The sequence below is a fragment of the Pseudomonas sp. BN606 genome, from assembly GCF_029873115.1.
Taxonomy (GTDB): Bacteria; Pseudomonadota; Gammaproteobacteria; order Pseudomonadales; family Pseudomonadaceae; genus Metapseudomonas.
Genome location: NZ_SSOF01000053.1, coordinates 1 through 57,671, shown reverse-complemented (window position 1 = coordinate 57,671; position 57,671 = coordinate 1). Strand labels below are relative to the sequence as shown.

Sequence of the window (57,671 nt, the reverse complement as noted above, 5' to 3'; positions counted from 1 at the left end):
GCTTCACGCCTTCGCCGACGAAACTCTTCTGTTGGCACACCGAGCCATCCGGCTTCGGGTAGCGCAACTGCTCCGTCGAGAACACGCAGGGCACGCTGTAGGTGCGCCCCGGTGTACGGGAGAAGTTGTAGTCGCGGCGCAGGGTGGAACGCACCTTGGCCGCCAGCGGGTCGTTGAAGGTCTTGTTCAGGTCGGCGACCTGGATCTGGGCCGGGTCCACCTGGCCGCCTGCACCGCCGGTGGTAACGATCTGGATCTTGCGTCGCTTGCACCAAGCGATCAGCGCGGCTTTGGCCGCTACGCTGTCGATGCAGTCGATCACAGCGTCCAGTGCGGGCGTGATGTACTCGGCCATGGTCTCGCGGGTCACGAAGTCGGCCACGGCGTGAACGACACAAGCCGGGTTGATGGCACGAAGGCGCTCGGCCATCACATCCACCTTGGCCTTGCCCACGGCTCCCTCGATGGCATGCACCTGGCGATTGGTGTTGGTGATGCAGACGTCATCCAGGTCGAACAGGGATATCTCCCCCACCCCTGAGCGCGCCAGGGCCTCGGCCGCCCAGGAACCCACGCCGCCAATGCCGACCACAGCCACATGGGCGGCCTGCAGCCGGGCAAGTCCTTCCAGGCCATATAGCCGGGCGATGCCGCCAAAACGCTCGTCTGTACTCATCCCAATCACTCCCATCGCCAACTTTCGGGCGGGCGCGCATTATAGGAAGCGCTATCCCTCGGCCCAAGTCCATTGCCGCTGAATGGCGACCTATAGATTCGGGCACGGTGCGCCAGGGCTATAGTCGGCCGATAACGACAAGGGAGCCGGTCATGCGCAACTTCACCTTCTACAACCCTACCCGCATCCACTTCGGCGACGGCCAGATCAGCAAGCTGACGCGGGATGTCCCGGCCGGTAGCCGGGTGCTGGTGACCCACGGCGGAGGAAGCATCTTCCAGAACGGTGTCTGGCAACAGGTCGAGGAGGCGTTGGCTGATCACAAGGTCGTCCGTTTCGGCGGAATCGAGGCCAATCCGCAGTTCGACACCCTGGTTAGAGCAACCGAACAGGCCAAAATCGAACAGTGCGACTTCATCGTTGCCGTGGGTGGAGGCTCGGTAATCGATGGCAGCAAGTTCATCGCCGCGGCGGCCTGCTACGACGGTGACCCGCTGGACCTGCTCAGTGGCAAGCGGATTACAGCCGCCTTACCCATGGGATGCGTGCTGACACTGGCCGCCACCGGCTCCGAGAGCAATCCCCACGGCGTGGTTACACACGTTGGCCGCCAGGAAAAGCTGCCGTTCTCCAGCGCCCTGCTCTACCCGCGCTTCGCCATCCTCGACCCGCGCACCACGTTCAGCCTGCCGCCCCGGCAGATCGGCAACGGCGTGGTGGATGCCTTCGTCCACACCATCGAGCAGTACCTCACCTACCCTGCCGATGCGCCCCTGCAGGACCGCTATGCCGAAGGCCTGCTGCTGACCCTGATAGAAGAAGGCCCCAAGGCCCTGGCCAACCCGGAGGACTACGCCGTACGCGCCAACCTCATGTGGTGCGCCACCCAGGCCCTGAACGGCCTGCTCGGCTGCGGCGTGCCCCAGGACTGGTCGACCCACATGATCGGCCACGAGCTGACTGCGCTGTACCACATCGATCACGCCCAGACCCTGGCCGTAGTGCTGCCGGCCCTCCTGGCGGAACGCCGCCAGGTCAAGCGCGAGAAGCTGCTTCAATACGGGGCGCGCGTCTGGGGGCTGAAGGAGGGCGACGAAGAACAGCGTATCGACGCAGCGATTCAGGCTACCCGCGATTTTTTCAAGCGCATGGGCGTGCCTACCCGTCTGTCCGAACATGGCCTGGATGCCGATGTGATCCCCCAGGTGCTCGCGCAACTGGAGCGCCATGGAATGACCGCGCTGAGCGAGCGCCGAGACCTTGACCTGGAAGCCAGCGAACGCATTCTGCTGCGCGCCCTCTGAAGCTGATCCAGGTCAAGCCGAAGCGGCATTTCGATTCGTCGGTCGAACTTCTCGCGCCGCGGGCAAACAAACCATCTGGCGGGGACAGCTATCCGGCTTCCCCGGCTGGTCGCAATCTATACAGCTGTTGGGCGCCGGGGTAGGATTCGCGCCGACCAGCATATCGCTGGCCCTACCCCAGGTTTTGTACGAATTTTGATCAAATGGCGATCATTCTCGTATGGAACCCAGTTCCTCGATTCGGAACCCTTGACCTCTATGCCATCGCGTAAATTTGGACTCAACCTGGTGGTCTTCGTGGCAGTCGCCGCGTTGTTCACCGGTATCTGGGCGCTCTACAACCGCCCGGTCACCGCGCCGGACTGGCCGGAACAGATATCCGGCTACTCCTTCTCGCCGTTCCGGGCGGACCAGAACCCGCAAACCAACCGCTATCCCAACGACGAGCAGATCCGCCAGGACCTCGAATTGGTAAGCAAGCAGACCGACAACATCCGCACCTACTCGGTGGACGGCACCCTGGCCGACATTCCGCGCCTGGCCGAAGAGTTCGGCCTGCGGGTGACCCTTGGTGTCTGGATCAGCCCGGACGAGGAACGCAACGAGCGCGAGATCGCCAAGGCCATCGAAATCGCCAACGCCTCCCGTAGCGTGGTTCGCGTGGTAGTGGGTAACGAAGCCTTGTTCCGTCGCGAGATCAGCCGCAAGGACCTGATGGTCTATCTGGACCGCGTGCGCGCAGCCGTGAAGGTACCGGTGACCACCTCCGAGCAGTGGCACATCTGGCTGAAGTATCCGGAACTGGCCAAGCACGTCGACCTGGTGGCCGCCCACGTGCTGCCTTACTGGGAGTTCGTGCCGATGGAGGACTCCACCGAGTTCGTCCTGGAGCGCGCCAAGGACCTGAAGAAAGCCTTCCCGAAGAAGCCCTTGCTGCTTTCCGAAGTGGGCTGGCCGAGCAACGGCCGCATGCGCGGCGGTGCCGACGCTTCCCAAGCCGACCAGGCCATCTACCTGCGAACCCTGGTCAACGCTCTCAACGCCAAGGGCTACAACTACTTCGTGATCGAGGCCTTCGACCAGCCGTGGAAGGCCAGTGACGAAGGTTCGGTGGGCGCCTACTGGGGCGTCTACAACCTCGACCGCCAGCCGAAGTTCGCCTTCGAAGGGCCGGTGATCGCCATCCCGCAATGGCGCATGCTCGCGGTCGCTTCTGTGGTCATGGCACTGCTGGCCCTGGCCCTGATGCTGATCGATGGCAGCGCACTGCGCCAGCGCGGCCGCACCTTCCTGACCTTCGTCGCCTTCGCCGGCGGCTCGGTACTGGTGTGGATCGCCTACGACTACAGCCAGCAGTACAGCACCTGGTTCAGCCTGACCGTCGGTCTGCTCCTCGGTGTCGGCGCCCTGGGCGTATTCATCGTGCTGCTGACCGAAGCCCATGAACTCGCCGAGGCGGTCTGGGTGCGCAAGCGCCGCCGTCCGTTCCTGCCGGTGCTGGCCGACAGCGCCTACCGTCCGAAAGTCTCGGTACACGTGCCCTGCTACAACGAGCCGCCGGAGATGGTCAAACAGACCCTCGACGCCCTCGCCAACCTCGACTATCCGGACTACGAAGTCCTGATCATCGACAACAACACCAAGGACCCGGCTGTCTGGGAACCGGTGCGCGACTACTGCGAGCAGTTGGGCCCGCGCTTCAAATTCTTCCATGTCGCCCCGCTGGAAGGCTTCAAGGGTGGTGCGCTGAACTACATCCTGCCGTACACCGCAGCAGACGCCGAAGTTGTGGCGGTGATCGACTCCGACTACTGCGTCGACCGCAACTGGCTGAAGCACATGGTTCCGCACTTCGCCGACCCGGAGATCGCCGTGGTGCAGTCACCGCAGGACTATCGCGACGGCAACGAGAACACCTTCAAGCGGCTCTGCTACGCGGAATACAAGGGCTTCTTCCACATCGGCATGGTCACCCGCAACGACCGCAACGCCATTATCCAGCACGGCACCATGACCATGATCCGTCGCAGTGTGATGGACGAGTTGAAGTGGGCCGACTGGACCATCTGCGAAGACGCCGAACTGGGTCTGCGCGTGTTCAAGAGCGGTTATGCCGCCGCCTACGCGCACGAGAGTTTTGGTCGTGGGCTGATGCCGGACACCTTCATCGACTACAAGAAGCAGCGCTTCCGCTGGGCCTATGGCGCCATTCAGATCATGAAAGGCCACGCCCGCAGCCTGTTCCTCGGCAAGGACTCCAAGCTAAAGCAAGGCCAGCGCTACCACTTCATCGCGGGCTGGCTGCCCTGGGTCGCCGATGGCCTGAACATCTTCTTCACCGCCGGTGCCCTGCTCTGGTCGGCGGCGATGATCATCGTGCCGCAACGGGTCGACCCGCCGCTGCTGATCTTCGCCATCCCGCCGCTGGCGCTGTTCTTCTTCAAAGTCGGCAAAATCGTCTTCCTCTACCAGCGCGCGGTGGGGGTCAACCTGAAGGACGCCTTCTGCGCAGCGGTGGCGGGCCTTGCCCTCTCGCATACCATCGCCAAGGCCGTGCTCTATGGTTTCTTCACCAAGAGCATCCCGTTCTTCCGCACGCCGAAGATGCGCAGCAATCACGGCCTGTTGATGGCCCTGGCCGAAGCCCGCGAAGAAGTCTTCGTGATGCTTCTGCTCTGGGGTGCGGCGATCGGGATCGCCATCGTCCAGGGCATGCCCAGTCCGGACGTGAAGTTCTGGGTGGCCATGCTGCTGGTGCAGTCGCTGCCTTACCTGGCAGCGCTGATCATGGCCCTCCTCTCCTCCCTGCCCAAGGGTCAGGAAGAGGAGCAAGAGGAGGTCGCCACCGCCTGATTGGCGAGCGAAACCCTTAAACGGCGGCCTATGGCCGCCGTTCTTGTTTTAAGATATCGGCCTTTTCATCCCTTGCGTTGCCGCGCTGCCCTCCGGAGCCCTTCATGTCGTCCCTGTCCCCCACCCTCGAACTCGCCTGCGACCTCATTCGTCGTCCCTCGGTCACCCCGGTCGACGAAGGCTGCCAGGACTTGATGATGCGTCGGTTGGAGGCCGTAGGCTTCCGCATCGAGCGCATGCGCATCGAGGATGTGGAAAACTTCTGGGCCATCCGTGGCGGCGATGGCCCGGTGCTCTGCTTCGCCGGCCATACCGACGTGGTCCCCACCGGCCCCGTGCAAGCCTGGCAGCACCAGCCGTTCGATGCCCTGATCGACGCGCAGGGCATGCTCTGCGGTCGTGGCGCGGCGGACATGAAAGGTAGCCTCGCGGCCATGGTGATCGCGGTCGAACGCTTCGTCGCCGAACACCCGCAGCACAAGGGCGCTATCGCCTTCCTCATCACCAGCGACGAAGAAGGCCCGGCCCATCACGGCACCAAGGCCGTAGTCGAGCGCCTGGCCGCTCGTGGCGAGCGCCTGGACTGGTGCATCGTCGGCGAACCGTCGAGCACCTCGCTGGTGGGTGACGTGGTGAAGAACGGCCGTCGCGGCTCCCTGGGCGGCAAGCTGACCGTGCGCGGCGTCCAGGGACACGTGGCCTACCCGCACCTGGCGAAGAACCCCATTCATTTGGCAGCTCCCGCCCTGGCCGAACTCGCCGCCGAGCACTGGGATGACGGCAACGCCTTCTTCCCGCCGACCAGCTTCCAGGTCTCCAATCTCAACTCCGGCACAGGCGCCACCAACGTGATCCCGGGCGATCTGGTAGCAGTATTCAACTTCCGCTTCTCCACCGAATCCACGGTGGAAGGCCTGCAGCGCCGCGTCGAGGCGGTTCTCGACAAGCATGGCCTGGACTACCACTTGGAGTGGTCGCTGTCCGGCCTGCCCTTCCTGACTCAGCCGGGTGAACTGCTGGACGCAGTTTCCGCGAGCATCAAGGCCATCACCGGCCGCGACACTACGCCGTCCACCAGTGGCGGCACCTCCGATGGCCGCTTCATCGCCACCATGGGTACTCAAGTCGTCGAGCTCGGTCCGGTGAATGCCACCATCCACCAGGTGAACGAGCGGGTGCTGGCCAGCGATCTCGATCTGCTGACCGACATCTACCAGCAGACCCTGGTCCGACTGCTAGCACAATGACGCTCATCTGCCCCCTCTGCCAGGGCGCGCTGAGCGCCCGCGACCAGGGCCTGGCGTGCCCGGCGAACCACAGCTTCGACCGCGCCCGCCAGGGCTACTACAACCTGCTGCCAGTGCAACACAAGAACAGCCGCGATCCGGGCGACAACGCCACCATGGTCGAGGCACGCCGACGCTTCCTCGATGGCGGCCACTATGCACCGCTCGCCAGCCGATTGGCCGCCCTGGCCGCCGAACGGGATCCGGAGCGCTGGCTGGATATCGGTTGTGGCGAGGGCTATTACACCAGCCAACTGGCGATGGCCCTTCCCGCCACCGACGGCTATGCCCTGGACATCTCCCGCGAGGCGGTCAAACGCGCCTGTCGCCGCGCACCGCAGCTGCACTGGCTGGTGGCGAGCATGGCGCGCGTGCCCCTGGCCGATGCCAGTTGCCAGTTGCTCGCCAGCGTCTTCAGCCCGCTGGACTGGCAGGAAGCGCTGCGCCTGCTTTCTCCAGGTGGTGGCCTGCTGCGAATGGGGCCAACTCGTGAGCACCTGCTGGAGTTGCGCGAGAAGCTCTATGACGAAGTGCGCGACTACGACGACCAGAAGCACCTGGCGCAGATCCCTGCTGGCATGCGCCTGGCCCACAGCGAAAACCTGACCTATCGCCTGCAACTGGACGAAGCAGACGCCCGCGCCGACCTGCTGGCGATGACCCCCCACGGCTGGCGCGCCAATGCCGAGCGCCGTGAGGCAGTAGTGTCGGCACCATTCGAGGTCACGGTTTCAATCCGCTACGATTGGATCGAACGAATCTAGGGAGTCCCCATGCGCCAACCCGATATCGAGATCTACCTCAAGGACGCCGACCAGGACGCCGTCACCGTCTGGCTCAACGAGGCGCTGGGCTCATGCACGCCCTGGCAGCAGAAGGGGCAGACCTTCAAATGCCTGGCAGGGAACATTCCCGTGACCTGGCTACCGAAGGCCGTGGGCAAGTGGAACAGCCTCTACCTGGAAAGCGACACAACGCCTTGGGAGGACGATCTGGGTTGTGCCCGCGCGGCCTTCGCGGCTCTCGGAGTGGAAATCCGCTGCGCGCCAGGTGGTTGGCAGGAAGTACAGGGCGAGGAGGATGCCGACCGCTGGATCAAGGTTAATGCGGAAGGCGAGCAGGAGATCATCTGGCGCACCGAATGAATTTTCGGCCGCCCGGTGCAGGATTCGCAGAAAACAAAAGGCCCGTCACTGACGGGCCTTTTGTTTTTGAGTCTCAGACCTTGGCGACGTCTTCCGCCTGCAGGCCTTTCTGACCCTGGATCACGGAAAACTCTACCTTCTGGCCTTCCAGCAGAGAGCGGTGGCCCTCGCCGCGGATAGCGCGGTAGTGAACGAATACATCAGGACCGCTTTCGCGCTGAATGAAACCATAGCCCTTGGCGTCATTGAACCACTTGACGGTTCCGACCTCACGATCAGCCATTACTGCTCTCTCCAACTCACAATTTTGTTGTTTACCCCCTTTGGTGGGGGTTTCGACGGTACGACAAAGACGTTCTTCTTGTTATATCCGACCCCGGCCGAATCAAGCTTGGAGCGGCTACTTCGAATGGCGTTCTTTTTTTGACCGCGACCGGAGTATACGACAAGAGTTCGCGCTGAAAAGCACTTTTTTATGACAGTGCAGAATGGCCGTGCCACGCGGGCTGGGCGCCCTTTTTTGGCTCTTTGGAAGTACAAAATGGGGCATAAGGATAGGCGGAAATGAACTGGCTATTGTCCGATTTACCGCCCCCTCAACAACTTGCACTACTTGGCCGCAAGTACATCCTCGAGCTTCTTGGCCAATGCCTGATATTGGAATGGTTCCAGCCGATAGGCCCAATCCAGTTTGCCCGGCACTTGCTCATCGACAAGTTTCTTCTTGTCCTTCAGAACCATCCAGGCCTGCTCGCCCTGACTGAAGACCTCGCCGCGAAGCTCTCCACCATCGAAGGTGGAAAGACTGAACTGAAGCATCGGCTTGCCCTTGAACTGCACTTGCGCCAAGGGCGCGTTGTCGGCGAACTCGAGGCCAGCGAACAGCGTCGCCATGCCATTGGCCGCAGCATCAAAGGCCAGCCTGCGCCCCTTGGGCAGTTGCTTGAGCTTGAGGTTGGGTTCTTCGGCCGTATCGCGATAGACAGTCAGGCGGTTGCCACTCGGATAGGTGATTTCCACCTGCCTCACGCTGGCGAACGGAATGCCGGCCACCCGACGATCCAGCCAGCCGAGTTCGTTCGCAGGCAACGTGATGGCCTGGTCGATCAGCCAGACCTGATTGTCGCCGTAGAGACGCACCAACTGACCGTTGCCCTGTTGCGCCGGTTTTCCCACGAGAAGCTCCAACGGGGGCTCGCCACCGCGCTCCAGCTTGATCCTCGTTCCCTGTTCCTCGGCGCTTCCCTTGTCAGCGAGGCCGACTCGGCCATGCAACTCCGGATTGGCAGTCTTGGCCTCCACCTTGCGCGCATCTGCCAGCGCCCGCAGCAGAGTCGCCACGGGCAGTCCGGCCGCTGGGTAGTCGGCCTTGGCCGGTAGTACCCAGAGGCCATCCTTGCGCGCCAGTCGCAGATCCGGCTGCCCAGGTATTTGCACGTCAAGGGCGGACACGCTCGCCAGCCTGCCTTGCAGCGCAGGTAACAGCAGCTCGCGTGTGACACCGGTCGGCTGCGGTTGGGGCCGCGAGCTGTCGTGTTGAATGACATAGGCGGTGCCAAGACCGGCGGCCAGCAACGCAAGAACGATCAGACCTTTGTGTCCCATTGTGTCTCCCTCAGGCCTTGCGCTGGCGGCGCCAGAACCACAGCACCAGCACACCTAGGGTCAGCACCAGCGGCACCAGGGCGATGTTGATGAATTTCAGGGTGCGCCCCAGGTCTTCGATGCTGGCGTTGAGCTGGAAGCGCACATCGCGAAGTTCCTTGCGAATGCGCAGCTTTTCCTGGACGAACTGTTGCAGCGCCGCCTGCTGTTCCGGAGTCAGTTCCAGGGCCTTGGCAGGGTCCTGGTTCTGCTGCAGCGAGGCCAGCTTCTGCTCAGTGTCCGCCAGGCGCTGCTGGAGTTCCTGCTCCTGCTCGCGGAACTTGACCTCGGCATCGCGCTGGAGCTTCTCCACTACGTCAAACGGGCGGCTGTAGCGGCCGCGGGAACGTACGCTGATCAGTGCATCGGAGCCGGCCAGGTTGTCCAGCGCGTTGATGGCGAAGCCCGAGTTGTCGGCCCAGGGTTGCGGTACGCGCTGGCCAAAGAAGTCCTGCACCTGCACCCACATACGGTCGCTGAGGATGTCAGTGTCGGCGACGGCGATCACGTTGATGTTCTCGGCGGACTTCAGGCCGTCCTTGCGACCTTCGATACCCTCAGGGAAAGCCGATTCTGCCGGCCCACTGATCCGCGCGGCCACGGTGTAGCGCTGGCCGGTCGGCTTGAGCTCACGAATCAATTCTTCGGGATCCGCGAGCATTCCGAAGCGTTGCACGTCGAAGGGCATGGAGTACTCGGAACTCTGGATCAGCGGCACAAAATGGGTCTTGGCGCCATCCAGCGGTTTGAGGATGCCAGCGGTGGCCACGGTGATGTTCTCCAGGCCGGCGGTACTGACATCGTTCTGATCAAGGCTATGCCTTGGCAGGTTGAGCCAGGCGGCATGGCGCGCCGGCGGCTTGTCCTGGCCCACGCTGACGGACATCGCATTGGCACCGTCCCCCAGCACCTTGCCCGGCACCATCTGCAGTCCCCAGGCCTTGAACAGCGCGTCCAGGTCAGACGACTTGTCCCCGCCCGGCTCACCCGGCATTTCCATGCCGCTGTCCGCTTCGCTCCAAGGGTCCACGAAGGCCAGCAGCTTGCCTCCACGCAGGACGAACTGGTCGATGGCGTATTGGGTCTGCTGTGGCAGGTTCTTCGGATGCACCAGCAGTAATACAGAGACCTTCTCGGGAATCTGGTCGATATCACTCTTCAGGCTCTCGATCTGGAACAGTTGGCGAACTTCCTCCATCACCATCCAGGGCTGGGTCGGCTGACGGGTCATCATGTCGAAGCCGCCATTGAGCTTCAGACCGGAGAGAATCCCCACCACCGGGCGCTCCGGCTTGGCCAGGCTTTGCACCAGGCGGCTGACCTCGTATTCGAGGAACTCCTCCTGGTCCAGCGGGAAGAACGGAATGATCTGGGTGTCATCCACTCCGTTTGTGCCTGCCAGGCCGAAATAGATCTGGTCGCCCCCCTGTTGCAACGGCACGGCCTGAAGGCCGAACTCGGCGGCCTTGTCCTCGTCCTCGGAGAAGGGCTCGGGATCGATGACGTGCAACTTGATCTTGCCGTCGGCGGCGCGCTCGTAGGCTTTCAGCATCTCCTCTACGCGGCGGGCGTAGTTGCGCAGCACGACCAGGTCCTTGGCGGACTTGTCGGAGTAGAAAAAGTACAGGTTGATCGGCTCGTCGATCTCGCCAAGGATCTGCTTCGTACCGTCAGAAATGGTGTAGAGCTTCTGCTCGGTGAGATCGACCCGCGCGTTGGTCAGGGTCAGGCCGGCGAGCATGTTGAAGGCAAGGAAAGCCAGGGCGATGAGCAGCAGTCCGGCGCCGGAATACATCATTCTTTTCATGTTCAGTCGGCCTTCTTCAGATCGACCACCACAGCGGTGGCAGCCAGCCAGGCCGCGATCAGGGTGACGAAGTAGAGCAGGTCACGCAGATCGATCACGCCCTTGCTGATGGCATCGAAACGGGTCAGGAAACTCAGCGAAGCCACGGCATCCAGCAGCCACTGCGGTGCCCAGGCGCTGAAGGCGTCCAGCACCAGCGGGAAGCCGCTGACGATGAACAGGAAGCAGACGCTGACGGCGAGAATGAAGGCGATCACCTGGTTCTTCGCCAGCGCCGACATGCACGAACCAATGGCGAGGAAGGCACCGGCAAGCAGCCAGCTACCGATGTAGCCGGTGATGATGGCGCCATTGTCCGGTTCGCCCAGGTAGTTGACCGTGATCACCATCGGGAAGGTCAGCAGCAGCGCCAGTCCAGAGAAGGCCCAGGCCGCGAGGAACTTGCCGGTGACCGCCTCGAAGCGGGTGATCGGCAGGGTCATCAGCAGCTCGATGGAGCCGGACTTGCGCTCCTCGGCCCAGAGTCGCATGGCGATGGCGGGAACGAGGAACAGGTACAGCCACGGATGGAAGTTGAAGAACGGCGCAAGGCTCGCCTGGCCACTTTCGTAGAAACCGCCCAGATAGAAGGTGAAGACCCCGGAGAGCACGAGGAAGATCACGATGAACACATAGGCCAGCGGCGTTGCGAAGTAGCTCGCCAGCTCGCGTTTGAAAATCACCGGCAACTGCCTCATGCCGCTTCTCCTCGGGTCAGTCGGCGGAATACTTCGTCGAGACGACCGCGCTCCACGTCCAGCTCCTTCACTTTCCAACCCCGCTGGTGAATCAGTTGGTTCACCTGCGGGAAGATCACTTCGCCCGGCTTGGCCAGGATGGTCAGGCCGCCCTGTATGGCGTTCTCCTCGATGCCAGCGACACCCGGAAGCACCGCCAGCGCCAGCATGTCCAGAGGCTCCTCGGCCACGAGGGTAACGGCCTGGTGATAACGCGAGCGGCTCTCCAGCTCGAACGGCGTGCCGTCAGCCACCACCTTGCCGGAGGCGATCACCAGCGCACGGGTGCAGACTGCGGCGACCTCTTCGAGGATGTGGGTAGAGATGATCACGATCTTGTCCCGAGCCAGGCTCTGGATCAGTTGACGCACCTGGTGCTTCTGGTTCGGATCGAGGCCATCGGTGGGCTCGTCGAGGATCAGCGCGCGCGGGTCGTGGAGGATCGCCTGGGCCAGGCCGACACGACGTTTGTAGCCCTTGGAGAGCGTTTCGATGGATTGGCCGAGGACGTTGTCCAGCTCTACCTGTCCTACGGCGCGAGCCACGCGGGACTTCTTCTCGACACCACGGAAGCCACGTACTTCGGCAATGAACTCGAGAAAGCCACGCACCGTCATATCGCCATAGCAGGGAGCGCCTTCCGGCAGGTAGCCGATTTCCCGCTGGGCCTTCAGGGTCTGGGTCTGGATATCGAAGCCAAAGATGCTGGCGCTACCGGCAGTAGGAGCAAGGAAGCCGGTAAGCATCTTCATGGTGGTGGACTTGCCTGCGCCATTGGGGCCAAGGAACCCCAGCACCTCCCCAGGTGCGACGCTGAAGGACAGGTTATCCACGGCAGTATGCTGCGCGAAGCGCTTAGTCAGATTTGTTATCTCGATCATGGCCTTTAGTCCCGTAGGGAGCAGCCCCTGGCCATGCTGGCCACCGGGGCCTTGCAAAACGCCGGCGGACTATAAGGAGTGATCCGCCGGCATTGCAAGACAGCCATTTGCGCGAAAAGTTGCAGGATTATTCGGGCTAAATCGACGGCCCGCGCCTTTTTGCGACCCGGCGGCGAATACGGCAAACTAGCCGCCCCGAGCAATTGCTCGTTTCACAGCATTACCCCGCCATGACCCGCTCCCCCTTCCGCCGCCTTGCCTTTGGTGCCCTGCGCCGCCTGCTCTACCTGTGGGTACGTTCGGAAACCATCAACCAATCGGCCTTCACCCTGAAGCTCGACCGCAGCAAGCCGGTGTTCTACGTCCTGCAACAACCGTCGGCCAGCGATCTGGCGGTGGTGGATCGGGAATGCACCAAGGCCGGCCTGCCGCGCCCGGTACTGCCTGTGGGGGTGGGCGACCTGATGGAGCCGGCAGCGTTCTTCTACCTGTCGCCAGAGCCTGGCTGGCTCGGCGGCCAGGACAAACGCGCCGCCTCCCCTACGCTGGTGCGGGTACTGGGCGCGATCGAGCGACAGGCTGTGGAAGACGCGCAGATCATCCCGGTGACGGTGTTCTGGGGCCAGTCGCCCGACCGTGAAACTAGCCCTTGGAAACTGCTGTTCGCCGATAGCTGGGCGGTGACCGGTCGCCTGCGCAAGCTGGTCAGCATCCTCATTCTCGGGCGCAAGACCCGCGTGCAGTTCTCCGCACCGATCCACCTGCGCGAGCTGGTGGAGCAGGACAAGGGCCCGGAGCGCACGCTGCGCATGGTCAACCGCATCCTGCGGGTGCACTTCCGCAACCAGAAGACCGCTGTCATCGGTCCCGACCTATCCCACCGCCGCAATCTGGTCAAGGGCCTGGTGCGCGGCCCGCTTGTGCGCCAGGCCATCGCCGAAGAGGCTGAGCGCGAGAAGATCAGCCTGGCCATTGCCGAAGCCCAGGCGCTCAAGTACGGCAACGAGATCGCTTCGGACTTCGCCTATACCGCCATCCGCTTCCTTGAAGTGGTGCTGTCCTGGTTCTGGAACAAGCTGTACGAGGGCATCAAGGTCAACCACATCGAGCAGGTGCAGGAGATCGTGCATGGTCACGAAGTCATCTATGTGCCCTGCCACCGCAGCCATATCGACTACCTGCTGCTGTCCTACCTGCTGTTCCGCAATGGCCTGACGCCACCGCACATCGCCGCCGGCATCAACCTCAACATGCCGGTCATCGGCGGCCTGCTGCGCCGTGGCGGCGCATTCTTCATGCGTCGTACGTTCAAGGGCAACCCGCTGTACACCGCAGTATTCAACGAGTACCTGCACACCCTCTTCAGCCGCGGTTTCCCGGTGGAGTACTTCGTCGAGGGCGGGCGCTCGCGCACCGGGCGCATGCTGCATCCGAAAACCGGCATGCTCGCCATCACCCTGCGCAGCTTCCTGCGCTCCTCGCGCCTGCCCATCGTTTTCGTGCCGGTCTACATCGGCTACGAGCGCGTACTGGAAGGCCGTACCTACCTGGGCGAACTGCGCGGCGCGAGCAAGAAGAAGGAATCCATCTTCGACATCTTCAAGGTCATCAGCGCCCTCAAGCTGCGTTTCGGCTCTGTGGCGGTGAATTTTGGCGAGCCGATCAAGCTGGCTGAATTCCTCGACCAGCAGCAACCGGACTGGCGTGCTCAGGAACTGGGCCCGCAGTTCCGCCCGGCATGGCTCAACGACACCACCAACCAGCTCGCCGTGCGCATCGCCCGCCACCTCAACGACGCGGCGGCGATCAATCCAGTCAACCTGGTGGCCCTGGCGTTGCTTTCCACTAGCCGCCTGGCTCTGGATGAGCGTGCCCTCACCCGTGTGCTCGACCTTTACCTGGCGCTGCTTCGAGCCGTTCCCTATTCACCCCATGCGACTTTGCCGGAAGGCGACGGCCAGGCGCTGATCCAGTACGTGCAGAGCATGAACCTGCTGGCCGAGCAGAAAGACGCGTTGGGCAAGATCCTCTATCTGGACGAGCAGAACGCCGTCCTCATGACCTACTACCGCAACAACGTCCTCCACGTTTTCGCCTTGCCGGCATTGCTCGCGTGCTTCTTCCAGAGCAGTGCGCGCATGAGCCGCGAGCAGATCCTGCGCTATACCCGCGCGCTCTATCCCTATCTGCAAGCCGAACTGTTCATCCGCTGGGACGCGGGCGAACTGGAAAGCGTGGTGGACCAATGGCTGGCCGCCTTCGTCGAGCAGGACCTGCTCAAGGTGGAAGGCGACATCTACGTGCGTCCGGCACCAAGCTCGCGGCAATTCGTCCTGCTGACCCTGCTGGCCCGCGCCATAGTCCAGACCTTGCAGCGTTTCTACATGGCCATCGCCCTGCTGCTGAACGCTGGGCAGAACCAGTTGAGCGCCGAAGAACTGGAAGACCTCTGCACCGTAATGGCCCAGCGCCTGTCGATCCTCCATGGCCTGAACGCCCCGGAGTTCTTCGACAAGAGTCTGTTCCGCAACTTCATCCAGACCCTGCTGGACCAGCGCGTGCTACGCCGGGACGAGGCCGGCAAGCTGGGTTACCACGAGTTGCTCGGCGAACTGGCCGAGGGTGCCGCCAAGCGTGTGCTACCCGCGGAGATTCGACTGTCCATCCGCCAGGTGGCATTCGATCGCCAGGCCGAGCCGGAGCCGGAAGTCCCGGCAGAAGCCGGCTGACCACGTATCTGCCAGGCCTCCGGGCCTGGCATGCTCCTGCAATTCTCGCTTTAGACCGTTCCTACAAGACATCCAGACAGCTTCCGGCAGGCGTGGCCGGGGCCACTTCGTACCATTCGGCGCTGCGCCGCCTCGGTCAATCGAGCGCGCTACCAGCCCTGAACACGGAAGGCCCGCCCCATGATGCTTAGAACCATCACTGTCGAGGACGGCACTGGAGAGGTGGTCAACGCTGCCGTCCTTTGCAGCTTCGCCATTCCCCTGATCGACAGAAACATCCTCGTCTACACCCTCAACGAAGAAGGCAATCACGGCACCGCCAAGGTGTACGTGACGAGTGCAGTTCCCCAGGAGAACGGATTCCGCCTGGCCAATCTGGAGTCCGAACAGGAGTGGCAGTACACCCTGGAGGTGCTCAGACAGATCACCAAGGGGAATCAATCGTGAGCAAGACCGACAAAATTCAGTTCCACTTCGTCCATTTCGACGGCGAGATTACTGGCGAAGACCGGCAACCTCCGACAACCCGTGAACACCGCAGCCTCGCCATCAACCGCTCCTCGATAGACAAGCTTATTGCCACTCGCCAGAGCGCCAACACCGGCGATACGCTGCCATCCACCCGCCCACCGCTGGCAGATCAGGGCACCGAGGAAGTCGCACCTCCCCAATCCTTCGACAGCCGCTTCCTGAGTGTGGATTTCAGCCTGCCACCATCAGCCGAAGCCGTGATTGCAGCGGAGCCACTGCCCGAATCCGAGGAAAGACGCGCAGAGTCGCAGGAAGCACAAGTTGTCGATCAGGACGCCAACCAGGAAGCGATGGTGCCGCTGGCTATTTCCCAACCGGAGCCGGAGTCCTGGGATAAACCTGGCACCGAAGCAGAGGGGAATATCGAGGCCGAAGACCTGCGGAGCTTCAGAGTCGAACTCGCGACACAAGTCCCGTGCGAGCAACCCGATGCAGCAACGTCGGAGCAGCCGGAGGTTGGACCAATACCCCAATCCACGGTGTCGGTGTCCGTTGGCGGCGAGGCCGACAATCTCCTGGGCGATGTGCAGAACACACTCGACTCCCTCGCGGATATGGCAAAGGGTCTCACCCAGCAGAAGCTGGACGCACTGAAGCATCAGGAGAGCCTGGAGCAACGCAAGGCCCAACTGCAGGACAAGGAACGCCTCCTCGCCGACAAGGAAGAGCAATTGCGCCTGCTTGAAGTGCGCCTGACTCGCGAAGTCGGCAATCTGGAGCGCAGCGCCGAAGACAATGCACGGGCCCTGGCCGAGCGCAGTGCCGCTCTCAAATCCCTGGCCGAGAACGTGGAGGCGCGGGACCGCAGCACTGCCAGGCTCGCCGAAACCCTGCGCCACGAAAAGCAGCGCAATGACGAGTTGACCGAAGCCCTGCAGCGCCGCAGCGATGCCCTGGACGAACGCGAAGCCGCGCTCGGTCGAAAGGAGGACGAACTGGCCGAGAACCTCAAACAGCTGATCGCCGCCAAGGATCGTTTCCGGGCACTGGTCAAGTCTTTCAACGAAACCGTGCAGTTCAACGACACCCTCAACGCCATCTCCAATACCGCGCTGGACGACAGCGCGCACTGACCCTACATCGCCCCCGATCGGGGGCGATTTCTTTTCGGGCGCCTTGACCCGACGCCATGGTTCAACGCACTTCGACTTCTATAGTGGGTGCTATCGACACCACATGGTCCCGAGGTCCCAATGAAATCACTGCCCCTGATCATCGCCAGCGGCCTGCTCGCCGCCTGTGCTGGCCAGCCCGCCGACCAGAAGAGCCATCTGGCAGGTGAAGTCTTTTACCTGCAACGCATCGCGCTGCCTCCCGCCGCCACCCTCAGTGTCAGCCTGCAGGACGTATCCATGGCCGATGCCCCTGCGGTGGAACTGGCTCGCCAGCAGGGGCCGGTCCAGGGCCAGATACCCCTCGCGTTCCGCCTCGACTACGACTCTGCCAAGATCCAGCCCAACCACCACTACGCAGTGAGTGCGCGAATCGAACTGGACGGCAGGCTGATGTTCATCAGCACCGAGCAGCACTCGGTTAAACTCGACGGCTCCGACCCGCAACCACTGCGCATCAAGGTCGATCCGGTCCGCTGATCATCGAGACGGACCGCCCCCAAATAGCCACAAGGATGCAGCCATGATCCGCTTCGCCACCCTCTGCGCAGGCCTCGCCCTGTCCGCCAGCGCCTTTGCCCTGTCCATTGCCGATCTCAGCCAGTCGGATGCCAGCGGGGGCCTGAAGGATGCATTGACCCAAGGTGCCAAGGTCGCCGTCCAGCAACTTGGCAAGCCGGGCGGCTTCGCCAACAACCCGGACGTCCGCATCGAACTACCGGGCAACCTCGGCAAGGCCGCCAAGACCATGAAGATGATGGGCATGGGCGCCCAGGTGGAACAGCTTGAAGACACCATGAACAAGGCCGCCGAGGCCGCGGTGCCGCAAGCCCAGTCGTTGCTGGTGGACGCGGTGAAGAAGATGACCGTGCAGGACGCCAAGGGCATCCTCAGCGGCCCGGACGACGCCGCCACCCAGTACCTGAACAAGTCCAGCCGCGACCAGCTCCGCGCCAAGTTCCTGCCCATCGTCAAGCAGGCCACCGACAAGGTGGGGCTCGCCCAGCAATACAACAGCTTCGCCGGCCAGGCCGCGAGCTTCGGCGTGGTGGATGCCAAGAGTGCCAATATCGAAAGCTACGTGACCGAAGAAGCCCTGGACGGCCTGTTCAAGATGATCGCCGAGCAGGAAGCCAGCATCCGCCAGAACCCGGCGGGCGCAGCCACCAGCCTGGCGAAGAAGGTGTTCGGGGCGCTTTGAGCGTTCTCCGTCGCGAAGAGCCCGGCTTGATGCCGGGCTTTTTTGTGAGTGACCGGACAGATACGGGCAATGCGGTTCGTGCCGGATGAGCATTCCGGTGTGAGGGCTTGGGAACTTGTTGTTCAGCTCCTTACCGAGTTGGTTCGGGCTTTCGTTTCGCCTTGCCGGGCGACTCTCTTTTCCAATCGCCGGATGGCCAGCTCCGTGAAAAGGAAGCAAAAAACTTGCTCCTACATCCGGCTCCAGCCGCGCCGGAGCCCCCGTCCCCCCCTAGGTTGCCAAATTTCAGGCCAGCGCTGTCCGGCGATGCGGAACCAATCATAAAACCTCCACCCGCTCCTCCGCCAACGCCTCATCCAGCCCCTGATGGAACCATCTCAGCGCCTGTTCGAACCGGCCATGCCAGAGCCGGTCGCTCGCGCCGGCCTGGATTCCCGCCTGCACTCGTGCGGCCATGGCGAAGTCTTCCTCCAATGCCGAATAGAGAATGGCGTTGTTCTTCTCGAAATAGCGCTGTGCCTTTTCCGTTGCCGGAGTCTCCGGCAGCAGGGTATGGCCCAGCACGCGGGTCGCGAGGGGACCGTCGGGGAATACGGTGGAAAAGTCGATGTGGTCCGGCTCCACCAGCACCAGCGTGTTGGGCCAGAGGAAGTACAACAGGTTGCCATGGCGCCGCAGGTCCCAATCCCGCTCGGGCTGGTCGAGGATCTCCCGCAGGTTGCGCTTCACGTAGTAGTTGCGGATATGCCGGCCGAAACGCTCGAACAGTCCCAGGTTGGGCCAGAACAGGTGATCGATGGTGGCCTGGTGGGCGCGGGAGACGTGGTAGTTCTCGAGGAAGGTGTCGATGGTCAGTTTCCAGTTCACCGGCCGGCGAATGTCCTGGGGGTCGAAGAGCACGTGCCCTTCCAAGGCAAAACTGTCGAAATCGGCCAGGATCTGTTCGCCGAAGAAGGCATCCATGTCCAGCGCAGGCCCCGGTGAGTGCCGGGCCCAAATGGCGCCAAAGCGCTCGGCCACCGGGACTTCGGTGAGATTCAGGCAGGTACGGTCGATGCCCTCGAAGCCGTAGCCATGGGGGATACCCCGCAGCTGGCCATCGGGGTTGTAGGACCAGGCGTGATAAGGACAGACGAAGACGCGGTTGCGCCCGGCCACATCGCCCACCAGCTGGGTACCTCGGTGCTTGCAGACATTGAGGAAGGCCCGCAACCTGCCCTGTTCGTCGCGGGTCAGCAGCAGCGGCGCCAACAGATCACGGGTAATGAAGTGGCCCGCGGGAATCTCCACGGAGCGAGCCACCAGCAACGGCTCGCGCCGAAGGACCTCGTCTCGCTCGCGGCGGTAGCGTTGCTCGTCCAGGTACAGGTCCACGGGTAGTGATGAGGGCGTCTCGACGCATTCGGAGACGCCCCGTTCCACCAGGGCCAGGGTCCGTTTGAGCAAGTCCACCTGGGTCGCGTGCTGCATGGGCACCTCGTCTTGTTGTGATGGGCGGAGACAGGCCCGGCCAGTCTCTGCCCACAGGCGATCAACGCCAAGAGCTCGGGAAGAAGTGGCCTGATGATTGGCAGGATCGACCGGGACGCCCATGAAAAAGGCCCCCGGAGGGGCCTTTGTCGTCAATGGCTGGGCTGGGTGTATGGCACCGGTACCGCCCGGACCTGTTCCGCTTCAGCCGGTTTGACCCGGAACCAAGCCGCGTAGAGAGCAGGCAGGAACAGTAGCGTCAGGGCCGTGGCAACGATCAGGCCACCCATGATGGCAACGGCCATCGGCCCGAAGAATACGCTGCGCGACAACGGGATCATCGCCAGCACCGCCGCCAGTGCGGTGAGCACGATGGGCCGGAAGCGCCGCACCGTGGCTTCGATGATGGCGTGCCAGCGATCCAGTCCGAGGGCGATGTCCTGCTCGATCTGGTCAACCAGGATCACCGAGTTGCGCATGATCATCCCCGCCAGAGCGATAGTGCCGAGCATGGCGACGAAGCCGAACGGCTGGCGGAACACCAACAGGAACAGGGTCACACCGATCAGCCCCAGAGGCGCGGTTAGGAACACCATGGCCGAGCGCGAGAAGCTCTTCAGCTGCAACATCAGCAGCGTCAGCACGACCACGATGAACAGCGGCATGCCAGCATTCACTGACTTCTGCCCGCGAGCGGAGTCTTCCACCGTGCCGCCCACTTCCAGCAGGTAACCGTCCGGCAGCTCTGCGCGGATCGGATCCAGCGTTGGCGAGATATCCTTGACCAGCCCCGCCGGCAGCGACTTGTCGTAGATATCGGCACGCACGGTAACGGTCGGCAGGCGATTGCGGTGCCAGATGATGCCTTCCTCGAAACCGTATTCCAGGGTGGCAATCTGCGACAACGGCACGCTGTGGCCGCTGTCGGTGGGCACCGCCAGGCTCGGCAACAGGGCCAGCTCCTGGCGCTCGCGCACCGTGCCGCGCAGGAGTATCTCGATCAGCTCGTTGTCCTCGCGGTACTGGCTCACCGGCGCGCCGGTCAGTGAACTCTGCAGGAAGCGCGATAGATCGGCGGTACTCACACCCATGGCACGCGCGCGGTCCTGTTCGATATTCAGGCGCACCACCTTGCTGGGCTCTTCCCAGTCCAGATGCACGTTGACGACATGGGGGTTCTCACGAACCTTGTCGGCAACCTTGCGGGCCAGGGCACGGACTTCGTCGATGTGCTCACCGGAAACGCGGAACTGCACCGGGTAACCCACCGGCGGGCCGTTCTCCAGACGCGAGATACGGCTGCGCAGAGTGGGGAACTCGTCGTTCAACACCTGGATCAACCAACTGCGAATTTCTTCGCGCGATTCGATGGATTTGGCCAGCACGACGAACTGGGCGAAGCTCGCCGCCGGCAATTGTTGATCCAGCGGCAGATAGAAACGTGGCGAACCGGTGCCGACATAGGCCACATAGTTGTCCACACCCGGATGCTCGCGGAGCAGCTGCTCCAGGCGCTTCACCTCGACCTCGGTATTGGCCAGGGACGAACCCTCGCCCAGCTTGAGGTCGACCATCAGCTCCAGGCGTCCGGAGGATGGGAAGAACTGCTGGGGCACGAAACGGAACAGGGCAATGGAAGCGACGAACGCCGCCAGGGTCAGCAGGATCACCGTCTTGCGCCGCCGCACGCACCACTCCACCACGCGACGGACGCGCTGGTAGAAGGGCGTGCCGTATGGGTCGTGGCCCTTGTCGCTGCCGCCGTGCTTCTTCGCATGCAGCTTGGCAAGGTCCGGCAGCAGTCGGTCGCCCAGGTAGGGCACGAACATCACCGCGGCGATCCAGGACACCACCAGGGCGATGGTCACCACCTGGAAGATCGAGCGGGTGTATTCGCCCGTACCCGACTGCGCGGTGGCGATGGGCAGGAAGCCGGCGGCGGTGATCAGAGTGCCGGTGAGCATGGGGAATGCGGTGCTGCTCCAGGCATAGCTCGCTGCCTTCAGGCGGTCGTAGCCCTGCTCCATCTTGATGGCCATCATCTCCACCGCAATGATCGCGTCGTCCACCAACAGGCCAAGCGCGAGCACCAGGGCGCCAAGGGAAATCTTGTGCAGGCCGATGCCGAGGTAGTACATCGTGGCGAAGGTCATTGCCAACACCAGCGGAATGGACAGCGCCACCACCAGGCCCGTACGCAGGCCCAGGGAGAAGAAGCTCACCAGCAACACGATGATCAGCGCTTCGGTGAGCACGCGGACGAACTCCCCTACTCCGGTCTTCACCGCTGCCGGCTGGTCCGACACCTTGCGCAGCTGCATGCCGGCCGGCAGATTCTGCTGCAGGCGGGCGAACTCGGTTTCCAGCGCCTGGCCGAGCACCAGGATGTCGCCTCCGGCCTTCATGGACACAGCCAGACCAATGGCGTCCTCGCCCATGAAGCGCATGCGCGGTGCCGGCGGGTCATTGAAGCCACGGCGAACTTCTGCGACATCGCCGATGCGGAAGGTGCGGTCGCCCACGCGGATAGGGAAATCGCGGATTTCCTTCACCGAATCGAAGCGGCCGGAAACCCTCAGCTGCACACGGTCGCTTGGGGTTTCGAAGAAGCCGGCTGCCGCCACCGCGTTCTGCTCTTCCAGGGCTTGCTGCACGGCAGCGAGCGGAAGTCCCAGGGTTGCCAGTTTCACGTTGGACAGTTCGATCCAGATCTTCTCGTCCTGCAGGCCGAGCAGCTCCACCTTGCCCACATCCTTGACTCGCTGCAGCTGCAGCTGGATGCGGTCGGCATAGTCCTTGAGCACTGCGTAGTCGAAGCCTTCGCCGGTCAGCGCATAGATATTGCCGAAGGTGGTACCGAACTCGTCGTTGAAGAACGGCCCCTGGATTCCCGGCGGCAAGGTGTGGCGAATGTCGCTGATCTTCTTGCGGACCTGGTACCAGAGCTCGGGAATCTCATTGGAATGCATGGAATCGCGAGCGATGAAGGTCACCTGCGACTCGCCGGGGCGGGAGAAGGAGATGATCTTGTCGTACTCGCCGGTCTCCATCAGCTTCTTCTCGATGCGTTCGGTGACCTGGCGGGACACTTCCTCGGCGCTGGCGCCCGGCCAGTTCGTACGCACCACCATGGCCTTGAAGGTGAAGGGCGGATCTTCGCTCTGCCCCAGCTTGGTGTAGGAAATGGCCCCAACGATGCCCAGCAGCAGCATGATGTAGAGGACGATCTGGCGATTCTGCAGCGCCCAGGCGGATAGGTTGAAGTTCACGACGCCTTACTCCTTGGCCAGCATCTTCACCGAACGGTTCGCACGGTCCACCGGCCGCACCTGCTGGCCTTCGCGCAGCACCTGCACGCCAGCGGCCACCACCCAGTCATCAGGCTGGAGACCTTCGAGCACTGGTACGCGATCCTCGCCATAGGGGCCGACGCGCACTTGGCGGCGCTTCAGCGTGGAGTCTTTCGGGTCGACGACCCAGACGTAAGGCTGGCCTGCCTCGGCGGTTAGCGCCGAGAGCGGTACGGAGAGCGGCACGGAGCCATTGCTGCGGATGAACACGCGGGCGCTTTGTCCCAGTTCGGCGGGTGCCTTGCCATCGTTGAAGGCGACACGCGCGGCGAACGTGCGCGACTGTGAATCTGCTGCTGGCGCCAGTTCACGGATTCGCGCCGGGAATCGCTGGTCGGGAAGCGACCAGAGTTCCACCGCCACATCCTGACCCACCTTGAAGCGATCGATTGCATGTTCCGGCAGGCTGATCACCACTTCGCGCTCACCATCGGCAGCCAGGGTGAAGACGGTCTGCCCGGCGGCCACCACCTGTCCTACTTCAGCTCGTCGGCTGGCGATCACACCGTCCTGGGACGCGCGCAGAACGGTATAGGCAGCCTGGTTGCTGGCGACGTTATGTTCGGCCTTGATCTGCTTCACCCGCGCCTCGCCGGCCCGGTACTGGTTCTCCACGTTGTCGTACTGGGAACGGCTGATCATCTGGCGGTCCAGCAAGGTGCGGTAGCGATCCCGCTCGGCCCGCACCAGCTTGAGGTTCGCGTCAGCCGCGGCCACCTGAGCCCGGCTGGCTTCCAGTTGAAGACGCACGTCCTCCGGGTCCAGCTCGGCCAGGGCCTGATCCTTCTTCACCCGCTGGCCCACTTCCACCAGGCGCTTGGCGATCTTGCCGCCGATACGGAAGGCCAGATCCGGCTCGTAACGCGAGCGCACCTCGCCCGGGAAGGTATCCACCGCATCGGCAGCAGGCTCGGGTTGCACCACCATGGCCGGTCGCACCACCTGTTGCACGGGCTCCCCATTACCGCAGGCCGTGATCAAAAGGGAGAGGGAAATGGGCAAAGCGAGGGGCAAGGCATGGCGAAACATGATGAATGACCTTTCGCGAAGAGCAGCTGGAATATTTATACTGCTGGGTATAGTAAAAATAGCAAACTCACCAGTCCAGTATTTATAAAGAAATGTCAGACAATTCATTTCCGACAAGCGGCCCAGGCCGCCCGAAAGATCCCGCGAAGAGAAAGGCAATTCTCGAAGCCGCGAAGAATCTTTTCCTACAGAACGGCTACGACGGCAGCAGCATGGACGCCATCGCCGCCGAGGCCGGCGTGTCCAAGCTGACCGTGTACAGCCACTTCACCGACAAGGAGACGCTGTTCTCTGCCGCGGTTAAGGCGAAATGCGAGGAGCAGCTGCCAGAGCTGCTGTTCGAGCTGCCGGCGGACGCCAGCATCGAGCATGTGCTGCTGAACATCGGCCGCAGCTTCCACCAGCTGATCAACAGCCGGGAATCCCTGGAGCTGCACCGGGTGATGGTGGCCATGGCCAACCAGGATCAGAAGCTGTCGCGCATGTTCTACGAGGCGGGACCGCTGCAGATCCTGCAGGAAATGACCGGGCTGCTGGAGCACGCCAACCAGGCCGGCAAGCTACGCATTGACCACCCGCAGAACGCTGCCGAGCATTTCTTCTGCCTGATCAAGGGCGGGCACAACTTCCGCATGCTGATTGGCTGCGCGACAGCCCTGGAAGGGGAAGAAGCCGAAGAGCATGTAAAGGAAGTGGTCGAGCTGTTCATCAGGGCGTATGCGCCCTGATTTCCGGGGTGCGGTGGTCCAGCGTGATGCTTGCGCTGGAGCCAACGCTGTAGCTCAGGCCCCGAGCTTCTTCTTCGGATAGATGTCGTAGCGGCTGGACTTGCCTTCCAGCGCATAACCCGGCTTTGCGCCTTCGATGATCGGCGCCTTGCGCGGGCGCTTCACCACGACCCGGTGACTGGCCAGGGCCAGGGCGGCCTCCAGCAGGGCCGGCGCGTCCTGGTCGTCCCCGACCAGGGGACGGAACAGGCGCATTTCCTTCTTCACCAGGGCGCTCTTGTCGCGGTGCGGAAACATCGGGTCAAGGTAGATGACCTGGGGGGCCTCACCCTGCCAATTGCGCATCAGCTCGATGGCATTGCCATGCAGCAGGCGCATGCGTGCAGCGATGGCCGACGTTTCCAGGTCATGACCGGCGCGAGCCAGGCCATCTTCCAGCAAGGCGGCGATCAACGGCTGACGCTCGATCAGGGTCATGTCGCAACCCAGCGTCGCCAGGACGAAGGCATCGCGACCAAGCCCGGCCGTGGCATCCAGCACCGTTGGGCGCACGCCCGGCTGCACGCCGACAGCCTTGGCAATCATCTGCCCGCTGCCACCACCGAACTTGCGCCGGTGAGCAGCGGCGCCCTCGACGAAATCCACCCGCACCGGCCCAGGTGAGTCCGGCCCGAGCTGTAGCAGTTGCAGACCCTCGCCGCCCAGTTGCAGGGCGAACTCCGCCTCACCTTCGCGCGTCAGGCCCAGGCGCGCAGCCCAAACATCCAGCGCTTCGGTAAAAGCCGGCTCGAGGGCCTCGGCCCTCACCCTGACAGAATCTTCACTCATGGACGCAATCGCCTGACCGGTAAAAACCCGCGCATTCTGCCAGACCGGTGACGCAGTTTCGCGCCCGTCTCAGCGACACATGCGGAATCGCCCCATGTCCAGATGGAAGTGGTCGCGATGAGCCGCGTTGTAATCCGGGCCGAGGGTCACTTTGAAGTGTTTACAGGCTGCTTCCCGCACCTCACGAAGGAATCGGGCATTGTCTCCCTCCCCAGCCCAATCCCTGGCCACCGAAATATGGCGACCGTCGGCCAGTCGGAAGCCAGCGATATCCAGCGCGTTGGCCGACGCATGCTGGCTCCGACGCTGGCTGCTTTCGATGTTGCGGCAGGCGAAGCTTCCCAGGTGGTCGATGCGCGTCACTCGCTGGCCGAATACCTGCTGAGCAGCGGGCTGTAGGCCATGGCGCTCGAATAGGGCGAAGGCTACCGCAAGTTCGCACGTGGCGATGAAGCTGCTGCTGAAGGTCAGATCGGATGCGCTGATACGCACGCTATTGGAGAGAGGACAACCGGCGATCGGGGCACTATCGGGCAATGCCGCATACCGCAGTGGAGAACTGGCCAGGGCCTGTCGGCAAAGTTCGGGATGGCCCTGCATGCGAGAGACCTTGAAGCGGGTCATCAGGTTGGGCGCTTCCCGCACATCCAGCGGCGCCCAGGGATTCCAGCGCGGCGGCAACTCCAGACGCCACCCCTGCCCCACAGGCGGCGCCAGCAGAACAGTCAGCGCCGCGATACCGAGCAGGATTCGACGCAAGTCAGGCTCAGGGCTTGAACAGGTCGTTCAGGCGGTCGAAGGGCATCGCATGGGACATGGATGCCAAGTCGCCCCGGCGCAGTGCTTCGGCAGCCTGGTAGAAGGCACCAAGAGCCACGCGCGCCAGGTTCGAACCAACGCTGACGCGCTTGACCCCAAGCTCGGCCAGTTCATCCAGGCTCAGCTTGAAACTGGCCGATCCCACCAGCACATTCACTGGCCGCGGTGCCACGGCAAGCACCGCCTCGTGAATCTGTTCTCGAGTGCTCAGGCCAGGCGCATAGAGCACGTCGGCACCGGCTTCAGCATAAGCCACCAAGCGGCGCAGGGTATCGTCCAGGTCGGGACGGCCATGAAGGTAATTCTCCGCCCGGGCCGCCAGGGTGAACGGAAAACCAAGGCCGCGAGCGGCCACAACTGCGGCACGGATACGTTCCACGGCCAGGTCCATGGGGTAGATGGGGGCTTCCGGACGCCCACTGGCGTCTTCGATGGAACCGCCAACCAATCCAACGGAAGCGGCGGCACGAATAGTCGCCGCACAGTCCTCGGGATGATCGCCGTAACCATTCTCCAGGTCCGCCGCCACCGGCAACGATGTGGCTTCCACGATTTCGCGAGCATTGGCCAGGGCCTCGTCGCGGCTGACATTGCCTTCGGCATCCCTTCGGCCCAAGGCGAACGCCAGGCCGGCACTGGTAGTGGCCAGTGCATGGAACCCCAGGTGGGCGAGCATCTTCGCCGAGCCGGCGTCCCAGGGATTGGGCAGAACGAGAACGCCAGGGCCTCGATGCAGACTGGCGAAGGCTTCACCGCGTTGGGCTTGTGTGGACATGGCAGGCTCCGCAATCCGTGGGGAAGAGTTCGATAGCCTAGCCCAAGGCGAAGCAGGTCATTTCGTGATCCCGCGAACTGTGGATGCGCGCACCCCCGCTAACTCTCAGAGCAGGCCCAGTTGTTGCGCAGACGGCTCCGGAATCACCAGCTCCGGCAATTCAGGCAAGCGCTCGCACAGGCTGGCATGAAAGCGCAGGGCCTGGGCCGCGGCCAGATGGTTATCCGGGGTGTGCAGAAAGACGTTCGGCGTAAGGCCTTGCTCGATCCAGTCGGCGACCTTGTTCAGCCAGGGCTCGAGGAATGGCTGGTTGGCGTCCAGGTCCGGCCCACCGATGAAGCGCACCTGCGGACTGCCACTGAAGGCCGTGGGCCGCACCGGCACACGTGGCTTCTTCGACTGAGCATGAAGCACCGCCGGGTCCTGAGAACGAACGCTGAACAACGCCCGTGAATCCAGGCAGATTCGCTCCACGCCACGCTCATGCAGCAGGCGGTTGAGCAGCCGCTCATCGCCCCCCTTGTCGAAGAAGGCCGGGCTTCGCACTTCCACCGCGATGGGCTGATGCTGGAACTCGTCCAGCCAGCAAGCCAGTTCGCCCAGGCGGCTCGGGCCGAAGGCCGCCGGCAGCTGCAGCCAGAGCGGCGCCAGGCGTTGGCCAAGGGGAGCCAGGAGCTTGAGGAAGTCCGACGTGGCGGCGAACTGGTCACGCAGATCGCCTTCGTGGCTGATATCGCGGGGCACCTTTGCACAGAATCGAAACCGCTCCGGCATCGTATTCGCCCAACGCTGCAAGGTGTCAGCGGAGGGACGGGCATAGAAGGTGGTATTGCCTTCCACCGCGTTGAACACCTGAACGTAGTGGCCAAGGGTATCGGCAGGACGTAGGTCGGCGGGATAGAAGCTACCGCGCCAGGCCGGCTCGTTCCAGGACGGGCAGCCCAGATGGTAAGGCAGCATCAGGCGTAGAGATCGAGACCGAGGACTTCGGGGGCGTCGTACTCGGCGGTCATGCGGGCGGTGGTGCTGTAGCTGGCAATGGCCTGGGCGGCGCGGTTGCTCATGTTGCGCTGCTGCTGGATCAGATCCTGCGGACGCACCGGCAGGCTGTCGCCGGAGCCATTGCTGGCCTGCACGCGGCGGGGCTGGGGAGCCTGTTCGTAACCCTGGGTCGAGGACGGGGTGCCCGGCTGCTCGCGGCGAGCTTCTTCTTCACGCTGGATCTCGCGAAAAGGCGTGACCGCGCTGCCCTGGCGGGGGCTGCGTTCCAGCGGAAAGGAAGAGGTGAAGCCGTCGATGCGCATCGATTACTGCTCGGCAGTGCTGGCGTTTCGAAATGATTGCGGGTGGACTCTAGCCGCCCGGCCACGGCTTGGCAATCCGCGGCGCAGGGCTCATTGACGCAATTCTACTGCGGCGCCTTGGGCGTGGCGACGTTGTCGCGCAGGTAGACCGGCTGAGCCTGATCGGCGGGCACAGCCTCGCCTCGCGCCCAGGCGAAACGGGCCAGGCTCAGCAGGTCTTCGGCGTGGGGCAGCAGGTTCGGCGACTGACCACTGATCGCAACCGGAATCCGCGCGGCGAAAGTACCCCAGCCAGTACCGGCACCGTACCAGTCACCGCTGGCATCACGCGGCAGCAGCGCTTGCTCGGGCGGCAAAACGGCTTCCAACCCAGCCAGGCGCATTTCACCGGCGTCCAGGCGGTAGCAGCCCCAGTAGACCTCATCCATCCGAGCGTCGATGGCGGCGGCCACCTGATCGACACCCTGCTCGCGGTGGGCGCGCTGGGCCAGCACGGCCAGGTCCGACACCGGCAGCACCGGACGATCCAAGGCAAAGGCCAACCCCTGGACGACACCAATGGCGATACGCACACCGGTGAAAGCCCCGGGGCCACGACCGAAGGCGATGGCATCCAGCGCCGACAGCGGCACGCCGGCCTCGCCCAGCAGGGCCTGGATCATCGGCAGCAGGCGCTGGGCGTGCAGACGCGGGATCACCTCGTAGTGGCTAAGCACCTTGCCGTCATGCAGCAGGGCGACGGAGCAGGCTTCGGTGGCGGTATCCAGGGCCAGCAGAGTGGTCATCGATCAGTCCAGACGCAGAAAAAGGCGCGCATTATAAACGCCAACGGCCCGCAAGCGGGCCGTTGGTCAGATACGGGCAGCGTCTCAGCTGAGCGCGGCCAGCACCTTGGAGGTGATCTCTTCCACCGAGCCTACGCCGGCAATGGCGCTGTACTTCGGGGTGCCTTCAGCAGCAGAGAGCTTCTGGTAGAAATCCACCAGCGGTTTGGTCTGCGAGTGGTACACGGCGAGACGCTTGCGCACGGTCTCTTCCTTGTCGTCCTCGCGCTGAATCAGATCTTCACCGGTTTCGTCGTCCTTGCCGGCAACCTTCGGCGGGTTGTGCTCGGTGTGGTAGACGCGGCCGGAAGCCGGGTGTACGCGACGGCCAGCGATACGGCCGACGATTTCCTCGTCGTCCACGGCGATCTCGACCACGTGATCGATGCTCACGCCGGCTTGCTTCATGGCTTCAGCCTGAGGAATGGTGCGCGGGAAGCCATCGAAGAGGAAGCCGTTGTCGCAGTCGGGCTGGGCGATGCGTTCCTTGACCAGGTTGATGATCAGGTCGTCGGAAACCAGGCCACCGGCATCCATCACGCTCTTGGCCTGCAGGCCGAGCTCGGTACCGGCCTTGACGGCTGCGCGCAGCATGTCGCCGGTGGAAATTTGCGGAATGCCGAACTTCTTGGTGATGAAACCGGCTTGAGTACCTTTGCCGGCACCAGGGGCCCCCAGCAGAATCACGCGCATCGATGTGCTCCTCAAAGATTTTGTTTTCAGATCGGTCGGATTTGCCTCATGGGGCCAATCTCAGAATAGGGTTTCGGCGTCGCTGTCGGGCCAAAAAGGACGTTCAAGATACACAGCGCCCCTATAGCGCACAAGACGCCGGAAGTAGGGGCTAAAACGGCCTCAACCAGTGTTGCGAAGCCCCGCCGCGATACCCGCCACGCTCACCAGAAGGGCCTGTTCCAGAGGGCCCTCGACATGCTCTTCACAGCGTCTGGAACGGGCCAGGAGCTCCGTCTGAAGCAGGTGCAAGGGGTCAAGGTAGGTATTGCGCACACTGATGGCTTCACGGGTCTCCGGGTTATGCGCCAGAAGCTCGGACTGGCCGGTCAGAGCCAGTACCGAAGTACCCGCCTGCGACAATAGGTCGCGCAACTGCGCACCTAGTGATTTCAGCTCTTCAGGCACCAGCCGCTCGTCGTAAAGCGCGGCGATATTGGCATCGGCCTTGGCCAGGACCATCTCAAGCATGTCGATGCGCGTGGCGAAGAACGGCCAACGCTCGCGCATTCGCGCCAGCAACTGGGTTTCGCCACGTTGCTGGGCGTTGGCCAGGGCCGCTTCCCAGCCTAGCCAGGCCGGTAGCATCAGGCGGGTCTGGGTCCAGGCGAAGATCCACGGAATCGCCCGCAGGCTTTCCACCCCACCGGCGCGGCGCTTGGCGGGTCGACTGCCCAGAGGCAGGCGGCCCAGTTCCTGCTCGGGCGTGGCCTGGCGGAAATACTCCACGAACTGCGGATGCTCGCGCACCACGGCGCGGTATGCGGTCACACCGTCCGCAGCCAGGCGGTCCATGGCTGCGCGCCAGGCGGGCTCTGGCTCCGGCGGCGGCAGCAGGGTCGCCTCCAGGACAGCCGCCACGTAGGTATTGAGGTTTTGCTCGGCGATACCCGGTAAACCGAACTTGAAGCGGATCATCTCGCCCTGCTCCGTGGTGCGGAATCGCCCAGCCACCGACCCCGGTGGTTGCGACAGAATGGCCGCGTGCGCCGGACCGCCGCCGCGCCCCACGGTGCCACCGCGGCCGTGGAACAACAGCAACTCCACTTGATGCTCGCGGCAAACGTCCACCAGGCGTTCCTGGGCACGATATTGAGCCCAGGCGGCGGCGACGGTGCCGGCGTCCTTGGCCGAGTCGGAGTAGCCGATCATCACTTCCTGCGGACCGTGCAACCGGGCGCGATAGCCAGGCAGGCTCAGCAGACGGTCGATGGCGTGACCCGCGTTGTCGAGGTCGGCCAGGGTTTCGAAAAGTGGCACCACACGAATAGCTCGTTGCAACCCGGCTTCCTTGAGCAGCAACTGCACGGCCAGCACGTCGGACGGCGCCCCGGCCATGGAGATAACGTAGGAGCCGAGGGAGGCTGCCGGAGCGTTGGCCACCACGCGGCAGGTGGCGAGCACTTCGGCGGTATCGGCAGAGGGCCGGTAGTTCGCAGGCAGCAGAGGACGGCGGTTGTCCAGCTCGCGCTGGAGGAAGACCAGGCGGGCCTCTTCATCCCATTTGTCATAGTTGCCGAGGCCAAGGTAATCGGTGATCTCACCGAGGGCGGCAGCGTGGCGGCTGGCGTCCTGGCGGACATCCAGGCGCACCAGGAACAGACCGAACGTGGCCGCACGGCGCAGGCAGTCGAGCAGCGCGCCATCGGCGATCACGCCCATACCGCAGGCGTGTAGCGAGTGATAGCAGAGCTCCAGGGGTTCCAGCAATTGAGCATTCTCGCTGAGCACCTCGGCACCGGGTGCGATTTCGCGCTCCAGCGCCGCTTCAGCCCAGGCACGGGTGGCGCGCAGGCGGTCGCGCAGTTGCTTGAGCACTGCACGGTATGGCTCGGGATGAACACCCACCCGCACCCGCAACTCATCGCTGGCTTGCTGCATGGACAGCTCGGCGGCGAGGTGATCGACATCGCGCAGATAGAGGTCGGCCGCCATCCAGCGCGCCAACAGCAGCACCTGGCGACTAATGGCGGCGGTGACGTTGGGATTGCCGTCGCGGTCGCCCCCCATCCATGAAGCGAAACGCACCGGCGCGGCGGTCAATGGCAGGCGCAGCCCGGTGGCGGCGTGCAGCGTCTGATCGACATGCCGCAGCACGTTGGGCAGGGCGTGCCAGAGGGAGTGTTCGATCACCGCGAAGCCCCATTTCGCCTCATCCACCGGACTCGGCCGACTGCGGCGGATTTCCTCGGTGTGCCAGGCTTCGGCGATCAGCCGCAGCAGGCGCAGGCGCGTCTGTTCGCGCTCGGCTTCGTTAAGGTCCGCATGGTCCAGGGCCGCCAGCTGCGCGGCCATGGCGTCGTATTTCTGGATCAGGGTGCGCCGCGCGACTTCCGTGGGATGGGCGGTCAGCACCAGTTCGATGTCCAGGCGTCCGAGCTGCCGGGCCAGCTGCTCCGGTCCATGACCGGCATGGATCAGGCGCTGCAGCAGGTCACCGAGGACCGAGTCTTCGAAGGGTTGCGGTTCGTCCGGGCCGCGCCGACGGATGCGGTGGTACTGCTCGGCGATGTTCGCCAGGTTGAGGAACTGGTTGAAGGCACGAGCCACCGGTAGCAGCTCGCCGTCGCTGAGGCTGTCGAGGGTCTCGATGAGCTGGCGTTCTCCCTGAGCCGACCCTTTACGCGCGGCCTTGGCACCCTTGCGAATGCGCTCGATCTTATCGAGGAAGGCATCTCCCAGCTGGGCGCGAATGGTGTCGCCGAGCAACTCGCCGAGCAGGTGGACGTCCTCGCGCAAGCGCGCGTCTATTTCGGCCATTGCCTTCCCCTCCTTAGCTGGATTCGACCTCCAGATTGCCGATAGCGCCATGCAGATACAAGGGCGCGACGAACGGCGTATCCCCAGGCGCCTGCGAGCTAGTCTGAACAATAGCCGCCATCACGAATGACGACTCCCGGGTGGCAGAGACCGCCCGGAGTTCAAAGCCACCCACAACCACGTGGGAAGAGGATGAGGTGTCTATGAAAATCCGAGAACTAGTCCGCCATTGGGAGCAGAACGCCAAGGGTCGCCTGACCCGCAGCGAGTACAGCATTCACCTGGACCTGGAGTCCGCCGCGCGACTGGCCGCCCTGGCCGAGATGTACCCCAAGCGCAGTGTCGAGGAGCTGATTGGAGAACTGGTCGGTTCCGCACTGGAGGAACTGGAGGCTAGCTTCCCCTACGTCAAGGGCAGCCAGGTGGTCGCCACCGATGAACAGGGCGACCCGCTGTACGAGGATATCGGGCCGACGCCCCGTTTCCTGGCTCTTTCACGCCGCTACCTGCGGCAATTGAGTGATCAGCGCGACAACACGAACCACTAGACCGTCGCACGCCAAGTCAGCCCCGCCGATGCACGCCCGGTACGTGCAGGTGGCCGGCGTGCGCGCATTCCTCGCTGGTCACCGGCGGCGGCCCCGGTTGCTCCAGTTCGCGGAGAATGCCGCAGGCCTCGCTTGCGCCCTCCCCGCTGCAGCGCGCGCGCAGGTCATGGAGCTGGTCGCGCAGTGACTGCAGCTCCGCGATGCGCACCTCCACATGGTGCAGGTGCTCCTCGATTAGCCGGTTGGCGGTGCCGCAATCGGCCTCGGGACGGTCGCGCAAGGCCAGCAGGGCGCGGATTTCCTCCTGGGTCATGTCCAGCGAACGACAGTGGCGGATGAACGACAGCCGCTCGACGTGGACCGTGTCGTACTGCCGGTAGTTGCCCGCGCTGCGCGAGGGCGCCGGTAACAGGCCTTCGCGCTCGTAGTAGCGGATGGTTTCCACAGGGCACCCGGTGAGGGTGGCAAGTTCGCCGATCTTCATGCGGCACCTCCGCTTGACTCTGTAGTTGCTACAGGGTGTGCAATGCCACTCGAAGCGTCAAACAGGAATTGACCCATGAGCCACCATTGCTGCCACGACCATGACCATGCGCCCCGCTCCGCCACGCCGGAAGTAGCCGCCATCGCCGCTACCGCCGAAGCTCGCTGGAGCAGCCTGCGCATCGATGCCATGGACTGTCCCACGGAAGAACGCCTGATCCGCGACGCCCTGGGCAAGGTCCCGGCAGTCGAGGCGCTGGAATTCAATCTGATGCAGCGTCTGCTGCGCGTACGCCATCGCTTCGACGACGTCGAGCCCCTGCAACGCCTGATCGAGAGTCTGGGCATGCAGGCAGTGCCACTGGCCGAAGGCGCTTCCGCCACGGCCCCGGCTCAAGCGAAAAAACCCTGGTGGCCCCTGGCGCTGGCTGGACTGGCCGCGCTGGCAGCGGAAGCCTGCGAGTGGTTTGGCCTGGCGCCAGAATGGGCAATTGCCGGCCTGGCAATACTCGCCATCCTCGGCGCCGGCCTGCCCACCTACAAGAAGGGCTGGATCGCCCTGAAGAACCGCAACCTGAACATCAATGCACTGATGAGCATCGCCGTCACCGGTGCCCTGCTGATAGGTCAGTGGCCAGAAGCAGCCATGGTCAGCGTGCTGTTCGCCATTGCCGAGCTCCTTGAAGCGCGATCGCTGGAACGCGCGCGGGACGCCATTCGCGGCCTTCTACAACTGGCGCCCGAACAGGCCACGGTGTTCGAAAGCGGCCAATGGCGCGAACGCCCAGCCCGTGAGGTACAGCCCGGCACCCGCCTGCGGGTGCGGCCGGGCGAGCGCATCGCTCTGGACGGTGAAGTGCTGAGCGGGCGCTCCAGCGTCAACCAGGCCCCGATCACCGGCGAGAGCCTGCCTGTGGATAAGGACCTGGGCGATCCGCTGTTCGCCGGCACAATCAATGGCGAGGGCGAATTGGAATACCGCGCCACCCGTGCCTCCGACGACAGCACCCTGGCACGCATTATTCATGCGGTGGAAGCCGCCCAGGGTTCGCGCGCGCCTACCCAGCGCTTCGTCGATCGGTTCTCGAGCATCTACACCCCAGTGGTGATCCTCATCGCCGTACTCACCGCCCTGCTCCCGCCCCTGCTGTTCGACGGCCTTTGGCTCGATTGGTTGTACCGGGCACTGGTGCTACTGGTGATCGCCTGCCCTTGCGCGCTGGTGATCTCCACCCCCGTGACCATCGTCAGCGGCCTGTCCGCGGCGGCGCGGAGCGGCATCCTGATCAAGGGAGGCGTTTTCCTGGAGCTTGGCCGCAAGCTGGCCTGGATCGCGCTGGACAAGACCGGCACCCTGACCGAGGGCCGCCCCCGGCAGACAGACTTCGAGCTGCTGCACGCGGATGAGCGTGACGCCCGAGCCCTGGCGGCCAGCCTGGCGGCCCGTTCGGACCACCCGGTGTCCCAGGCCGTGGCCCGCGCCGCCGAGGTAGACGGCATCGCGCTCTACGCTGTGGATAACCTGGCCGCCCTGCCCGGCCGCGGCGTCAGCGGTCAGATCGAGGGTCAAACCTACCACCTGGGTAATCACCGCCTGGTGGAGGAGCTCGGCCTTTGCGGGGCAGACCTGGAAGCGCGTCTGGACGGCCTGGAAACCCAGGGCAAGACAGTGGTGGCGCTGTGTGGGGAAAACGCCGTGCTGGCGCTGTTCGCGGTGGCCGACACAGTGCGTGACAGCAGCCGCGAGGCCATCGGCCAGCTGCATGAGCTGGGGGTGAAGACGCTGATGCTGTCCGGCGACAACCCGCACACGGTGCAGGCCATCGCCAGCCAGGTGGGCATGGACGACGCACGCGGCAACTTGCTGCCCGCGGACAAACTGGCGGAAATCAGCAGGCGCCAGTCCGGCAACGTGCCCGTGGGCATGGTCGGCGACGGCATCAACGACGCGCCTGCGCTGGCCCGCGCCGACATCGGCTTCGCCATGGGCGCCGCCGGCACGGATACCGCCATCGAAACCGCCGGCGTGGCGCTGATGGACGACGACCTGCGCAAGCTGCCGCAATTCATCCGTCTGTCTCACCGTACCCACAGGGTGCTGATGCAGAACATCAGCCTGGCACTGGGCATCAAGGCGGTGTTCCTGGCATTGACGTTGATGGGCGAAGGCACGCTGTGGATGGCGGTCTTCGCCGATATGGGAGCCAGCCTGCTGGTGGTGTTCAATGGGCTGCGGTTGTTGTCGCCGAAGTCGTTGCGCTAACGAAACGTAGGTTGGTGCACAGCGCAGCGAAGCCCAACGATGGTGTCAAAGCCGGAAACTATGGTGCTGGGCATCCGCTCCTCAGCACCAACCTACGTCAGAGCCTCTTGATAGACCCTGACCATGTCCCCGCCGAACGCCACCAACAGCACTTCACGCAAACTGCTGCCCTCGGGCCTCGACCGCTTCAACTCGGCCACCGCGACACGCGCCGCTGCCTCCAGCGGATAGCCATACACGCCGCAACTGATCGCCGGAAAGGCGATGCTCGCCAGCCCTTCGGCTTCGGCCAGGGCCAGGCTGTTGCGGTAGCAGTTGGCGAGCAGTTCCGGTTCACGATGATTGCCGCCGCGCCAAACCGGGCCGACGGTGTGGATCACGAACCGTGCAGGCAGGCGGAAGCCCGGCGTGATGCGTGCCTCGCCCGTGGGACAACCGCCAAGGGTACGGCACAGCGCGAGGAGATCGGGGCCGGCGGCGCGGTGAATGGCGCCATCAACACCCCCGCCGCCAAGCAGCGAGGAGTTGGCGGCATTGACGATGGCGTCCACCTCCAGGGTGGTGATATCGCCCTGCCAGATACGAATGTTCATGCGAATCACCTCCTTACGGAAGCTAGCCCCTTACTTGACCTCTTGCGGGGTCTCCTGACCCACGCAGCGCACCGCTTTCTTCTTGTTGTCCACGAGCACGCCAGTCAGGCCTTTTTGCTGGGTATCGAACATCACCAGCACGCCGTCGATGCACTGCGCCACTTGCGCGGCGGGCTCCAGGGAAACCTTGTAGTCCTCGCCGGGGATGGTCTTGAGCATGGTGAAGTCGGACAGCAGAAGCGCGTCCTCGGGTTTGGCGAAGTGCAGGTAACCGTAGAACCAGAGCACCATCACGGTGCCGACAATGCTGCCGATGCCGGTGAGGATCAGCGGGATGGGATTGCGTTCGCTCATTGGGGACTCTCTGTATTCGGGACTTCAGCCAGCCGGCGCAGTCCGACGAAGCCCGTGGGGTCTTCGAGGTAAAGCAGCATTACCTTCCGCCAGGTGGGATCGGCGAAGGTCTGCACATGATCGCCACGGACCGGCTGGAACACCCGCGGCGGGGGCGCAGCTTGATACAAGCGCACGCCGTTGGAAAGAGGCACCACCGGATCATCGATGCTGTGGTAGATCAGCAGCGGCAAGCCCTTCAGCTCGCCAATGCCACGTATGGCGCTGTCACCGTCGGGCACCAGCCAGGACAACGGCACCTGCAATGGCCAGGTCAGCCAGGCATTGGACAGGCTGTAGCGGGCGATTTCGCGGTAGCTGGCCGGCACCCCATCGAGCACCAGGGCCTTGAGCAGATCGCGCCGTTGTGGACGCTCGGAGAGGTAGTGCACGGCCAAGGCGCCACCGATGCTCTGGCCAAGCAGCACGACCGGCTTGCCCTGGACCTCCGGCGCCTGGTCCAGCCAGGCGAAGGCGGCATCGATGTCCTGGTAGACGTCCGGCAGCCTGGGCGAACCCTCGGAGCGGCCGTAGCCACGATAATCCAGCAACAGCACCTGGTAGCCCTTCGCTGGTAACCACCAGCTGCCGCCCAGGTGCGTAGCGACATTGCCGCCATTGCCATGCAGGTGTAGCACCGTCCCCTTCACCTCCACGCCAGGCTTGGCCGGCAGCCACCAGGCATGCAGACGTGTGCCATCGGCGGCAGTCAGGCTGATATCGCGATACTCCAGCTTGGCCTTTTCCGGCGTGAAGGGCAGGTGCTGGTCCGGGTAGAACAGCAGCGCACTGCAGCCTTGCAGGATCAGAACGAAGAGGATCAGCAAGAGGCGGGAAGCGGGCATGTGCATTTCCTTCCTGAAACATCACAGGCCAGCCCTGCGGGCTGGTTGGCGAAAGAATTCGCCCCTACAGGGTTCGTGCCGCTCTGCCGGGGCGAGTGCCTTCGCCCCGACAAGGTCGGTCAGAGAATGTTGGCGTAGTCCGCCTCGATGCGCTCCAGGCTCAAGTGGTTGAGGAAGTTGGAGAAGCACATCCACGCCGACAGCGCGTTGAGGTCACGGAACTGCGGCGGCAGGTACTTCGGCGGCACCACCAGGCCTTCGTCCACCAACTGACGCAGCGTGCGGGTGTCTTCCAGGGTGGTCTTGCCGCAGAACAGCAGCGGGATCTGCTCCAGCTTGCCTTTGCGCACTGCGAGCTGGATGTAGTTGTAGATCAGGATGAAGCCCTTCAGGTAGGACAGGTCCTTGGTGAACGGCAGCCCGCCCGGCAACGAACCCCGGAAGGCGCGGCTGGCGCTGCCATAGCTCTCCTCCATGCTGTAACCCTGCTCGCGGTAGAAGTGATAGACCTCGAGGAAATCAGCCCCCTCCTCCGCCATGTGGATCGCGCGGGTGCGGTTGGTCAGCCGACGCAGCCGGGTCGGATAGGACGCGAACGCGATCACTTCCATCAGGATCGCCAGGCCTTCCTGGGTCACGGTGGAGGACGGCGGGCCCTTGGAAAGGAAGGTGCAGATCGGTTGGTTCTGGCCGTTCAGGGTTGTACCCACGTGCACCAGTCCCTCGTGGACTTCCAAGGCACGCACGTCGCGCTCGTTGAACATGGCATCGGCGCGAATCTTGATGTAGTCCGCACCGGCCGCCGCGTCGGCGACGATACCGTCGGACTCGAAAACGCGGATGGTGTCATCGCCGAACACGTCTCCCAGCCGGCTCTGCAGCAGGTTGACGGCATCCTTGGCAGTGAGAGTCTTGGGCTCGTCCTTGAGGTCGCCTCGATGGTCGATGTTGTTCAGGTAGTCCGAGAGCATCAGGCCGAGATCGGCCAGGGTCGGATCGCCGGCATGGAAGGCATCGGAGGCCGCGCCGTAGAGCTCCTGGGAAATCAGGCCGAAATCCGCGGTGCCGCGTGCTTCCAGCATGCGGATCACCATGCGGTATTCCTTGCACATGCGCCGCATGATCTGCCCCACCGGGTTGAACTGGCCCAGATGACGGGTGATATCGCGCTCGATGTTCTGGAACTCCAGCTTCTTCTCCACCGAGTCGAAGGCCAGCGGACGGCTCTCGTAGTAGGCGCGGTCCACATGGGGCATGGACTTGCCCTTGTGCTTGAGGAAGTCCTGGCGAACGCTGTCGTCCCATTTCACGGCGTCGAGCACGCGAATCGGCGTCTGCGCCTGGACGATGCGGTCGGATAGCGCGCGAATGGTTTTCTGGTAATCGTCAGGCAACTTGCGACGGGTCATCGTTGACTCACTCCTCGGCTGAGCGCTGGTAACGCGCCACTTCAACGAAGACGTCCGAGTTCGCGGGATCATCCAGCCAGCCGAAGACCACATCCAGAGGAGTGGTGATGAGCACGCCGTCGCCGTCCGGCATTTCCACAGGCTGCCCCTGGAACTTGCCTTCCTGCATTTCCTGTTCGATGCGCTCGACGTCCAGGTTGTAGACCACCAGTTCGTTATCGGTGGTCAACTCGAAACCGACGATGGCGAAGTTCGCGCCCAGTTTTTTCGGCAGCCCGGCAGAGAGATACCAGCGGCGGCCGTGGTGAGCGACGGTGAAACCGAACTCCTCCATGCCCTCCAGGTTGTCTTTGCTGCCCTCGAAGCTGCGCGCCTTGTACACGTTGGAGCCGGAGCGGCTGATCTCCAGATACTCGCGTTCGCCCCACTCGTCCTTGCGGGTCCAGTCCCCGAGCAGGGGGATAGGGGCCGGTTCGTTGGCCGGAATAGGATCCTTGAAGGTGACCAGGCAGCCGCCCAACAGCAGGAAGGACAGGGCAACCACGGCACGCCAGACTTTCATCTCGCTCTCCTTGTGATAACGAAAAACCCCGCGATAGCGGGGTTTGATCTACGCGCTCAGAGTCCCATCACCAGATACAGGTATCGCTTCAGGACCGCTCGCATCTCGCCGATGTCGAGGTTTTCCACGCCGTCGAGGAGGCCCTGATATTCCATCCGCAGAATGACGGCCGTCAACACCTTGGCGTCTTCGGTGGGCTCGGCCGAACCCAGTACCTGGAAGAAATGCTCCGCGCCCAGCGAGAGTATCTTGCGATGTGCGTCAGCAAGATTACGCAGACCGGCATTCAACAGCGCCTCCTGACGGAAAGCATGTTCGGCCAGCAACTGGTCGCGGTTCTCCTCCAACTGGCTGCGCACGTACTGGATGGCCAGTTCGACGATCTGGTCGGTCATGGCCCGGCGCGAATCACCGTCGCGGCTGAGCACCGCTGCCATGGCCTGCAGGTCATCCTCCACGCTGGCCCAGAAGGCCGCCATCACCGCCGAACTGCGCTCTACGAACTGGGCGAAGGTATCGGTGATGAGATCGTTGATGTCCTTGAAGTAATAGGTAGTGGCCGATAGCGGTACCTGGGCCTCTGCGGCCACGGCGCGATGGCGCACCGCCCGCACACCGTCGCGGACGATGATGCGCATGGCGGCATCGAGGATCGCCTGGCGGCGTTGCTCGCTACCTTGGCGGCTGGCCTTGCGGCCCTGGTACTTCACGCTCTCGGCAACTGCGCTGGCCACGCGGGCGGCGCTGTCACTGCGGGACGACTGGTTCAAGACAGGAAACCCTCCGAACTCACTCAAGGTGAAAGTGTTGACCATTTATCCCGCTTATCAATGCAGGAGCTGGCGAGATTTAGGCTCTGTCTCCCTGACGAGCGCCTTGTAGGAGCGGCGCCGGGGCAAAAGGTTCGCATGCCGGTCGGCGGCCAAGAAAAAACCGCCCGAAGGCGGTTTTATTCTTGCTCCTGCATCAAGCCTGGGGCCGCATGTGCGGGAACAGGATGACGTCACGAATAGACGGCGAATTGGTGAGCAACATCACAAGTCGGTCGATACCAATGCCTTCGCCAGCGGTGGGCGGCATGCCGTATTCCAGGGCATTTACGAAATCGGCATCGTAGTGCATCGCCTCGTCGTCACCGGCATCCTTCTCCTTGACCTGCAGCATGAAGCGCTCGGCCTGGTCTTCAGCGTCGTTCAGCTCGGAGTAGGCGTTGGCGATCTCGCGGCCACCGATGAACAACTCGAAGCGGTCGGTGACGCTCGGGTCCTGGTCGTTGCGGCGCGCCAGCGGCGACACTTCGAAGGGGTACTGAGTGATGAAGTGCGGCTGCTCCAGCTTGTGCTCCACCAGCTCTTCGAAAATCATCACCTGCAGCTTGCCCAGGCCTTCGTGGCCGAGGACCTTGGCACCGGCCTGCTTGGCGATCGCACGGGCCTTCTCGACATCCTTGAGGTCGGCGGCGCTGATTTCCGGGTTGTACTTGAGGATGGCGTCGAATACGGACAGACGGGCGAACGGCTCACCGAAGTGGAAGACCTTGTCGCCGTAGGGCACGTCGGTGGAGCCAAGCACCGCCTGGGCCAGTTCGCGGAACAGTTCCTCGGTCAGGTCCATGTTGTCTTCGTAGTCAGCGTAGGCCTGGTAGAACTCGAGCATGGTGAACTCGGGGTTGTGCCGGGTCGAAACGCCTTCGTTACGGAAGTTGCGGTTGATTTCGAAGACCTTCTCGAAACCACCTACCACCAGACGCTTGAGGTAAAGCTCCGGCGCGATACGCAGGAACATGGCCATGTCCAGCGCATTGTGATGGGTCGCGAACGGCTTGGCCGCGGCGCCACCGGGAATGGTCTGCAGCATCGGGGTTTCCACTTCGAGGAAACCGCGGTCGGACAGGAAGCGGCGGATGTGGGCGATCACCTGGGAACGCACGCGGAAGGTGTTGCGGGTTTCCTCGTTGACGATCAGGTCGACGTAACGCTGGCGATAGCGCTGTTCGGTGTCGGTCAGGCCGTGGTGCTTGTCCGGCAGCGGGCGCAGGGACTTGGTCAGCAGGCGCACGTTGGTCATCTCGACGTACAGGTCGCCCTTGCCGGAACGGGCCAGGGTGCCTTCAGCGCCAATGATGTCGCCCAGGTCCCAAGTCTTGATTTCGGCCAGGGTCTCTTCCGGCAGGGTCTTGCGGTTGACGTAGACCTGCAGGCGGCCGCTGGTGTCCTGAAGAACGATGAAAGAACCGCGGTTGAGCATGATGCGACCAGCGACCTTGACCGGGATGGCGGCTGCTTCCAGCTCTTCCTTGGTCTTGTCGGCGTATTGCTTCTGCAGGTCCGCGAAGTAGTTTTCGCGGCGGAAGTCATTGGGGAAGGCAATGGCCTTGGCTTCTCGCACGGCGGCAAGTTTTTCCTTGCGCTGGGCGATCAGCTTGTTTTCTTCCTGTTGCAGTTCGTGCTGGTCGAGTTGTTGGTCGCTCATGGTCTTGGTGGTTCCCGGTTAGGCGTCGAATCGCCTGTTTGAAAATAATCGCGTTGCAAAGGCTCAAAAGCTTAGCGAGCGCCGGCCAACACGCAGCCCGGCCGGCGAAATCGCGTCAAAGCCCCTGCTTGAGGCTGGCCTCGAGGTATTCGTCCAGATCGCCGTCCAGCACCTTGTCGCAGTCGCTGCGCTCGACGCCGGTACGCAGGTCCTTGATCCGCGACTGGTCGAGTACGTAGGAGCGAATCTGGTGGCCCCAGCCGATGTCGGACTTGGTGTCTTCCAGGGCCTGGGACGCGGCGGTGCGCTTCTGCATTTCCTGCTCGTACAACTTGGCCCGCAGCATTTTCATGGCGGTGTCCTTGTTGGCGTGCTGGGAGCGTTCGTTCTGGCACGCCACCACGGTGTTGGTCGGCACGTGGGTGATACGCACCGCGGAGTCGGTGGTGTTCACGTGCTGACCGCCTGCGCCGGAGGAGCGGTAGGTGTCGATGCGCAGGTCGGCCGGGTTGATCTCGATCTCGATGTTGTCATCGATTTCCGGCGAGACGAACACCGCGGTGAACGAGGTGTGGCGACGGTTGCCGGAGTCGAACGGGCTCTTGCGTACCAGGCGGTGCACGCCGATCTCGGTGCGCAGCCAGCCGAAGGCGTACTCGCCCTTCACATGGACGGTGGCGCCCTTGATACCGGCGACCTCGCCTTCGGACAGTTCGATGATGGTGGCGTCGAAGCCGCGCTTGTCGGCCCAACGCAGGTACATGCGCAGCAGCATGTTGGCCCAGTCCTGGGCTTCGGTACCGCCGGAGCCGGCCTGGATGTCCAGGTAGGCGTTGTTCATGTCCATCTCGCCGCTGAACATGCGACGGAATTCGAGCTTCTCGAGGATCGTGCGCAGGCGCTCGACTTCGGTGGCGACGTCATTCACGGCGCCTTCGTCGTTCTCCTCGACCGCCATGTCCAGCAGGTCGCGGGAGTCGGCCAGGCCGCTGGTCAGGTCGTCCAGGGTTTCGACGATCTGCGCCAGCTGGGCACGTTCACGGCCGAGATTCTGGGCGTATTCGGGGTTGTTCCAGACGGCGGGGTCTTCGAGTTCGCGGTTTACTTCGACGAGACGATCATGCTTCTGATCGTAGTCAAAGATACCCCCGAATAGACAGGGTGCGATCGGAGAGGTCCTTGATGCTGTTCAGGATCGGGTTGATTTCCATGACGGGAAGCTCTCGCTGGCAAAACTTTCGGAAAAGCCGGCGAGTATACCCGAGTCACTGGATGCCGGCAGCATGCCAGCCGCGAATTGCGCCACGCCGGCGACGCACGGGCTCAATGAAGCCCGTCCCGATCACGGAGTGGAGCTGGTTGCCACCATGGCCACCTGGTTACGGCCATTGTGCTTGGCCTGATAGAGCCCCTGGTCAGCCATGTCCACCAGCACCAGGGAAACCTGGCCTGGCTTGGGAGTGAGCGTGGCGACACCGATACTGACGCTCAGTACCGAGCCCGCCACCGGCAGGTCGTGGTGGATGCCCAGGGCCTCCACCGAGCGCCGTACTTTCTCCGCCAGCAGGCGCGCGCCGCCAGCGGCGGTACCTGGCAGGATCATGGCGAACTCTTCGCCGCCGTAGCGCGCGGCGAGGTCGGTGGCGCGGCTGCAGCAGGTGCGGATCGACTCCGCCACCCGGCGCAGCGCCTCATCGCCCGCTACATGGCCAAAGCTGTCGTTGAAGCCCTTGAAGTGGTCGACGTCGATCATCAGCATCGACAGCTCGCTCTGCTCGCGGAGCGCGCGGCGCCACTCCATGTCCAGGTACTCGTCGAAATGACGCCGGTTGGACAGCCCGGTCAGCCCGTCGGAGTTCATCAGCCGCTGCAGCACCAGGTTGGCTTCCAGCAATTGCTGCTGGCTCTCGCGCAGGGCGCGGTAGGCCTCGTCGCGCTGCTGCAGGGCGGTGAAGGAGCGCGAGTGGTAGCGGATGCGCGCGACCAGCTCGATGGTATCGGGCAACTTGACCAGGTAGTCGTTGGCCCCGGCGGCGAAGGCTGCACTCTTCACCGTGGGTTCTTCCTTGGTCGACAGGACGATGATCGGCACATCGCGCAGCGCTGGCACCGCGCGGTACTCGGCAAGCAGGCTGAGACCGTCGACTCCCGGCATCACAAGGTCCTGGAGGATGACCGTTGGCTTGATCTGCAGGGCCACGGCGACCGCTTGCAACGGGTCGGCGCAGAAATGGAAGTCGATGCCCGGTTCGGCCATCAGTGCCCGACGCACCGTTTCACCGACCATGGCCTGGTCATCGACCAGCAGCACCATTGCCGACGGCTCGACCGGGGTCATGTCCATGGGGTTGCGATAGGGGTATTGCATAACGCTCTCCGGGCCCGCAGGCCTGAGGTAGAAATCATCCGAACACCTCGGCCAGCCGGGGCGCGATGCGTTCCAGGCCGAGGATCTCCACCGCCGCGCCAATGGCGGCGGCGGCCTTGGGCATGCCGTAAACCGCGCAGCTGGCCTGGTCCTGGGCAATGGTCAGGAAGCCCCGGTCGCGCATGCGTTTCAAGCCTTCAGCACCGTCCCGCCCCATGCCGGTAAGGAGCACGCCGATGGCCTCGCCCTTCCAGTGCTCCACCAGACTGTCGAAGAAAACATCGATGGATGGACGATATACGAAGCTGGTGGGCTCGGCGGTATAGGCCAACGTGCCATTTTTCAGCAGTCGCAGGTGATTGTTGGTGCCGGCAAGGAGGATGCTTCCCGGCTGTGGCGGCTCGCCTTCCCGTGCCAGTCGAACGGGCAGTCGGGACTCGCTGGCCAGCCAGTCGGCCATGCCGGCAGCGAAGACTTCGTCCACATGCTGGACCAACACCACGGCTGCCGAAAAATCCGCCGGCAACCGCTTGAGTAGTTGCGCCAGGGACGCCGGACCACCCGCCGAGGCACCGATGGCGACCAGCCGCTGGCCGCCACTGTGCCGGGAACGCGGCTCGTCTGCCCCGCGTCCGCGGTTGTCGCGCTGGCCCACGAGCCAGCCGATATTCTGGATCTTGCGCAGCAGCAGCGCGGCCTCCTGGGCCTGGCCGCTGCCAAGCGCGGGCGTATTCACTGCGTCCAGGGCACCATGGCCCATGGCCTCGAACACCCGGTGCACGTTCTGCTCGATATCCACGGTGACGATGAGGATGGCGCAAGGGCTGCGAGCCATGATCTGGCGGGTCGCCTCGACCCCGTCCATCACCGGCATCAGCAGGTCCATCAGCACCACATCCGGCACATCCCGACCGCAGCACTCCACCGCTTCCGCGCCATTGCCGGCTATCCAGGCGATCTGGTGCGCCGGTTCCAGGGCAAGGGCCCGACGCAGCGCCTCGACCGCCAGGGGCATATCGTTGACTATCCCTATCCTCACCCTTGGGCCTCCCCGATCAGCATGACCACTGCATCCAGCAACGCTTCGTCGTGGAAGCTGGCTTTCGCCAGATAATAGTCGGCGCCGGCATCCAGGCCGCGTCGCCGGTCCTCTTCACGATCCTTGTAGGAAACCACCATGACCGGCAACGACTGCAAGCGATTGTCACGACGCACCAGGGTGACCAGTTCGATGCCGTCCATGCGCGGCATGTCGATATCGGTGATGAGCAGGTCGAAGTGCTCCGAACGCAGTGCGTTCCAGCCGTCCATGCCATCCACTGCCACCGCCACGTCGTAACCACGACCGGCCAGCAGCTTGCGCTCCAGCTCACGCACCGTGAGCGAGTCATCCACCACCAGCACGCGTTTGCGCTGGGCACCAACTCCCTGGCGGCTGCCGCGATCGACCTTTTCCAGACGACCACTGCCCAGCAGCTTGCCGACGGACTTCAGCAAGTCCTCGACATCGAGGATCAGCACAGGCCGGCCATCATCCAGCAATGCCCCGGCGGACAGGTCCTGGACCTTGCCCAGACGCGGGTCCAGCGGCATCACTACCAGCGTTCGTTCGCCGATGAATCGCTCCACGGCAACGCCGTAGCAGGTGTCACGCTCGTTGATCAGCACCACCGGGATGCCGGCCTCGTCACGCTTGCCCTCGGCGCACTGGAGGATCTGGCTGGCCGAGACCAGCCCCACGTGCCGGCCCTCGTGCCAGAAATGCTGGCGACCCTCGAGCTGGACGATGTCCTCGTGCTGCAGGCGGGTCATGCGTTCGATATGGGCCAGCGGGAAGGCGTAGGCCTCGCCGCCCACCTCCACCACCAGACTGCGCACCACCGACAGGGTCAGCGGTACTTCGATGCGGAAGGTGGCGCCCTTTCCGCTGCGCTGTTCCATGCGTACGCCGCCACGCAGCTGGCGCACCATGTGCTGAACTGCATCCAGGCCAACGCCACGTCCGGAAACCTCGGTGACCTGCTCGCGCATGCTGAAACCGGGCAGGAAGAGGAAGGCCAGCAACTCTTCCTCGGTCATCCTCGCGGCGGTTTCGGGATTGGCGAACTGGCGGGCGACCACCGCATCGCGCAGGCGCTCCAGGTCCACCCCGGCACCATCGTCCGCCAGCTCCAACAGGAGCATCCCGGCGTGATGGCGGGCATGCAGGCGGATCACGCCCTCTTCCGGCTTACCCAGGCGCGAGCGCACCTGCGGGCTCTCGATACCGTGATCCACGGCATTGCGCAGCAAGTGTGTGAGTGGGGCCTCCAGGCGCTCCAGCACGTCGCGGTCGACTTGCGTGGTCTCGCCGCTCACTTCCAACCGCACCGGCTTGCCCAGTGAGCGGCCAAGATCACGGACCATGCGCGCCTGACCGGCCAACACGTCGGCGAACGGACGCATGCGCGAAGCCAGGGCGGCGTCATAGAGCAACTGGGCCCGCTGGCCACCTTGCCAGCCGAACTCATCGAAATCGGCCATGTAGCCGGAGAGCATCTGCTGGCACTCACCGAGCAGCTGCCGGGCCTCGCCGAGCATCGCCTGGGCTTGCGGGTCCAGGGTGCCATCCAGCACCGATTCCCGCGCCACATCAAGGGCGCGGCTGGCACTGGCCTGAAGGCGTTTGAGGCGGTGCAGGGCATCGTTCAGGGGTTTTATGCGCTGGAACTCCACCAGCGACTTGCTGGAGATATCCAGCAGGTGATCAAGACGTTCGGCACTCACCCGCAGTACCCGGTCACGGGCCTCGGCACCGCTGTCCACAGGGACCTGAGCTTCCACTTCGCGGGGAGCGGACTCCGGCGACGACGACAGTGCAGCAGGGATGGCGGGAGCAGATACAGTCGGCGCGGGGATGACCGGTTCGTTGAAATCCTCGGCCACGGGCGAAGGTTCGGCGGACCGACCCTGCAGCCGGGCTATCAGCGCAGCGATGGCATCGCGGCCTGCGCTCTCCGCCCAATCGGCATCGCTGCCAATGCGCAGCAGCAGATCGGACCCCTGCAGCAATGCATCGATATTGTCCGGTTGCAGCCGCACATGCCCCTGCCGCGCAGCCTCCAGCAGGTCTTCCATCACATGGGCGACGCGCACCCCGGCATCCAGCCCGACGATACGCGCAGCACCTTTCAGGGAGTGGGCCGCGCGCATGCAGGCTTCCAACTGGTCGGCCTGGGTCGGATTGCGCTCCAGCACCAGCAAGCCGGCGTTGAGCACCTGGGTCTGGGCATCCGCCTCCAGGCGGAACAGCTCCAGCAAGGATGCGTCGCGCATCTGGTCCGGGGTCATGCCAGGCTCCTTGCCATGGCCTGCAACAGCAGGCTTTCGTCCAGCAGCGTAATGCTGCGTCCACGCCACTGAACCACCCCCGACGCGAACTGGCGAGCCGCCAGATCCGGGGTACGGCCAGGATCGATCACCGCATCCACGGGTATGCCGTGTATGCCATCCACTTCGTCCACTGGCGAAACCAAGGGTCCGCTCTGGCTGGCGAGAATCAGCATTCGCGGCACGACACGCCGCTCGCCATTCACCAGGCCGCCCTTCTCCAGCCCCAGCAACTCACTCAAAGACAGGCAGGCCACCAGCGCCCCACGAACGTTGGTCACCCCAAGCAGGGCCAGGGAACGCTGGTGCGGCAGGGAATGGATGGGGTTGATCGAGGCCACCTCAACCAGACTGCGCGTCGCCAATCCCAGCCACTGCTCGCCCAGGCGGAACACCAGGGTGGAACGGCAGTCGCGGCCATCCTCTTCCACGCCGGCCACTGGCGCGGCGGCAATGTCCTCGCGAACCAGCGCGTAGCGGTCGAGCAACAAGGTGGCGGCGGCGGCGTGAACCTCGCAGTTGCGACAGTGCACATGGGCTGCCAGGCGCTCGCAGGACTTGTCGCCATGCACGCCAATGCGATTCCAGCAGTCGTCCACGGCGGGCAGCTGGTCGCTGGCAATCAGGGGCAAGCGGTTATCGGCCATGGCTGTTCACTCCGCGACTGGCGCGCTGCAACAGGCGTTCTGCACCGGCGCGATCGCCACGTGCGGCGAGCAACGCCGCCAGGTGTGCCAGCGCCTCGGCATGCTGGGGCGCCAGATAGAGCGCCTTGCGGTAGTGGTCCTGGGCTTCATCGCTCTTGCCGGCCACATCGCTGAGCAGCCCGAGCCAATAGAAGACGTCGGCCGATGGGCCGTGAGCTGACAGGAAGGCTTCGCAAGCGACGCGAGCCTCCTCGGTTCGGCCACTGTTGGCCAGGCTGGCGATAGCCGCCAAGGCGGCGTCGGGCCCCACGCCATCGGCCTTGGCCCTGGGCAGTTCGGGCTTCGGCAGCATCGCGCGCGGCCTGGCCGGCGCTCTGCTGGGCAGCGGGGCGGTCACGACGGGAGTGGGTGCCGGAGCGCGTGCCTTGGCCGGCTTGGCGGCAGCCTGGGGCGGCGCATTGCGGAACACGAAGGCCTGTGGATAACCCAGCGGTTGCATGCCCTGCTGGCTAAGCAGATTGGCTTCGGCCGGACCGATGAACATGGCGCCGTCCTTCAGCATATGGCGCTTGAGCACCTCCAGCACGGCGATCTGGGTGGTTCGGTCGAAGTAGATCAGCAGATTGCGGCAGAAGACGAAGTCGTAGGGCGGCTCACCAGAGAGGAGGCCGGGGTCAAGCAGGTTGCCCCGCAGGAAGCGCACCTTCGACGCTACCTGCTGGGCCAGCACATAGCTCTCGCCCGAGGGGATGAAATAACGGTCGCGAAAGCCCAGGTCCTCGCCACGGAACGAGTTGCGTCCGTACAGCCCCTGGCGCGCCCGCTCCAGTACACGTTCGCTGATATCCACTGCATCCACCTGGAACAGTCCTGGTGCAAGACCGGCATCCAGTAGTGCCATGACGATGGAAAACGGCTCTTCCCCGGTGGAACAGGGCAGGCTGAGGATGCGCAAGGGCCGCCCACCCGCCAGCGTCGGCAGCCGTTCGAAGGCCAGGCGACCAAGGGCGGCGAAGGATTCGGGATAACGGAAGAACCAGGTTTCAGGTACCACCACCGCTTCCACCAGCGCCTGCTGCTCGGCCGGCGAGGCGTTGAGGGTGGCCCAGTAGGCTTCTTCATCGCGACTGCCGCAAGCGCTCATGCGCTGGCGCAGCGCACGTTCGATCACCACCCGGCCGACGGACTCCGCCTCCAGGCCGATGCGGCTCTTCAACAGGGCCTCGAAGCGTTCGATCATGCCGCACCCTCCGTGGCCGGAAACAGCAACGCGCGAACCTCATCCGGCAGTAACTCGGCCACACGAATGCGTTGTACCAGGCCATCCGCGCCCTGGTAGACAGGCCCCAGGTAGCGTGCCCCGCCCTGCTCCAGACCGTAGTCGCGGAACTCATCCGGGCGGCAGCGCAAGGTGTCGGTAGCCTGCTCGAGGATCAGCCCGAGCCAGCGCGTCCGCCCCTCCAATGGGTAATCCACCAGCACCAGCCGGGTACTGGTGCGCACCTGCGCAGCTTGGCCGAAGGCGAGCACGCCCAGGTCCAGCACTGGCACCAGCACGCCGCGATGGGAAAACACCCCGGCCACCCAGCCCGGTGACTCGGGCACCTGTTTCAGCTGGCGCATGGGCAGGACTTCCACCACTTCATGGACATCCAGCGCATAGCGGTCGCCGCCCATGCGGAACTGCAGGTAGAGCCGGCCCCTGACAGTGCGGGCCGGCGCGCGGGTACGACTCGGGCACATGGGCGTCGACTCAGACCTTGAATCGGCTGACGCCGGTTCGCAGGCCATTGGCCACCAGGTTCAGTTCATCGATGGCTGAGCTGGCCTGGCGCAGGGACTCCACCGTCTGACCAGTGGCCTCGCCCAGTTGTACCAGGGCCTGGTTGATCTGTTCGGCGCCGGTGGCCTGGGCCTGCATGCCCTCGTTGACCATCTGCACACGCGGCGCCAGCGCCTGCACCTGCTGGATGATCTGAGACAGCTGCTCACCCACCTGCCCCACTTCGGCGATGCCGCGGCGCACTTCTTCGGAGAACTTGTCCATGCCCATGACCCCGGCGGACACCGCCGACTGGATCTCGCGCACCATCTGCTCGATGTCGTAGGTGGCAACGGCGGTCTGGTCGGCCAGGCGCCGCACCTCAGTCGCCACCACGGCAAAGCCGCGACCGTACTCGCCTGCCTTTTCCGCCTCGATCGCGGCGTTGAGGGACAGCAGGTTGGTCTGGTCGGCCACCTTGACGATGGTGGTGACCACCTGGTTGATGTTGCCGGCCTTCTCATTGAGGATCGCCAGCTTGGCATTCACCAACTCGGCCGCGCCCATCACCTGGTGCATGGTGTCTTCCATTCGCGCCAGGCCAAGCTGGCCGGAACCCGCGAGGATGGAAGTCTGCTCCGCGGTGCCGGACACCTCGTTCATGGTGCGGACCAGGTCGCGAGAGGTCGCGGCGATTTCCCGCGAAGTGGCGCCAATTTCGGTGGTGGTGGCAGCGGTCTCGGTAGCGGTGGCCTGCTGTTGCTTGCTTGTGGCGGCGATCTCGGTGACCGAAGTGGTCACCTGGACTGCGGAGCGCTGGGCCTGGGAAACCAGGGCCTTGAGCTCTTCGGCCATGCTATTGAAGCCGGTCTCGATGGCGTTGAATTCATCCTGGCGCTTGAGATCCAGGCGCGCGGACAGATCGCCGCCGCCCATGATCCGCAGGGTATCGACGATACCGCCAACCGGGCGGGTGATCGCACGCATCAACAGCAAGCCGCAAACGGCCGCGGCGGCAACCGCCAGCACCATGGCAAGGAGCATGCTGCGCTCGGCATTGCGCACCGAGCTGACGATCTCCCCGACCGAGCTCTCGGCGGTCCCCTTGTTGAAATCGATCATTTCGTTAAGCAGTTGGCGCCCACCGTTCCACTGCACGATCAGTCCTTCGCGGAAGCTCTGGCGAGCCTGCTCCAGGCTACCGGCACGCGCCAGTACCAGTATTTGTGCCTGGTGCTCGCGATAGGCCTTGTAGATACCGAGGAATTGCCGGTAGTTGTCCAGGTCATCGGTCTTGGAGATCGTCTCTTCGTACGACTTGATGAAGGCATCGAGCTGGTCGTTGCTTTCCTTCAGCGCCTTCTCGTCGCCCGGATAAACCAGTACGTCGCTTGCACCAGCGCCGCCCAGCAACGCCTGGGTCCGCAGCATGTTGTCAGTCCAGCTGCTGCGCAGCTTGCTGATCATGAACATGCCGGGTACGGAGTCGGCCAGCACCCGGTCGCCTTCGTGCTCGATGTTTCTCAGCTGCATGTAGGACATGGCGGCCATCAACAGCATGATGGCGATGATCACCGCGAAACTTGCCTGGATACGCAGGCGAACAGTCCAGTTCTTCACAAAACTTCCCCAGTTACCAATGCCCGGAATCTTGGCGGCGCAGCGCCATTGGCGGCGACTCTAGTGACTCGCCCCAACGCCCGCAAGCACCGGAAGACGTACATTTACGTCGCCAGAAAGCCGACGGCGCGTGGCTTTGGGAGTTTGGCAGAAAGTTGCCGGTTTGCAGGAAGGGAATGGACGGGGCAAGCGCGTGGGGAGCGAATTCCGAATTTGTAGGAGCGAGCTTGCTCGCGAAGAGTCCCGAGCACGATCTTTCGCGAGCAAGCTCGCTCCTACAGAAGACTCGACTTCATTCGTTGATCGTCTTGTTCAGGCCAGCTCTTGCCGAACCTGACGCTCAAGCTCGGCCTTGAGCCCCGGATCGAGGCGCAGCTGGCGCGCCAGCTCTTCCAGATAGGCGCGCTCCATGAAGTGCTCCTCGTCCACCATCAGCACACTGGCCAGGTACATCTCGGCCGCCATTTCCGGGGTTGTGGCCGCGCGGGCCACGTCCATGGGGTCCAGCGGCTTGTTCAGTTCGGCATCCAGCCAGCGGCGCAGGTCTGCATCCTGGGTCAGTTTGGCCAATTCTTCTTCTATCAACTGGCGCTCACGGGCATCCACATGGCCATCGGCCTTGGCCGCAGCCACCAGCGCCTTGAGGATGGCCTGGCTGTGCTGTTCAGCCTGGGGAGCGGGCAGTCGATCGAGGGTCTGGGGTTCGCTTTGCGGCGCACCGGCCTGCTGGGCCTGCCAGTTGCCGTAGGCCTTGTAGGCCAGCACACCGAGTGCTGCCAGGCCGCCATAGGTCAGCGCCTTGCCGCCCAGCTTGCGAGCACTCTTGTTGCCGAGCAGAAGCCCCAGGGCGCCTGCCGCAAGCGCTCCGCCACCCGCACCTTTGAGCAGGCTGCCGAGGTCGCCGGAGTTGGACTTCCCGCCCGAAAAACCGCCGGATTTACCGGCGGTTTTCTGTTGCAGAAGGTCCTGGCCGGATTTGAGTAGTTGGTCGAGCAGTCCGCGGGTGTTCATGGAAACCTCCAGGTCAGTCCGAATTCACAGATCGACCGACTCTAGCCGGAGGGACTCCTCGCAGCAGTTCACAGAGTGCTTCGAGATATTGCTGCGGGCCCGCAGAGTGGCGGAAATCTGCATAACCATCTAAAAAAGCGAATCAACCGTTCAGATTTCGATAAACCCTAATCTCCGGCTGCCATCCAGACGCGAGCCACGCCCATGATGACCCTCCGCCAGATCCGCCATTTCATTGCTGTCGCCGAAACCGGCTCCATCTCCGCCGCCGCCCAGGCAGTGTTCATATCCCAATCCACACTGACCCTGGCCATCCAGCAACTGGAGGAGGAAATCGGCGTCAATCTGTTCAATCGCCATGCCAAGGGCATGTCTCTGACCCACCAGGGCCACCAGTTCCTGCGCCAGGCGCACCTGATCCTGGCGACGGTCGAGAACGCCAAGCGCAGCCTGCAGCAGAGCACTGACCAGGTGGCCGGCAGCCTCACCATTGGCGTGACCAGCCTGGTAGCCGGTTACTACCTGGCGGACCTGATTACGCGCTTCCAGCGCGCCTACCCCAACGTAAGGACCCGCGTGGTCGAGGACGAACGCCCCTACATCGAGCATCTGCTGGTCAGCGGCGAGATCGATGTAGGCGTGCTGATCCTCTCCAACCTGGAAGACCGCCATGCCCTGCAGACCGAAGTGCTGACCCACTCTCCACACCGTCTCTGGCTGCCGGCCCAGCACCCGCTGCTGGAACTCGACAGCATCGCACTGGCGGACGTGGCGGGCGAACCGCTGATCCAGCTCAATGCCGACGAGATGGGCCTGCACACCCAGCGAATCTGGTCCCGAGCGGGTCTGACGCCCCAGGTCACCCTGCGCACCGCGTCTGTGGAAGCGGTACGAAGCCTCGTGGCGGCAGGCCTCGGACTGTCGATCCAGCCAGACATGACCTACCGCCCCTGGTCGCTGGAGGGCGACATCATCGAAGCCCGTCCGCTGGTGGACCTGGGCGCCCCACTGGACGTGGGCCTGGCCTGGCGCCGCGGCACCGCACGCCCGGCGCTGGTGGACCCATTCCTCACCGTGGCGCGAGAGCAGCCGAATAATCGCAAGCCTTCGATTTAATCGAACGCCACTTTCAATATTTAGAATTTGTCGACCTCAAGCCCGACCTCTAGTCTCTCGTCTCCATAAGCAGAGGCATGCCGGGCCCATTCAGGGAGCACCGGAATGACCGAAGAACAAAAAACCGAGAAGAAAAGAGCCAGCAAGATGACCGGCGCCGCCAGCACACCCACCCTGCACACCGAACTGCTGATCGACGGCCAGCTCGTCATCGGCGAAGGGTTGGCCGAGCCGATCATCAACCCCGCCAGCGGCGAGGTCCTGGTGACCATCACCGAAGCGTCCATCGAACAGGTGGAAGTTGCCATCACTGCCGCCAATCGCGCTTTTGCCAGTTGGTCGCGCACCACGCCGGCACAACGCGCCACCGCACTGCTGGCCATTGCCGACGCCATCGAGAAACGCGCAGACCAACTCTCCCGCCTGGAAGCCCTGAACTGCGGCAAGCCGCTGCATCTGGCGCGCCAGGACGACATTCCCGCCACCGCCGACGTATTCCGCTTCTTCGCCGGCGCCGTGCGCTGCCAGCAAGGCCAGCTCGCTGGCGAGTACATTCCCGGCCACACCAGTCTGGTGCGCCGCGATCCGGTCGGCGTGGTGGCCTCCATCGCGCCCTGGAACTACCCGCTGATGATGGCGGCCTGGAAGATCGCCCCGGCGCTCGCTGCCGGCAACACGCTGATCTTCAAGCCCTCCGAGCACACCCCGCTGTCGATCCTGGCCCTGGCCCCCGCATTGGCCGAAATCCTCCCACCGGGAGTGATCAATGTCCTCTGCGGCGGTGGCGACAGCGTCGGCAGCCAGTTGGTGAACCACCCCCGCGTGCGCATGGTGTCGCTCACCGGCGATATCGTCACCGGCCAGAAAATCCTCCAGAGCGCCGCGCGCACCCTGAAACGCACCCATCTGGAACTGGGTGGCAAGGCGCCGGTGATCGTCTGCAACGATGCCGACATCGATGCCGTGGTCCAGGGCGTGCGCACCCATGGCTACTACAACGCCGGCCAGGACTGCACCGCTGCTTGCCGCATCTACGCCCAGGCCGGTATCCACGACCGTCTGGTAAGCGCGCTGGGCGAAGCCGTGGCCAGCCTGCGCTTCGCCCGCAAGCGCGATCAGGACAATGAAATCGGCCCGCTGATCAGCTCCCGCCAGCGCGACCGCGTGGCCAGCTTCGTCGAGCGCGCCCTGGGCCAGCCCCACATCGAGCGGGTCACCGGCGCTGCCGTGCACTCAGGCGCAGGCTTCTATTACCAGCCCACCCTGCTGGCCGGCTGCAAGCAGCAGGACGAGATCGTCCAGCGCGAAGTCTTTGGCCCGGTGGTCACCGTCACCCGCTTCGACGACCTGGCGCAGGCCGTGGACTGGGCCAACGATTCCGAGTACGGCCTGGCCTCCTCGGTCTGGACCCAGAACCTGGATAAGGCCATGCAGGTGGCCGCGCGCCTGCAATACGGCTGCACCTGGATCAACACCCATTTCATGCTGGCCAGCGAGATGCCTCACGGAGGGCTCAAGCGCTCCGGCTACGGCAAGGACCTGTCCAGCGATTCACTCCAGGACTACAGCGTGGTGCGCCACATCATGGCCCGCCACGGGAACGACTTTTAAGAGAGATAAACGGCCTTGAAGGCCGGCTGTACCTGCTTCATCTGCCCCGACCAATAACGAAAAAGAGGGAACAACATGTCCGTGCGCAAAACCGCCCTGCTCAGCGCAGTGGCCACCGCCATCCTCGCCAGCGGCAGCCTGCAGGCCGCCGAAGCCCTGAAACAAGTCGGCAAGGGCGAAGGCCAGCTCGACATCATCGCCTGGCCCGGCTACATCGAACGCGGCGAGTCGGACAAGAACTACGACTGGGTCACCCAGTTCGAGCAGGACACCGGCTGCAAGGTCAATGTGAAGACCGCCGCCACCTCCGACGAGATGGTCAGCCTGATGGCCAAGGGCGGCTACGACCTGGTCACCGCTTCCGGCGACGCCTCGCTGCGCCTGATCTACGGCAAGCGCGTGCAGCCGATCAATCCGGAGCTGATCCCCAACCTGAAGAACCTCGACCCGCGCCTGAAGGACGCGCCCTGGTTCACCGTTCAGGGCCAGCAATACGGCACCCCCTACCAGTGGGGCCCGAACCTGCTGATGTACAACACCAAGGCCTTCGCCAAGGCCCCGGACAGCTGGAGCGCGGTTTTCGAGCCGCAGCAACTGGCCGACGGCAAGGCCAACAAGGGCCGCGTGCAGGCCTACGACGGCCCGATTTACATCGCCGACGCCGCCCTTTACCTGAAATCCGCCAAGCCGGAACTGGGCATTCAGGACCCGTACCAACTGACCGAAGAGCAGTACACCGCCGTGCTCGACCTGCTGCGCAAGCAACATGGCCTGGTGCACCGTTACTGGCACGACGCGACCGTACAGATGAGCGACTTCAAGAACGAAGGCGTGGCCGCTTCCAGCACCTGGGGCTACATGGCCAACACCCTGAAGGCCGAAGGTCAGCCGGTAGACACCGTGTTCCCGAAGGAAGGGGTCACTGGCTGGGCCGACACCACCATGCTGCACGTGGACGCCAAGCACCCCAGCTGCGCCTACAAGTGGATGAACTGGTCGCTTGAACCCAAGGTCCAGGGTGACGTTTCCGCCTGGTTCGGCGCCCTGCCGGCCGTTCCCGCCGGCTGCAAGGCCAGCGCCCTGCTCGGTGCCGAAGGTTGCGCCACCAACGGCTATGAGCAGTTCGACAAGATCGCCTTCTGGAAAACCCCGCAGGCCGAGGGCGGCAAGTTCGTGCCGTACAGCCGCTGGACCCAGGACTACATCGCGATCATGGGCGGTCGCTGACCCCATGTCCTGCCCTCTCCCTGACGGGAGAGGGCGCTGTCCTTAGTCCTTTGAAACACCTTGCAAATGGCGTTTCCCTCACCCCAACCCTCTCCCAGGGGGAGAGGGAGCTATTGCCTGCACACCTGATTTTTCGCGTCACCGGAGCACCACACCATGACACTTGCTGTCCAGTTCACTCAGGTTTCCCGCCAGTTCGGCGAGGTCAAAGCCGTCGACCGGGTATCCATCGATATCAAGGACGGCGAGTTCTTTTCCATGCTCGGCCCCTCGGGCTCGGGCAAGACCACCTGCCTGCGCCTGATCGCCGGCTTCGAGCAACCCACCTCGGGTTCCATTCGCATCCACGGTGAAGAGGCCGCCGGCCTGCCGCCCTACGAGCGCGACGTGAACACCGTGTTCCAGGACTACGCCCTGTTCCCGCACATGAACGTGCGCGACAACGTCGCCTATGGCCTCAAGGTGAAGGGCGTAGCTCGCGCCGAGCGCCTGGCACGTGCCGAAGAAGCGCTCGGAATGGTCGCCCTGGCCGGCTACGGCGACCGCAAGCCCGCGCAGCTTTCCGGCGGCCAGCGCCAGCGCGTGGCCCTTGCTCGCGCATTGGTCAATCGCCCGCGCGTGCTGCTGCTTGACGAACCCCTCGGCGCATTGGACCTGAAGCTGCGCGAGCAGATGCAGAGCGAGTTGAAGAAGTTGCAGCGCCAGCTCGGCATCACCTTTATCTTCGTCACCCACGACCAGGGCGAGGCGCTGTCCATGTCCGACCGCGTGGCGGTGTTCAACAAGGGCCGCATCGAGCAGGTGGACA

Annotated in this window: 51 protein-coding genes (1 of these 51 running past the window's edge); 17 read left to right on the top strand and 34 right to left on the bottom strand. The window is 63.8% G+C overall.

Annotation, left to right across the window (positions count from 1 at the left end; all coding sequences use genetic code 11):
* Positions 1-676: the 5' portion of a tRNA cyclic N6-threonylcarbamoyladenosine(37) synthase TcdA gene (gene tcdA, locus E8E75_RS08720; RefSeq protein WP_153920822.1), read on the bottom strand. It extends 128 nt beyond the left edge of the window; only the first 676 of its 804 coding nucleotides appear in the window; the start codon lies at positions 674-676; the stop codon falls past the left edge of the window.
* Positions 677-828: 152 nt separating this feature from the next.
* On the opposite strand from tcdA, the gene E8E75_RS08715 reads away from it, so the two are divergent.
* The 5 genes from E8E75_RS08715 (at position 829) to E8E75_RS08695 (ending at position 7,264) form a co-directional block, all read left to right on the top strand.
* On the top strand, positions 829-1,980 hold the full coding sequence (locus E8E75_RS08715) for an iron-containing alcohol dehydrogenase (protein WP_153920820.1): 1,152 nt from the start codon (positions 829-831) through the stop codon (positions 1,978-1,980).
* Positions 1,981-2,238: 258 nt separating this feature from the next.
* Positions 2,239-4,833 carry a glycosyltransferase gene (locus E8E75_RS08710; protein WP_120654846.1) on the top strand — a complete coding sequence of 865 codons (2,595 nt, stop codon included), beginning with the start codon at positions 2,239-2,241 and terminating at the stop codon, positions 4,831-4,833.
* A gap of 104 nt (positions 4,834-4,937) precedes the next feature.
* Positions 4,938-6,080, top strand: a complete 1,143-nt coding sequence (gene dapE, locus E8E75_RS08705; protein ID WP_153920818.1) for a succinyl-diaminopimelate desuccinylase — start codon at positions 4,938-4,940, stop codon at positions 6,078-6,080.
* The gene (locus E8E75_RS08700) at positions 6,077-6,883 is read left to right on the top strand and encodes a putative RNA methyltransferase (protein ID WP_153920816.1); all 807 of its coding nucleotides are present in this window, start codon (positions 6,077-6,079) and stop codon (positions 6,881-6,883) included. Before dapE ends, E8E75_RS08700 begins: the two co-directional genes overlap by 4 nt.
* 9 nt (positions 6,884-6,892) lie before the next feature.
* Entirely contained in the window at positions 6,893-7,264 is a 372-nt protein-coding gene (locus E8E75_RS08695) for a hypothetical protein (RefSeq protein ID WP_120654843.1), read from the top strand.
* Between the two features lie 73 nt (positions 7,265-7,337).
* On the opposite strand, the gene E8E75_RS08690 is transcribed toward E8E75_RS08695, so the two are convergent.
* The 5 genes from E8E75_RS08690 to E8E75_RS08670 form a co-directional block, all read right to left on the bottom strand.
* The gene (locus E8E75_RS08690) at positions 7,338-7,547 is read right to left on the bottom strand and encodes a cold-shock protein (protein WP_016494409.1); all 210 of its coding nucleotides are present in this window, start codon (positions 7,545-7,547) and stop codon (positions 7,338-7,340) included.
* Between the two features lie 326 nt (positions 7,548-7,873).
* Positions 7,874-8,869, bottom strand: a complete 996-nt coding sequence (locus E8E75_RS08685) for a DUF4340 domain-containing protein (protein ID WP_120654842.1) — start codon at positions 8,867-8,869, stop codon at positions 7,874-7,876.
* 10 nt (positions 8,870-8,879) lie between these two features.
* A complete protein-coding gene (locus E8E75_RS08680; RefSeq protein ID WP_120654841.1) occupies positions 8,880-10,715 on the bottom strand; it encodes a Gldg family protein in 1,836 nt (611 codons plus the stop codon).
* 2 nt (positions 10,716-10,717) lie between these two features.
* Entirely contained in the window at positions 10,718-11,452 is a 735-nt protein-coding gene (locus E8E75_RS08675; RefSeq protein ID WP_120654840.1) for an ABC transporter permease subunit, read from the bottom strand.
* A complete protein-coding gene (locus E8E75_RS08670) occupies positions 11,449-12,372 on the bottom strand; it encodes an ABC transporter ATP-binding protein (RefSeq protein ID WP_120654839.1) in 924 nt (307 codons plus the stop codon). Before E8E75_RS08670 ends, E8E75_RS08675 begins: the two co-directional genes overlap by 4 nt.
* A gap of 230 nt (positions 12,373-12,602) precedes the next feature.
* Between E8E75_RS08670 and plsB the strand changes: the two genes are divergently transcribed.
* The 5 genes from plsB to E8E75_RS08645 all read left to right on the top strand — a co-directional run bounded on the left by plsB (position 12,603) and on the right by E8E75_RS08645 (position 17,945).
* Positions 12,603-15,101 carry a glycerol-3-phosphate 1-O-acyltransferase PlsB gene (gene plsB, locus E8E75_RS08665; RefSeq protein ID WP_120654838.1) on the top strand — a complete coding sequence of 833 codons (2,499 nt, stop codon included), beginning with the start codon at positions 12,603-12,605 and terminating at the stop codon, positions 15,099-15,101.
* A 180-nt stretch (positions 15,102-15,281) separates the two neighbouring features.
* Positions 15,282-15,548, top strand: a complete 267-nt coding sequence (locus tag E8E75_RS08660) for a hypothetical protein (protein ID WP_120654837.1) — start codon at positions 15,282-15,284, stop codon at positions 15,546-15,548.
* Positions 15,545-16,705: a hypothetical protein gene (locus E8E75_RS08655; RefSeq protein ID WP_120654836.1), complete on the top strand. Its 1,161-nt coding sequence runs from the start codon at positions 15,545-15,547 to the stop codon at positions 16,703-16,705. The genes E8E75_RS08660 and E8E75_RS08655 overlap by 4 nt, the downstream gene beginning before the upstream one ends.
* Before the next feature lie 120 nt (positions 16,706-16,825).
* Entirely contained in the window at positions 16,826-17,224 is a 399-nt protein-coding gene (locus tag E8E75_RS08650; protein ID WP_120654835.1) for a YbaY family lipoprotein, read from the top strand.
* Between the two features lie 43 nt (positions 17,225-17,267).
* Positions 17,268-17,945, top strand: coding sequence for a DUF4197 domain-containing protein (locus E8E75_RS08645; protein ID WP_120654834.1), 678 nt, complete (start codon positions 17,268-17,270; stop codon positions 17,943-17,945).
* 318 nt (positions 17,946-18,263) lie between these two features.
* Here E8E75_RS08645 and E8E75_RS08640 read toward each other — a convergent pair whose 3' ends face one another.
* The 3 genes from E8E75_RS08640 to E8E75_RS08630 all read right to left on the bottom strand — a co-directional run bounded on the left by E8E75_RS08640 (position 18,264) and on the right by E8E75_RS08630 (position 23,794).
* Positions 18,264-19,415 (bottom strand): SRPBCC family protein, encoded by a 1,152-nt coding sequence (locus E8E75_RS08640; protein WP_178123538.1) that lies wholly within the window; start codon positions 19,413-19,415, stop codon positions 18,264-18,266.
* A 152-nt stretch (positions 19,416-19,567) separates the two neighbouring features.
* Complete coding sequence (locus E8E75_RS08635) at positions 19,568-22,684, bottom strand: efflux RND transporter permease subunit (protein WP_280358537.1); 3,117 nt, start codon at positions 22,682-22,684, stop codon at positions 19,568-19,570.
* Positions 22,685-22,690: 6 nt separating this feature from the next.
* Positions 22,691-23,794 (bottom strand): efflux RND transporter periplasmic adaptor subunit, encoded by a 1,104-nt coding sequence (locus tag E8E75_RS08630; RefSeq protein WP_153920812.1) that lies wholly within the window; start codon positions 23,792-23,794, stop codon positions 22,691-22,693.
* Positions 23,795-23,886: 92 nt separating this feature from the next.
* Between E8E75_RS08630 and E8E75_RS08625 the strand changes: the two genes are divergently transcribed.
* Positions 23,887-24,522 carry a TetR/AcrR family transcriptional regulator gene (locus E8E75_RS08625; RefSeq protein ID WP_120654830.1) on the top strand — a complete coding sequence of 212 codons (636 nt, stop codon included), beginning with the start codon at positions 23,887-23,889 and terminating at the stop codon, positions 24,520-24,522.
* Between the two features lie 54 nt (positions 24,523-24,576).
* On the opposite strand, the gene E8E75_RS08620 is transcribed toward E8E75_RS08625, so the two are convergent.
* From E8E75_RS08620 to ppc, 8 genes are all read right to left on the bottom strand, one after another.
* Positions 24,577-25,350, bottom strand: a complete 774-nt coding sequence (locus E8E75_RS08620; protein ID WP_153920810.1) for a class I SAM-dependent methyltransferase — start codon at positions 25,348-25,350, stop codon at positions 24,577-24,579.
* Between the two features lie 69 nt (positions 25,351-25,419).
* The gene (locus tag E8E75_RS08615; RefSeq protein WP_256661053.1) at positions 25,420-26,088 is read right to left on the bottom strand and encodes an extensin family protein; all 669 of its coding nucleotides are present in this window, start codon (positions 26,086-26,088) and stop codon (positions 25,420-25,422) included.
* A 28-nt stretch (positions 26,089-26,116) separates the two neighbouring features.
* On the bottom strand, positions 26,117-26,944 hold the full coding sequence (locus E8E75_RS08610; protein ID WP_153920808.1) for an isocitrate lyase/phosphoenolpyruvate mutase family protein: 828 nt from the start codon (positions 26,942-26,944) through the stop codon (positions 26,117-26,119).
* A gap of 105 nt (positions 26,945-27,049) precedes the next feature.
* On the bottom strand, positions 27,050-27,904 hold the full coding sequence (locus tag E8E75_RS08605) for a DUF72 domain-containing protein (RefSeq protein WP_153920806.1): 855 nt from the start codon (positions 27,902-27,904) through the stop codon (positions 27,050-27,052).
* The gene (locus tag E8E75_RS08600; protein ID WP_120654826.1) at positions 27,904-28,248 is read right to left on the bottom strand and encodes a hypothetical protein; all 345 of its coding nucleotides are present in this window, start codon (positions 28,246-28,248) and stop codon (positions 27,904-27,906) included. Before E8E75_RS08600 ends, E8E75_RS08605 begins: the two co-directional genes overlap by 1 nt.
* 104 nt (positions 28,249-28,352) lie before the next feature.
* The gene (gene tsaB / locus E8E75_RS08595) at positions 28,353-29,033 is read right to left on the bottom strand and encodes a tRNA (adenosine(37)-N6)-threonylcarbamoyltransferase complex dimerization subunit type 1 TsaB (protein ID WP_120654825.1); all 681 of its coding nucleotides are present in this window, start codon (positions 29,031-29,033) and stop codon (positions 28,353-28,355) included.
* Positions 29,034-29,117: 84 nt separating this feature from the next.
* Positions 29,118-29,765 carry an adenylate kinase gene (gene adk, locus E8E75_RS08590; protein ID WP_120654824.1) on the bottom strand — a complete coding sequence of 216 codons (648 nt, stop codon included), beginning with the start codon at positions 29,763-29,765 and terminating at the stop codon, positions 29,118-29,120.
* Positions 29,766-29,927: 162 nt separating this feature from the next.
* Positions 29,928-32,564 carry a phosphoenolpyruvate carboxylase gene (ppc, locus tag E8E75_RS08585; RefSeq protein ID WP_153920804.1) on the bottom strand — a complete coding sequence of 879 codons (2,637 nt, stop codon included), beginning with the start codon at positions 32,562-32,564 and terminating at the stop codon, positions 29,928-29,930.
* 203 nt (positions 32,565-32,767) lie between these two features.
* On the opposite strand from ppc, the gene E8E75_RS08580 reads away from it, so the two are divergent.
* Positions 32,768-33,112 carry a pilin assembly protein gene (locus E8E75_RS08580; protein WP_120654822.1) on the top strand — a complete coding sequence of 115 codons (345 nt, stop codon included), beginning with the start codon at positions 32,768-32,770 and terminating at the stop codon, positions 33,110-33,112.
* 16 nt (positions 33,113-33,128) lie between these two features.
* Here the strand turns inward: E8E75_RS08580 and cadR are convergent, their stop codons facing one another.
* Positions 33,129-33,596 carry a Cd(II)/Pb(II)-responsive transcriptional regulator gene (gene cadR, locus E8E75_RS08575; RefSeq protein ID WP_028627406.1) on the bottom strand — a complete coding sequence of 156 codons (468 nt, stop codon included), beginning with the start codon at positions 33,594-33,596 and terminating at the stop codon, positions 33,129-33,131.
* Positions 33,597-33,671: 75 nt separating this feature from the next.
* Between cadR and E8E75_RS08570 the strand changes: the two genes are divergently transcribed.
* Entirely contained in the window at positions 33,672-35,858 is a 2,187-nt protein-coding gene (locus E8E75_RS08570; RefSeq protein ID WP_153920802.1) for a heavy metal translocating P-type ATPase, read from the top strand.
* A gap of 92 nt (positions 35,859-35,950) precedes the next feature.
* On the opposite strand, the gene E8E75_RS08565 is transcribed toward E8E75_RS08570, so the two are convergent.
* The 16 genes from E8E75_RS08565 to E8E75_RS08490 all read right to left on the bottom strand — a co-directional run bounded on the left by E8E75_RS08565 (position 35,951) and on the right by E8E75_RS08490 (position 52,909).
* Positions 35,951-36,451 (bottom strand): O-acetyl-ADP-ribose deacetylase, encoded by a 501-nt coding sequence (locus E8E75_RS08565; protein WP_120654820.1) that lies wholly within the window; start codon positions 36,449-36,451, stop codon positions 35,951-35,953.
* Positions 36,452-36,481: 30 nt separating this feature from the next.
* On the bottom strand, positions 36,482-36,805 hold the full coding sequence (locus E8E75_RS08560) for a hypothetical protein (protein ID WP_120654819.1): 324 nt from the start codon (positions 36,803-36,805) through the stop codon (positions 36,482-36,484).
* A complete protein-coding gene (locus E8E75_RS08555; RefSeq protein WP_120654818.1) occupies positions 36,802-37,695 on the bottom strand; it encodes an alpha/beta hydrolase in 894 nt (297 codons plus the stop codon). The genes E8E75_RS08560 and E8E75_RS08555 overlap by 4 nt, the downstream gene beginning before the upstream one ends.
* A gap of 113 nt (positions 37,696-37,808) precedes the next feature.
* The gene (locus tag E8E75_RS08550) at positions 37,809-39,098 is read right to left on the bottom strand and encodes a flavohemoglobin expression-modulating QEGLA motif protein (RefSeq protein ID WP_120654817.1); all 1,290 of its coding nucleotides are present in this window, start codon (positions 39,096-39,098) and stop codon (positions 37,809-37,811) included.
* Between the two features lie 7 nt (positions 39,099-39,105).
* On the bottom strand, positions 39,106-39,660 hold the full coding sequence (locus E8E75_RS08545) for a hypothetical protein (RefSeq protein ID WP_120654816.1): 555 nt from the start codon (positions 39,658-39,660) through the stop codon (positions 39,106-39,108).
* Positions 39,661-39,716: 56 nt separating this feature from the next.
* On the bottom strand, positions 39,717-40,430 hold the full coding sequence (locus E8E75_RS08540; RefSeq protein WP_120655366.1) for a TetR family transcriptional regulator: 714 nt from the start codon (positions 40,428-40,430) through the stop codon (positions 39,717-39,719).
* 196 nt (positions 40,431-40,626) lie between these two features.
* Complete coding sequence (gene lysS, locus E8E75_RS08535; RefSeq protein ID WP_153920800.1) at positions 40,627-42,132, bottom strand: lysine--tRNA ligase; 1,506 nt, start codon at positions 42,130-42,132, stop codon at positions 40,627-40,629.
* A 115-nt stretch (positions 42,133-42,247) separates the two neighbouring features.
* A protein-coding gene (gene prfB / locus E8E75_RS08530; protein ID WP_120654814.1) for a peptide chain release factor 2 occupies positions 42,248-43,343 on the bottom strand; the annotation gives its coding sequence in 2 pieces (ribosomal slippage) (positions 42,248-43,270 and positions 43,272-43,343; 1,095 coding nt in all).
* Between the two features lie 131 nt (positions 43,344-43,474).
* Positions 43,475-44,500 (bottom strand): PleD family two-component system response regulator, encoded by a 1,026-nt coding sequence (locus E8E75_RS08525; RefSeq protein ID WP_153920798.1) that lies wholly within the window; start codon positions 44,498-44,500, stop codon positions 43,475-43,477.
* A 34-nt stretch (positions 44,501-44,534) separates the two neighbouring features.
* Positions 44,535-45,539, bottom strand: a complete 1,005-nt coding sequence (locus tag E8E75_RS08520; protein ID WP_120654812.1) for a chemotaxis response regulator protein-glutamate methylesterase — start codon at positions 45,537-45,539, stop codon at positions 44,535-44,537.
* On the bottom strand, positions 45,536-47,830 hold the full coding sequence (locus E8E75_RS08515; protein ID WP_153920794.1) for a hybrid sensor histidine kinase/response regulator: 2,295 nt from the start codon (positions 47,828-47,830) through the stop codon (positions 45,536-45,538). The genes E8E75_RS08520 and E8E75_RS08515 overlap by 4 nt, the downstream gene beginning before the upstream one ends.
* Positions 47,827-48,516: a chemotaxis protein CheW gene (locus tag E8E75_RS08510; protein ID WP_120654810.1), complete on the bottom strand. Its 690-nt coding sequence runs from the start codon at positions 48,514-48,516 to the stop codon at positions 47,827-47,829. The genes E8E75_RS08515 and E8E75_RS08510 overlap by 4 nt, the downstream gene beginning before the upstream one ends.
* On the bottom strand, positions 48,506-49,756 hold the full coding sequence (locus tag E8E75_RS08505) for a CheR family methyltransferase (RefSeq protein WP_153920792.1): 1,251 nt from the start codon (positions 49,754-49,756) through the stop codon (positions 48,506-48,508). The genes E8E75_RS08510 and E8E75_RS08505 overlap by 11 nt, the downstream gene beginning before the upstream one ends.
* Positions 49,753-50,259: a chemotaxis protein CheW gene (locus tag E8E75_RS08500; RefSeq protein ID WP_153920790.1), complete on the bottom strand. Its 507-nt coding sequence runs from the start codon at positions 50,257-50,259 to the stop codon at positions 49,753-49,755. The genes E8E75_RS08505 and E8E75_RS08500 overlap by 4 nt, the downstream gene beginning before the upstream one ends.
* Before the next feature lie 10 nt (positions 50,260-50,269).
* Positions 50,270-51,898, bottom strand: a complete 1,629-nt coding sequence (locus E8E75_RS08495) for a methyl-accepting chemotaxis protein (protein ID WP_280358527.1) — start codon at positions 51,896-51,898, stop codon at positions 50,270-50,272.
* 312 nt (positions 51,899-52,210) lie between these two features.
* Entirely contained in the window at positions 52,211-52,909 is a 699-nt protein-coding gene (locus tag E8E75_RS08490; RefSeq protein ID WP_153920788.1) for a tellurite resistance TerB family protein, read from the bottom strand.
* 204 nt (positions 52,910-53,113) lie between these two features.
* Here E8E75_RS08490 and E8E75_RS08485 point away from each other — a divergent pair, with 204 nt between their 5' ends.
* The 4 genes from E8E75_RS08485 to E8E75_RS08470 form a co-directional block, all read left to right on the top strand.
* Positions 53,114-54,025 carry a LysR family transcriptional regulator gene (locus tag E8E75_RS08485; protein WP_120654805.1) on the top strand — a complete coding sequence of 304 codons (912 nt, stop codon included), beginning with the start codon at positions 53,114-53,116 and terminating at the stop codon, positions 54,023-54,025.
* Positions 54,026-54,130: 105 nt separating this feature from the next.
* Positions 54,131-55,636 (top strand): gamma-aminobutyraldehyde dehydrogenase, encoded by a 1,506-nt coding sequence (locus E8E75_RS08480; protein WP_178123536.1) that lies wholly within the window; start codon positions 54,131-54,133, stop codon positions 55,634-55,636.
* Positions 55,637-55,711: 75 nt separating this feature from the next.
* Positions 55,712-56,863 carry a putative ABC transporter substrate-binding protein YdcS gene (ydcS, locus tag E8E75_RS08475; protein ID WP_120654804.1) on the top strand — a complete coding sequence of 384 codons (1,152 nt, stop codon included), beginning with the start codon at positions 55,712-55,714 and terminating at the stop codon, positions 56,861-56,863.
* Between the two features lie 156 nt (positions 56,864-57,019).
* The coding region (locus E8E75_RS08470; protein WP_280358524.1) for an ATP-binding cassette domain-containing protein at positions 57,020-57,671 on the top strand (652 nt) is incomplete at its 3' end.

Coding starts and splice junctions, on each gene's coding strand:
- ydcS (WP_120654804.1), top strand. CDS start 55,712: ATGTCCGTGCGCAAAACCGCCCTGCTCAGCGCAGTGGCCACCGCCATC.
- E8E75_RS08570 (WP_153920802.1), top strand. CDS start 33,672: ATGAGCCACCATTGCTGCCACGACCATGACCATGCGCCCCGCTCCGCC.
- lysS (WP_153920800.1), bottom strand. CDS start 42,132: ATGAGCGACCAACAACTCGACCAGCACGAACTGCAACAGGAAGAAAAC.
- E8E75_RS08525 (WP_153920798.1), bottom strand. CDS start 44,500: ATGCAATACCCCTATCGCAACCCCATGGACATGACCCCGGTCGAGCCG.
- E8E75_RS08710 (WP_120654846.1), top strand. CDS start 2,239: ATGCCATCGCGTAAATTTGGACTCAACCTGGTGGTCTTCGTGGCAGTC.
- E8E75_RS08640 (WP_178123538.1), bottom strand. CDS start 19,415: ATGCAGCACGCGACCCAGGTGGACTTGCTCAAACGGACCCTGGCCCTG.
- E8E75_RS08690 (WP_016494409.1), bottom strand. CDS start 7,547: ATGGCTGATCGTGAGGTCGGAACCGTCAAGTGGTTCAATGACGCCAAG.
- E8E75_RS08700 (WP_153920816.1), top strand. CDS start 6,077: ATGACGCTCATCTGCCCCCTCTGCCAGGGCGCGCTGAGCGCCCGCGAC.
- E8E75_RS08555 (WP_120654818.1), bottom strand. CDS start 37,695: ATGCACATGCCCGCTTCCCGCCTCTTGCTGATCCTCTTCGTTCTGATC.
- plsB (WP_120654838.1), top strand. CDS start 12,603: ATGACCCGCTCCCCCTTCCGCCGCCTTGCCTTTGGTGCCCTGCGCCGC.
- E8E75_RS08485 (WP_120654805.1), top strand. CDS start 53,114: ATGATGACCCTCCGCCAGATCCGCCATTTCATTGCTGTCGCCGAAACC.
- E8E75_RS08645 (WP_120654834.1), top strand. CDS start 17,268: ATGATCCGCTTCGCCACCCTCTGCGCAGGCCTCGCCCTGTCCGCCAGC.
- E8E75_RS08685 (WP_120654842.1), bottom strand. CDS start 8,869: ATGGGACACAAAGGTCTGATCGTTCTTGCGTTGCTGGCCGCCGGTCTT.
- E8E75_RS08695 (WP_120654843.1), top strand. CDS start 6,893: ATGCGCCAACCCGATATCGAGATCTACCTCAAGGACGCCGACCAGGAC.
- dapE (WP_153920818.1), top strand. CDS start 4,938: ATGTCGTCCCTGTCCCCCACCCTCGAACTCGCCTGCGACCTCATTCGT.
- E8E75_RS08620 (WP_153920810.1), bottom strand. CDS start 25,350: ATGAGTGAAGATTCTGTCAGGGTGAGGGCCGAGGCCCTCGAGCCGGCT.
- E8E75_RS08600 (WP_120654826.1), bottom strand. CDS start 28,248: ATGCGCATCGACGGCTTCACCTCTTCCTTTCCGCTGGAACGCAGCCCC.
- E8E75_RS08680 (WP_120654841.1), bottom strand. CDS start 10,715: ATGAAAAGAATGATGTATTCCGGCGCCGGACTGCTGCTCATCGCCCTG.
- adk (WP_120654824.1), bottom strand. CDS start 29,765: ATGCGCGTGATTCTGCTGGGGGCCCCTGGTGCCGGCAAAGGTACTCAA.
- cadR (WP_028627406.1), bottom strand. CDS start 33,596: ATGAAGATCGGCGAACTTGCCACCCTCACCGGGTGCCCTGTGGAAACC.
- E8E75_RS08500 (WP_153920790.1), bottom strand. CDS start 50,259: ATGTGCCCGAGTCGTACCCGCGCGCCGGCCCGCACTGTCAGGGGCCGG.
- E8E75_RS08630 (WP_153920812.1), bottom strand. CDS start 23,794: ATGTTTCGCCATGCCTTGCCCCTCGCTTTGCCCATTTCCCTCTCCCTT.
- E8E75_RS08670 (WP_120654839.1), bottom strand. CDS start 12,372: ATGATCGAGATAACAAATCTGACTAAGCGCTTCGCGCAGCATACTGCC.
- E8E75_RS08550 (WP_120654817.1), bottom strand. CDS start 39,098: ATGACCCGTCGCAAGTTGCCTGACGATTACCAGAAAACCATTCGCGCG.
- E8E75_RS08480 (WP_178123536.1), top strand. CDS start 54,131: ATGACCGAAGAACAAAAAACCGAGAAGAAAAGAGCCAGCAAGATGACC.
- E8E75_RS08715 (WP_153920820.1), top strand. CDS start 829: ATGCGCAACTTCACCTTCTACAACCCTACCCGCATCCACTTCGGCGAC.
- E8E75_RS08580 (WP_120654822.1), top strand. CDS start 32,768: ATGAAAATCCGAGAACTAGTCCGCCATTGGGAGCAGAACGCCAAGGGT.
- ppc (WP_153920804.1), bottom strand. CDS start 32,564: ATGGCCGAAATAGACGCGCGCTTGCGCGAGGACGTCCACCTGCTCGGC.
- E8E75_RS08610 (WP_153920808.1), bottom strand. CDS start 26,944: ATGTCCACACAAGCCCAACGCGGTGAAGCCTTCGCCAGTCTGCATCGA.
- E8E75_RS08650 (WP_120654835.1), top strand. CDS start 16,826: ATGAAATCACTGCCCCTGATCATCGCCAGCGGCCTGCTCGCCGCCTGT.
- E8E75_RS08490 (WP_153920788.1), bottom strand. CDS start 52,909: ATGAACACCCGCGGACTGCTCGACCAACTACTCAAATCCGGCCAGGAC.
- E8E75_RS08505 (WP_153920792.1), bottom strand. CDS start 49,756: ATGATCGAACGCTTCGAGGCCCTGTTGAAGAGCCGCATCGGCCTGGAG.
- E8E75_RS08660 (WP_120654837.1), top strand. CDS start 15,282: ATGATGCTTAGAACCATCACTGTCGAGGACGGCACTGGAGAGGTGGTC.
- tsaB (WP_120654825.1), bottom strand. CDS start 29,033: ATGACCACTCTGCTGGCCCTGGATACCGCCACCGAAGCCTGCTCCGTC.
- E8E75_RS08510 (WP_120654810.1), bottom strand. CDS start 48,516: ATGGCCGATAACCGCTTGCCCCTGATTGCCAGCGACCAGCTGCCCGCC.
- E8E75_RS08515 (WP_153920794.1), bottom strand. CDS start 47,830: ATGACCCCGGACCAGATGCGCGACGCATCCTTGCTGGAGCTGTTCCGC.
- E8E75_RS08605 (WP_153920806.1), bottom strand. CDS start 27,904: ATGCTGCCTTACCATCTGGGCTGCCCGTCCTGGAACGAGCCGGCCTGG.
- E8E75_RS08560 (WP_120654819.1), bottom strand. CDS start 36,805: ATGAGCGAACGCAATCCCATCCCGCTGATCCTCACCGGCATCGGCAGC.
- E8E75_RS08545 (WP_120654816.1), bottom strand. CDS start 39,660: ATGAAAGTCTGGCGTGCCGTGGTTGCCCTGTCCTTCCTGCTGTTGGGC.
- E8E75_RS08625 (WP_120654830.1), top strand. CDS start 23,887: ATGTCAGACAATTCATTTCCGACAAGCGGCCCAGGCCGCCCGAAAGAT.
- E8E75_RS08675 (WP_120654840.1), bottom strand. CDS start 11,452: ATGAGGCAGTTGCCGGTGATTTTCAAACGCGAGCTGGCGAGCTACTTC.
- E8E75_RS08565 (WP_120654820.1), bottom strand. CDS start 36,451: ATGAACATTCGTATCTGGCAGGGCGATATCACCACCCTGGAGGTGGAC.